33 protein-coding genes (2 of these 33 cut by a window edge) are annotated in these 57,671 nt (G+C 56.9%); 7 read left to right on the top strand and 26 right to left on the bottom strand.

What is annotated here, in order from left to right; genetic code table 11:
* Both AC0YNU_RS23510 and AC0YNU_RS23505 read right to left on the bottom strand, forming a co-directional pair.
* On the bottom strand, positions 1-3,679 hold the 5' portion of the coding sequence (locus AC0YNU_RS23510) for a response regulator (RefSeq protein ID WP_475761122.1). The gene continues 56 nt to the left of window position 1, outside the view; only the first 3,679 of its 3,735 coding nucleotides appear in the window; its start codon is at positions 3,677-3,679; its stop codon lies off the left edge, out of view.
* Positions 3,680-3,836: 157 nt separating this feature from the next.
* On the bottom strand, positions 3,837-4,172 hold the full coding sequence (locus tag AC0YNU_RS23505) for a YflT domain-containing protein (protein WP_475761121.1): 336 nt from the start codon (positions 4,170-4,172) through the stop codon (positions 3,837-3,839).
* A 239-nt stretch (positions 4,173-4,411) separates the two neighbouring features.
* On the opposite strand from AC0YNU_RS23505, the gene AC0YNU_RS23500 reads away from it, so the two are divergent.
* Positions 4,412-6,157, top strand: a complete 1,746-nt coding sequence (locus AC0YNU_RS23500) for an alpha-glycosidase (RefSeq protein ID WP_475761120.1) — start codon at positions 4,412-4,414, stop codon at positions 6,155-6,157.
* Between the two features lie 621 nt (positions 6,158-6,778).
* Positions 6,779-8,011: a sugar phosphate nucleotidyltransferase gene (locus AC0YNU_RS23495; RefSeq protein ID WP_475761119.1), complete on the top strand. Its 1,233-nt coding sequence runs from the start codon at positions 6,779-6,781 to the stop codon at positions 8,009-8,011.
* 298 nt (positions 8,012-8,309) lie between these two features.
* Here the strand turns inward: AC0YNU_RS23495 and AC0YNU_RS23490 are convergent, their stop codons facing one another.
* The 9 genes from AC0YNU_RS23490 to AC0YNU_RS23450 all read right to left on the bottom strand — a co-directional run bounded on the left by AC0YNU_RS23490 (position 8,310) and on the right by AC0YNU_RS23450 (position 21,625).
* The gene (locus AC0YNU_RS23490) at positions 8,310-9,347 is read right to left on the bottom strand and encodes a Gfo/Idh/MocA family protein (protein ID WP_475761118.1); all 1,038 of its coding nucleotides are present in this window, start codon (positions 9,345-9,347) and stop codon (positions 8,310-8,312) included.
* Between the two features lie 825 nt (positions 9,348-10,172).
* Positions 10,173-10,475, bottom strand: a complete 303-nt coding sequence (locus AC0YNU_RS23485; RefSeq protein ID WP_475761117.1) for a hypothetical protein — start codon at positions 10,473-10,475, stop codon at positions 10,173-10,175.
* A gap of 190 nt (positions 10,476-10,665) precedes the next feature.
* Positions 10,666-11,853 (bottom strand): glycoside hydrolase family protein, encoded by a 1,188-nt coding sequence (locus AC0YNU_RS23480; protein WP_475761116.1) that lies wholly within the window; start codon positions 11,851-11,853, stop codon positions 10,666-10,668.
* A gap of 266 nt (positions 11,854-12,119) precedes the next feature.
* Positions 12,120-13,166, bottom strand: a complete 1,047-nt coding sequence (locus tag AC0YNU_RS23475; protein WP_475761115.1) for a response regulator — start codon at positions 13,164-13,166, stop codon at positions 12,120-12,122.
* Complete coding sequence (locus AC0YNU_RS23470; RefSeq protein ID WP_475761114.1) at positions 13,159-14,889, bottom strand: cache domain-containing sensor histidine kinase; 1,731 nt, start codon at positions 14,887-14,889, stop codon at positions 13,159-13,161. The genes AC0YNU_RS23475 and AC0YNU_RS23470 overlap by 8 nt, the downstream gene beginning before the upstream one ends.
* Before the next feature lie 375 nt (positions 14,890-15,264).
* Entirely contained in the window at positions 15,265-17,688 is a 2,424-nt protein-coding gene (locus AC0YNU_RS23465) for a bifunctional diguanylate cyclase/phosphodiesterase (RefSeq protein ID WP_475761163.1), read from the bottom strand.
* A gap of 241 nt (positions 17,689-17,929) precedes the next feature.
* Positions 17,930-19,681 (bottom strand): DUF3502 domain-containing protein, encoded by a 1,752-nt coding sequence (locus tag AC0YNU_RS23460; protein WP_475761113.1) that lies wholly within the window; start codon positions 19,679-19,681, stop codon positions 17,930-17,932.
* A gap of 51 nt (positions 19,682-19,732) precedes the next feature.
* Entirely contained in the window at positions 19,733-20,614 is an 882-nt protein-coding gene (locus AC0YNU_RS23455) for a carbohydrate ABC transporter permease (RefSeq protein ID WP_475761112.1), read from the bottom strand.
* A gap of 78 nt (positions 20,615-20,692) precedes the next feature.
* Entirely contained in the window at positions 20,693-21,625 is a 933-nt protein-coding gene (locus tag AC0YNU_RS23450) for an ABC transporter permease (protein WP_475761111.1), read from the bottom strand.
* Between the two features lie 256 nt (positions 21,626-21,881).
* Here AC0YNU_RS23450 and AC0YNU_RS23445 point away from each other — a divergent pair, with 256 nt between their 5' ends.
* A complete protein-coding gene (locus AC0YNU_RS23445; protein ID WP_475761110.1) occupies positions 21,882-22,037 on the top strand; it encodes a hypothetical protein in 156 nt (51 codons plus the stop codon).
* Positions 22,038-22,093: 56 nt separating this feature from the next.
* On the opposite strand, the gene AC0YNU_RS23440 is transcribed toward AC0YNU_RS23445, so the two are convergent.
* The 10 genes from AC0YNU_RS23440 to AC0YNU_RS23395 all read right to left on the bottom strand — a co-directional run bounded on the left by AC0YNU_RS23440 (position 22,094) and on the right by AC0YNU_RS23395 (position 36,253).
* On the bottom strand, positions 22,094-22,720 hold the full coding sequence (locus AC0YNU_RS23440; protein WP_475761109.1) for an SGNH/GDSL hydrolase family protein: 627 nt from the start codon (positions 22,718-22,720) through the stop codon (positions 22,094-22,096).
* Positions 22,721-22,758: 38 nt separating this feature from the next.
* Positions 22,759-23,841: a glycoside hydrolase family 130 protein gene (locus AC0YNU_RS23435; RefSeq protein WP_475761108.1), complete on the bottom strand. Its 1,083-nt coding sequence runs from the start codon at positions 23,839-23,841 to the stop codon at positions 22,759-22,761.
* Positions 23,842-23,933: 92 nt separating this feature from the next.
* On the bottom strand, positions 23,934-26,213 hold the full coding sequence (locus tag AC0YNU_RS23430) for a hypothetical protein (protein ID WP_475761107.1): 2,280 nt from the start codon (positions 26,211-26,213) through the stop codon (positions 23,934-23,936).
* Between the two features lie 36 nt (positions 26,214-26,249).
* Complete coding sequence (locus AC0YNU_RS23425) at positions 26,250-27,164, bottom strand: aldose epimerase family protein (RefSeq protein ID WP_475761106.1); 915 nt, start codon at positions 27,162-27,164, stop codon at positions 26,250-26,252.
* Between the two features lie 206 nt (positions 27,165-27,370).
* On the bottom strand, positions 27,371-28,423 hold the full coding sequence (locus AC0YNU_RS23420; RefSeq protein WP_475761105.1) for a Gfo/Idh/MocA family protein: 1,053 nt from the start codon (positions 28,421-28,423) through the stop codon (positions 27,371-27,373).
* Positions 28,424-28,607: 184 nt separating this feature from the next.
* Positions 28,608-30,254: an ABC transporter substrate-binding protein gene (locus tag AC0YNU_RS23415; RefSeq protein ID WP_475761104.1), complete on the bottom strand. Its 1,647-nt coding sequence runs from the start codon at positions 30,252-30,254 to the stop codon at positions 28,608-28,610.
* A gap of 89 nt (positions 30,255-30,343) precedes the next feature.
* Positions 30,344-31,228 (bottom strand): carbohydrate ABC transporter permease, encoded by an 885-nt coding sequence (locus AC0YNU_RS23410; RefSeq protein ID WP_475761103.1) that lies wholly within the window; start codon positions 31,226-31,228, stop codon positions 30,344-30,346.
* Between the two features lie 11 nt (positions 31,229-31,239).
* On the bottom strand, positions 31,240-32,214 hold the full coding sequence (locus AC0YNU_RS23405) for an ABC transporter permease (protein WP_475761102.1): 975 nt from the start codon (positions 32,212-32,214) through the stop codon (positions 31,240-31,242).
* Positions 32,215-32,880: 666 nt separating this feature from the next.
* Entirely contained in the window at positions 32,881-34,491 is a 1,611-nt protein-coding gene (locus tag AC0YNU_RS23400; RefSeq protein ID WP_475761101.1) for a helix-turn-helix domain-containing protein, read from the bottom strand.
* The gene (locus AC0YNU_RS23395; RefSeq protein ID WP_475761100.1) at positions 34,484-36,253 is read right to left on the bottom strand and encodes a sensor histidine kinase; all 1,770 of its coding nucleotides are present in this window, start codon (positions 36,251-36,253) and stop codon (positions 34,484-34,486) included. The genes AC0YNU_RS23400 and AC0YNU_RS23395 overlap by 8 nt, the downstream gene beginning before the upstream one ends.
* Positions 36,254-36,333: 80 nt before the next feature.
* Between AC0YNU_RS23395 and AC0YNU_RS23390 the strand changes: the two genes are divergently transcribed.
* Positions 36,334-36,462: a hypothetical protein gene (locus AC0YNU_RS23390; RefSeq protein ID WP_475761099.1), complete on the top strand. Its 129-nt coding sequence runs from the start codon at positions 36,334-36,336 to the stop codon at positions 36,460-36,462.
* Positions 36,463-37,419: 957 nt separating this feature from the next.
* Here AC0YNU_RS23390 and AC0YNU_RS23385 read toward each other — a convergent pair.
* The 4 genes from AC0YNU_RS23385 to AC0YNU_RS23370 form a co-directional block, all read right to left on the bottom strand.
* Complete coding sequence (locus AC0YNU_RS23385; protein WP_475761098.1) at positions 37,420-45,777, bottom strand: S-layer homology domain-containing protein; 8,358 nt, start codon at positions 45,775-45,777, stop codon at positions 37,420-37,422.
* Positions 45,778-46,463: 686 nt separating this feature from the next.
* Entirely contained in the window at positions 46,464-47,201 is a 738-nt protein-coding gene (pyrH, locus tag AC0YNU_RS23380; protein WP_475761097.1) for a UMP kinase, read from the bottom strand.
* Positions 47,202-47,505: 304 nt separating this feature from the next.
* Positions 47,506-47,862: a nucleotide excision repair endonuclease gene (locus AC0YNU_RS23375; protein WP_475761096.1), complete on the bottom strand. Its 357-nt coding sequence runs from the start codon at positions 47,860-47,862 to the stop codon at positions 47,506-47,508.
* 136 nt (positions 47,863-47,998) lie between these two features.
* Positions 47,999-49,006 carry a phosphotransferase enzyme family protein gene (locus AC0YNU_RS23370; protein ID WP_475761095.1) on the bottom strand — a complete coding sequence of 336 codons (1,008 nt, stop codon included), beginning with the start codon at positions 49,004-49,006 and terminating at the stop codon, positions 47,999-48,001.
* Positions 49,007-49,589: 583 nt separating this feature from the next.
* Between AC0YNU_RS23370 and AC0YNU_RS23365 the strand changes: the two genes are divergently transcribed.
* The 3 genes from AC0YNU_RS23365 (at position 49,590) to AC0YNU_RS23355 (ending at position 51,879) form a co-directional block, all read left to right on the top strand.
* Positions 49,590-50,054: a MarR family winged helix-turn-helix transcriptional regulator gene (locus AC0YNU_RS23365; protein WP_475761094.1), complete on the top strand. Its 465-nt coding sequence runs from the start codon at positions 49,590-49,592 to the stop codon at positions 50,052-50,054.
* 27 nt (positions 50,055-50,081) lie between these two features.
* Positions 50,082-50,636 carry an NADPH-dependent FMN reductase gene (locus AC0YNU_RS23360; protein WP_475761093.1) on the top strand — a complete coding sequence of 185 codons (555 nt, stop codon included), beginning with the start codon at positions 50,082-50,084 and terminating at the stop codon, positions 50,634-50,636.
* 187 nt (positions 50,637-50,823) lie between these two features.
* Positions 50,824-51,879 carry a bifunctional transcriptional activator/DNA repair enzyme AdaA gene (locus tag AC0YNU_RS23355; protein ID WP_475761092.1) on the top strand — a complete coding sequence of 352 codons (1,056 nt, stop codon included), beginning with the start codon at positions 50,824-50,826 and terminating at the stop codon, positions 51,877-51,879.
* A gap of 87 nt (positions 51,880-51,966) precedes the next feature.
* Here AC0YNU_RS23355 and AC0YNU_RS23350 read toward each other — a convergent pair whose 3' ends face one another.
* Positions 51,967-57,671, bottom strand: the 3' portion of a protein-coding gene (locus AC0YNU_RS23350; RefSeq protein ID WP_475761091.1) for a carbohydrate-binding protein. 511 nt of this gene lie beyond the right edge of the window; only the last 5,705 of its 6,216 coding nucleotides appear in the window; its start codon lies off the right edge, out of view; its stop codon occupies positions 51,967-51,969.

The raw sequence follows: 57,671 nt of genomic DNA, 5'->3' as shown, positions 1-57,671 counted from the left end.
TCGCGATATAGTCGGAAGCGCCGGCTTCGATGCATTTGTCGCGGTCTTCTTTCATCGCTTTGGCCGTAATGGCGATCATCGGCAGCCGTTCGAAGTCCGCCATCGCGCGGATATGCCGCATCGTCTCGTAGCCGTCCATCTCCGGCATCATCATGTCCATGAGAATGAGCTGCGTCTCCGGATGCTCCTGCAGCATCTCCAGCGCTTCGCGCCCGTTCTCGGCAAAATGAATGTTCATCTTATAACCTTCCAAGGCGCTCGACAGCGCGAAAACGTTCCGGATATCGTCATCGACGATCATGATCGTCTTATCTTCGAAAATCGTCTCCACGCTGTGCAGCTTCCGCAGCACGCTTCGCTTCGCCTCCGGCAAATCCGCCACGACCCGGTGCAGGAACAACGTGGTCTCGTCGAGCAGTCGTTCCGGCGACTTGACGTCCTTGATGATGATCGTGCCGGCGTATTTCTTCAGCTGGATTTCTTCCTTCTTGTCGAGATCGCGTCCGGTATAAATAATAATCGGCAGCTCGCGCAGCTTCTCGCTCCGGCGAATGTTGTCCAGCAAATCGAAGCCGGAAATGTCCGGCAGTCCAAGGTCGAGCACCATGCAGTCGTAATGCTGCTCCGCAAGCTCGCGCAGCGCTTCCGCCCCGGAAGGCACGGCCTTCACGATGACGTCCTCGTCGCCGACCAGCTCGATGATGCCGGTCCGCTGAGCGGCGTCGTCCTCCACGACCAGCACGTATTTGAGATCGCGCGCGAGGAAGGATTCGATCTGCAGGAACAGCTGATCCAGCCGTTCTTTCCCGGCCGGCTTGCGCAAGTACGCGATCGCGCCCATGGACAATCCCTGCTGCACTTCTTCCATAACCGAGATTACATGCACCGGGATATGACGCGTATCGGCATCGTGCTTCAGATGATGCAGCACCGACCAGCCGTCCATGACCGGCAGCATAATATCGAGCAGGATCGCATCCGGCTTATATTGTCTCGCATCGTTCAGGCCGGTATCTCCTTGCACCGCTACGATGCCCTTGAAGCCGCGCGACCGCGCCATATCCAGCAGCACGCGGGCGAACGGGCCGTCATCCTCGATAATGAGGACGACGCGATCCTCCGGCCCGATCGCGTTGCGGTCGTCTTCGATCGTAATGGCCGCGTGGGCCGGAGCGGCCTCCAACCTGCTCTCGCGATGGGCCAGACCCGGAGCGGCTTCCGCCTTGCTAGCCCGGGCTGCCTGGCTTCCAGGCTGGGCCAGCATCGCGGCCTCGACGGCCTGCTCGCCGAGTCCGGCGTTGCCATCCGCGTACGCCGCGCTGCTGCCAGCCGCGGGCGATACGTAATATTCAGGCAGATACAGCGTAAACGTGCTGCCTTCGCCTTCGTTGCTCTCCAGCTCGATCGTTCCGCCGAGCAGACCCGCCAGCTCGCGGCTGATCGCAAGGCCGAGGCCCGTGCCGCCATAGATGCGGCTTGTCGTGCCGTCGACCTGCTGGAACGCTTCGAATACGAGCTGCTGCTTCTCTGCCGCGATGCCGATGCCGGTATCGCGTACCTCGAAGGCGATCATCCGCCCGCCGTCCGCCGACGACACCGTTGCTTCCTCAGGCCGCGCGTTCCGGATGGACAGGCTGACCGTACCCTGATGCGTAAACTTGATGGCGTTAGACAGCAGGTTCTTGAGTATCTGCTTGACGCGGTGGCTGTCGGAATACAGCCCTTCCGGCATATCCTTATCGATCGTCAGCTCGAAAGCGAGACCTTTCTGCTGGCTCATCGGCCCGAAGCTCCGGCGCAGCGTCTGCGTCAGGTCGGCGAGCTTCACATGCTCCGTCACTACGCTCATTTTGCCCGCGCCGATCTTCGATAAATCCAAGATTTCGTCAATCAGCTTAAGCAGGTCGCTGCCCGAAGAATGAATCGTCGTCGCGAACTCGATCTGCTTGCCGTTCAGATTGCCTTCCTTATTATCCATGAGCATCTGGGACAGAATAAGGAGACTGTTGAGCGGCGTGCGCAGCTCATGCGACATATTGGCGAGAAACTCGGATTTGTACTTGGATGAGAGCGCCAGCTGCACGGTTTGCCGTTCCAGCGCCGTCTTCGTCCGCTCGACCTGCTCGTTCTTCTGCTCGGTCTGGCGCATCTGCTGCTCCAGCAAATGCGTCTTCTTCAGCAGCTCCTCGTTCGTCTGCTCCAGTTCCTCCTGCTGGCTCTGCAGCAGCTCCTCGGATTGCTTGAGCGAACGCGTCTGCTCCTCCAGCTGATCGTTGGAGCGGCGCAGGTCTTCCTGCTGCGACACAAGCTCCTCGGATTGTACCTGGAGCTCTTCGCCAAGCGCCTGCGATTCGCGCAGCAGCTCCTCGATCCGCAGCCGGCCGAACAGGTTGTTCAGCAGGATGCCGAGTCCTTCCGACAGCTCGTGCAGCAGCTCGCGCTCCCTGCCGCCGATCGGCTTCAGCGAAGCCAGCTCGATGACGCCCAGGGTTCTGTTCTGGTATGCGACCGGCAGGAGCAGCAGCGTGTGCGGCGGCGCCTCTCCCGTTCCGGAACGAATCCGGATATACGAGGACGGCAGCTCCGTCAGCTCGATCGGCTCCGCGCTGCGGGCGCACTGTCCGACGAGCCCTTCGCCCATGCGGAACAGCTGCTCGAATGCGGCTTCGCCCTGCGGCGCATAAGCGCCATAGAGCCGAAGCTTGTTATCCTCGCCGAGCCCTTCCCGGATATACAAGCCGCCGTAGACGGCACCGACGATCGGCACGAGGCGCTCGATGAACGCGCTGCCCAGCTGCCGCAGCTCCATCACGTCCTGCATGGCGACCGTTGAGGAAGCAAAGTTGGACTTGACCCAAGCTTCGTCCTCGATCTTCTTGTTGTAGGACTGCTCGATGGCCGTCTTCCGCTCCAGATCGTCGGCAAGCGAGAAGAACGCCTTCGCCACGGCCCCGAACTCATCGCCGGTCTCCGCCCTTTTGCGCAGGCCGGGATCGCTGATCCCGCGGGCATAAGCGCCGATCATGTCGGACAGCCGGTTCAGGCTTCGCGTCACGCCGGCAATGTTCCACAGCATCGTGCCGATGCCGATCAGCATGCCGAGGACCATCGTCGTCACCATGACCATCCGCGTGCTGCGATTGGCGTCGATGGCTGCTTTGACTGCCTCGTCGGTGGCATGGCGGTGGAAGGCGGTCAGATCGTCAATCAGATTGACCGTGTCCTCCTGCGCCTTCAGGCCCGTCTGCTGCCGCAGGGCGATTGCCGCTTCGCCGCGCCCTTCCGAGATGAGCTGCTTCACCTTGCTCGTATAATCAAAATAAGCGCTAAAGCTTCGGCCGAGCTCGTTCAGCGTCGCCCGCTCCGTGTCGTTGGACGATAGCCGTTTCAGCTCGTCGTAGAAGCGTTGGGCATTCTTCGGTTCTTCCGTCAGGAGTTCATCGTTCTTGGCCAGATTCTCGGCCGTCGGCACGGTCAATACGTTCGCCAGCCCTTTGGCCGTACTGTTGACGGAGCCGCGCATGTCGTAGGCTACCATCAGTTTCTGGTAGCGGTTGGTATACACCTCGTCAAGCTTGCCGCTCAATACCGAGCTGTTGTTCAGGCTGACGATGGAAATGAACACCAGTACGAGCATCAAGATAATGAAGCTGAGCGTCAGTTTTGTCTTTGTTTTCATGTTATGGTTCCCACGCATGATTTCCCCTTTGTTTGTCTCTTTGTATAAATGGCACTCGTTCGATTATCGAAACGTGCGAACAGGCCGCGCGTCCTAGAGGACGGCGACCTTTTCGCACCAGTCATTTTCAATGGTGAATGATTGGTAGTGCAAGGCATTAGTGGACGTTGGTAATAACGAGTACACGACCGCGATCAAGCTCCTCTTCGTAACGTTCCGCTTCCATGTCTGACAAGCCGATCGACGTCAACTTGGACCGAATCTCATCGCCCCGAGACTTAAACACATTCGCCATCGCGGTGAACATGCCTTCTTCCTTCATGCCGATTTCATTGGCATCCGCCGCCTCGGACAACGACTTCGTCTGATTGCTGTCATGTGCAAGGACGAAAATATTTTCCTGCCTGTATCCACGCCGGTTCAGCTCTTGAACGGTATGCAGCGCATCCATCGCCGTCGGTACAATTTGAACGCTCGGTTTCATCTGTTGCATGGTAATCCCTCCGCTTTTCAAATGGATTTGCCAGGTTAGGCTACTTAGGGTTTACCCTGGCGGGAGCGGAATGAAACAAGCCGGAGCGGATAAGCCCGGGTTTCAGCGGTACTTTAGGCGCAGATCTCCTATGACGAAAACCCTCAGATTCAGGCGCATCTCTGCCCGTGTAAATGACAAATAGGCCGCCAGACGGCAGCGCCCTCATTATAGCAGATAAGCAAAAGGAGCTGGAGCGGATGTTTCAGGAATGTTTTCACCACTCTCCCCGCAGCAATTGGGCCTACGCCTACGACATGGATACGATTCATCTGCGCGTGCAGACGAAACGCGACGACGTGGAGGAAGCAACGGCCATTACGGGCGACAAATACGATTGGGGCAGCTTTAATGAAGAAGTTCCGATGCTGAAGATCGCGACGGACCATTTCTTCGATTATTGGGAAGCCGAAGTGAAACCGAAATACAAGCGCTTCTCTTATATCTTCCGCCTGCGGCAGGGCGAGGAGACCGTGTATTTGACCGAAGGCGGCATATGCGGGGATCAGCCCCAGCCGGTTGCCGGTTATTACGAATTCCCCTATATTCACGAGATCGATCTGTTCATGGCGCCCGAATGGGCCAAATCGGCGGTGTTCTATCAAATCATGCCCGATCGTTTCGCCAACGGCGATCCGTCCATTAATCCGGAGGGCATGGCGGAATGGGGCACTACGCCAACCTGGGAAAGCTGCTACGGCGGCGATCTGCAGGGGATTCTCGACCATCTCGATCATCTGACCGATCTCGGAGTGACGGCGGTCTATCTGACGCCGATTTTCAAATCCCCTTCCAACCATAAGTACGATACCGTCGATTATATGAAGATCGACGAGCATTTCGGCGACAAGGATATGCTGAAGAAGCTCGTGCACGAATGCCACGAGCGCGGGATTCGCGTCGTGCTGGATGCGGTCTTCAATCATACGAGCGAGAATTTCCCGGCCTTCCAGGACGTACTGCGGAACGGCGAGAAGTCGGAATACGCGGACTGGTTCCACGTGCGGACGTTCCCCGCCGAGGTGAAGGACGGCATCGCGACGTACGATACGTTCGGCTTCTTCGGCCAGATGCCGAAGCTGAACACGGCGAATCCCAAGACGAAGAAATACTTGCTCGACGTCGCCGACTATTGGATCCGCGAGACGAATATCGACGGCTGGCGGCTCGACGTGGCCAACGAGGTCGACCATCACTTCTGGCGCGCGTTCCGTCAAGTCGTCAAGGCGGCGAAGCCGGACGCCTATATCGTCGGGGAAGTGTGGAACGACTCGCGTACTTGGCTGCTCGGCGACCAATTCGACTCCGTCATGAATTATCCGTTCGCCGACAAGGTACTGGGCTTCTTCGGCGACGGCATGATAGACGGCCGGACCTTCTCGGAAGGCATGAACAACCTGCTCATGCGCTACCCGCAAGGGACCAACGAGGTCATCTTTAATTTGCTGTCCAGCCACGACACCCCGCGCGTGCTGACGCGTTCCGGCGGCAACAAGCTGAAGCTGAAGCTTGCGGTCGTCTTCCTGATGACGTACATCGGGACGCCGTGCATTTTCTACGGCGACGAGATCGGGCTGCAGGGCGGGAACGATCCGGATTGCCGCGGCTGCATGATCTGGGACGAGGAGCGGCAGGATCGCGAGCTGTTCGACTTCTATAAGCTGCTCATCGGCTTGCGCAAGTCGCATCCCGCGCTGCTGAGCGGTCGTTTCCGCTTCCTGAAGGCCGACACGGACGATGCGCGCATCATCTATGAACGGCTGGGCGAGGGCGAGCATTTCACCGTATGGATGAATCCGACCGGCGATCGGACCGTGCTGGAGCATGCCATGGACACGAACGATTGGCATGACGCGCTGACGGGCGACCACGCGCCCGCCGAGGACGGCGTACAGAAGGTGGAGCTGGACCCATGGGGGTACCGGATCTTGCGTCGGGAGCTGTAGCACGGGAGCGCTGATCTTCCCGTAGAGAAGGGGATGTCCGAACGACACGGAGACACGTCGGGGGCATCCCCTTCTTGCCGCAACCCCATAAGCAGGACTTGACAGCCCTTCTTGCCTAGGTCGAACAATGGTTCAAAAACACTAATACACCCTGCGACTCTGTACCTGCAGCCGTGTCTTCCGCTTCGCCAACAGCGCGGCCCGTCCAATCGGTTAACGGCATGTCGAAAGGTTTTTACCCGCTGCAGAAGCGTAAAAAGTTAATAATACAGGGCATGCCACATATAATGAATCAGATGCAGTTCCAAGACTGCACTCGCAGCGTTCAAGGCTCAGGCATGGCGCCGGATACGGGCTTCTCACCGAAGCCGGCTCACGCTAGGAAACCGCATCCTTCCAGCGCGCGGAAGGAGGTGCTTTCGCTGGCGTCGTCAGGCTTCATTCCGCGCCGCCTGCCTTCCCGGACATGCGTCAGCCATGAAAACGGGTGGTGATATACCCGCCCTTTCGCCGTTTGAAGCGTACATTTTCCTGAGCAGGAGGAAATTTTTTTGGGCGTTTCATCCTATTTTGCCGCGTGTATATTTCTAATACAAACGGACTTCGGGGAGGAAACGAAATATGAATACGAATTCTTGTGTCGCAATGCTGCTTGCAGGTGGAGAAGGGCGCCGACTGGCGCCGCTAACGGAGTCCATGGCCAAACCGGCCGTGCCTTTTGGCGGAAACTGCCGCATCATTGACTACACACTCAGCAACTGCATCAACTCCGGGATCGGATCCATCGGGGTGTTGACGCAGTACATGGCGGATTCGCTTCATACGCATATCGGGGACGGTTCCTCTTGGCACACGAACGGACAAACGGCGGACATCACGCTGCTGCCTTCCAGCCGCGTCGGCGAGAACGGATATTTGGGAACGGCCGATGCGATCTATCAAAATATCGATTATATCGACTCGCAATCGCCTGAGCATGTGCTTATACTCTCCGGCGATCACATTTATCGGATGGATTACCGCAACATGCTGCAGGATCATGTCGCCTCCGGCGCGACAGCCACGATCGCCGTCAAACGCGTGCCTTGGCGCGATGCCAGCCGGTTCGGCATCATGACGGCCGACGAGCGGCGGGCGATCGTGAATTTTGTGGAAAAGCCGGCGAAGCCGCAGAGCAACCTGGCATCCATGGGCATTTATATTTTCAAATGGGCGCCGCTTCGCGAAGCGCTGCTGGCGGATCGCCTGAATTCGGCATCCAGCCATGATTTCGGCAAGGACATCATTCCCGGCATGCTGAAGACCGGAACTTCGATGCTGGCGCATGCATTCGACGGCTATTGGCGCGATGTCGGCACGGTGGAGAGCCTGTGGGAAGCCCATATGGACCTCATCGACGGCGAGTTGGACGACGCGGCAGGCACAAAAGCGAAGCCTTGGCCGATTCTATCCCGTTCGATGAGCAATCCGATGCGCTCCTACGTGTGTCCGAATGCGGACGTGCAAAGCTCCTACGTCCATCACGGCAGCTCGATTAAGGGCGATCTGGACCGCAGCGTCGTGTTCGGAGACGTGGCCGTCGAAGAAGGCGCCGATATCCGGGAGAGCATCCTCATGCCGGGCGCCCGCATCGGCAGAGGCGTTCGCTTGTCCCGCGTTATTATCGGCGAAGGCGCAGTCATCGAGGACGGCGCGGTCATCGGCAGCCTGAACGGCGATGTCACCGTCATCGCGCCGGGCGATTGCGTCGCCGCGCATCCGCGCTTCGTCGTCACGCCGGATCGGCTGCCGCAGTCGCTGTTCGATCGCGAAACGCCTGCGGTCGCGGCAGGTATCGCGCTGGAGAAGGCGTAAGCGAACGTTGGCCGAAGCTGACTTGCCTATAGGCAGGCTGGCTTCGGCTTTTTCGTTGTTTGTTCATGGGTGCACATGCAAATGCCCGAACGCGCGAGAGAATGTCTCTCGAACGCTCGGGCATTTGGCTTATTTATGGCGCTTTATGGCGCGGTATGGCGCTGGATCGCCGGCGGTTGGGATGCGATATCGGCGCCGGAGCCAACGAACCGGCGTTGCGATTACGGACGGCGTTAGAGCCAGCGAATTAGCGATGAGATTCGCTCGGCACTCGTTGCATCGTTTAGCCGAATCGTTACTATAAGCGCACCGAGCGGCGCTCGTCGGCCGCCTTCATCATCGCTTCGATAAGCTTCAGCGAGACGAGTCCGTCGCGCGCGCTTACCGGCGGCTTCTTGCCCTCCACGATGCAGTCGACGAACGCATTGATGACGCCGCTGTCGGTTTGGTTGTCGTTCGTTTGGATCCCTTCGATCTCGTATTCTCGCGAGCTGCCGTCGCTTCGTTTCACTTGCACGGGAAACGACTCGTTGGCGAAGATTTTCAAAATCCCTTTCTCGCCGTAGAGCACCGTGCTGTTATCTTCCTCGCCGTAATAGGTCCAGCTGAGCGCAACGGTGCCGAGCACGCCGCCCTCCGTCTTCACGATGCAGACCATGTTGTCGTTGACCGCAATCGGCTCGCCGTCCGCATCGGTCTTGTGGAGCGCGCCGCCGAATGCCGCGATATCGGCGATCTCGTCCTCGAGCAAATAACGAATGAGATCCAGCTTGTGAATGCCGAGGTCGCCCGCCGCGCCGAGCACGGAACGCTCCTTGCTGAAGAACCACGAATTTGTGCTTTTCACGAACGCCCAGTGCTCCGGCCCGCTGTGGCCGAACGTCGTCTGGAACGTCAGCACCTTGCCGATCTCGCCGGATTCGATCAGGCGCCTGGCGACGACATGCGCCTCCGAGAACCGCTGATTGTGGCCGACCATCAGGATGCGTCCCGACTCCCTGCCCGCCTGCATCATCGCCCGCGCGCCTTCGACCGACGTCGCGATCGGCTTCTCGCACAGCACATGCTTGCCTGCCTGCAGCGCGTCTATCGTCACTTCTTCATGCGTTTCGTTGGACGTGCAGACGCTCACCGCATCAATCTCAGGATCCGCCAGGATGGACGCAATGCTTGGCGCCACCCGGCCCCCGTACATCTCCGACAGCCGCTCCGCCCGCTCGGGATTATGATCGAAGAACGCGGCAATCTCCGCGTTCTCGTTCGCCGCATATTCCGGCGCATGGCGAAACTCCGCGATCGAACCGCATCCGATGATCGCGACTCTAATTGTCTTCATGCTGTTTTCCCCCTCGTCTTCGGTCTAACCTGCCGTTCGCGCGCAGGCCTCTACTTCTTACTACCCCAATTCGGGCCGAATGAAAGAGATGGACGTTGGCGAAGAGGAATACCGTTGCGTGGACCGCCTTCCCCCGGAAAACCCACTAGCAAAAGGAGCTGCAAGAGATGTAAAAGGAGCGAGAGCGGAGTAGGCGGCGAAAGTAGCGAGTGTGGAAGGAATGGAAGGAATGGAAGGAGCGACGAAGTAGCGAAAGTAGCGAGCGAGGCAGGAGTGGCGAAAGTAGTAAGATTGGCGAGTGTGCCAACAACAGCTAAAGTAACCCAACCAGCCAAACAAATCCAACCAGCCAAACTAACCAAGTTAACCTAGCAGCCTAAGTTTCAGGTAGCTTAATTACCCTTCAGCCACCCTCGACACGGCCAGCACTCTTCGGATACTCGTTTGACCTTGGCGCGCACGCTCGAGTTCACTATTTAACTGCAAATTTGCATCTATTTCCCGTGTTTGCTCCCCCATAAATCGATTTAAATGCAAAACTGCATTTATTTGCGAGGTATTCCGTCTATCCGGCCCCTTTACGCCAAAATAAGTGCATATTTGCAGTTATTCCAAGGAATTGGACAATTTGCGCTGAAATAACTGCATATTTGCACTTATTTGCAACTTATTCCGATTCGCTAGCCGCTCTGAAGCGAAATCAGTGCACGTTTATCGTTTTCCAAAACGAGCACAATGAAAATGGTCCGCATGCGCAGTTCGTTCCCGCCTCCGGTACGCCAATTCGATGCCTTCGCCCTCTCTGCCCCGCTTAACGCTACCTACTCATTCCATCTTGAACCGTTCGAGCTGCTCCCACAGCCCCTCGCGCCGCAATATCTCCACCTGCTTCTCGCCAATCAGGTCGAAATGCGGAAACGGCTGCCGCCGGTGGATATACTTCGGGTCCAGTCCGTTCTCGCGGCACCATGCGGCGAGCTTCTCCAGATCGTCGCAGCCGACCTTGGTCACGGTCTTGATGCCGACGAACCGCGGCTCCAGCCAGTAATGCGTCATGAACGCGATCTCTCCGCTCCGCGCCCGCGACTTCCAGCGCTCCAATTCTTCGCGTTTCACGCCGAATGCCATGACGGTGCCTCCTTCGTAAACTAACGTTGCCTGCAACTCTGTTACCAGTGTACCAAAAATTGCCCCGTTTTCTACATGCACGCGATGCAAGCCCTCCTCCTCCCCTCCGTCTCCGCCCCCCGCGCGTCTCCTCTGAATCGCCAAAGAAACCCGCGTCTGTCCGCGGGTTCCTTGCCTTTCGCTATATGGACTACTTCCGCCTCGCATCCGCGATCGCCAGGCACGTGTACACTTCGCTGCCGCCGTAGTACGCCAGCCACCGGCCCTCATGCCGGGTCATGCCCGTGAAGAAAATCGTATCCCGGAAGTACGAGACGATCTCGTCCGGATTCGCCGCGCTGCGCGCATCTTCCCACGGGTACTTCGCTTCCGCGATCAGAACGGGGCGCGGCAGCCATTCGACGGCCCGCTCGGGATTGCTTTTGGACAAGAGCACCTCGCCCACGGCGTAGAAGTGGCCCGTATGGTGACCGCCCGTGAACAGCAGAACGGCGTCCGGATGCGCGTCATCGTAATCCGCCAGCGCGAAGCAGCCTTCGCCGCCCGGCCAGAACTCGCCCGTCTCCCGTGATTCCCAGTGGATCAGATCGTCGGAATAAGCGATCAAGCCGTCGTTGACGTACATGACGAATTTGCCGTTGGCCGCGCGGACCGCTTCGTTGTCCGGATTCTGCAGCACGCACGGGTTGCGGTGAATGCGCGCCGCCTCGGGGAACGCCAAGCCTACTTTCTCCCAGTGAAGCAGATCCGCAGAGGTTGCGACGAACACGCCGTTGCGCTTCGGATTGGCGAAATCCCGCCAGTCCCATCGGTTGCAATACAAGTAATACATGTCCTCGTGCTTGACGACGCAGACGTCCTCGAAGCTATAATCCTCGTCTTCGCCGCGCCGGAACAGCTGCCCGCTCCCAGCCGCGCGTTCGAAATGAATGCCGTCCGGACTTGTCGCGACGCCGATGTCGCAAATATAATCCATCGCGCCCAGGTCCGTGAACCCTTCTTCCCCGCCGGCCCAGTAATCCTCTCGCAGCGGCTCCTCGCCGCGGTAGACGTAGTAGAACCGCCCGTCCTTGCGCACGACGGCCCCGTTATGCACGCCGCCGCCGAAACGCCCGCGGTCCCACCCTTCTTCCGCCGGAGCGAAAACCGGATTGCCCGCGTACTTGCGGAACGGTCCGATCGCCCAGTCCGGAAGACCGCCGGATGTTTCGTCCGCCGGGTCCTCAGAGAAACCGCCCCAATATTTATCCGGATTATACTGCGTCGCCTCGTACATGTCCTTCTGGTACGCCTTGCCCCCGCCCTGCCAAACAAAGAATCCTTCCCCGAAAAAAGCTTTGCGGCCGTCGTCCTTCGGTTTCCCTGCCTCGTCGTTCATTGCGCTGCCTCCCCGATTCGTCATGCCTTCATTATAAAATGCGAATCGGTGCACGCGTTACGCGAGCATTTGCTGCAAATGGACGGTTTTTCCCTTTTCGCGACGCAATCGGACAAGACTTCCACCCTTTCGGACGAACAGGTTCCCTTCCTCCCGTTCTTCCGTTCTTCCGTTCTTCCGTTCTCCCGTTCTTCCGTCATTCCGTCTTTCCGTCCTTCATTCGCCGTTCGGCAGCTCGGCCGCTCGAATGCTTCCCGCGCGCGGGATCAGCTGCCTCCCCGAAACAGCAGCCGATATTCGCTCGGCGTATGTCCGGTTTTCATCCGGAACACTTTGCCGAAGTATTTCTCGTCGTGAAAACCTGACTGCTCCGAAACCATGTACACGGGATAATTGGTCGTTTCGAGCAGCGCTCTCGCGCGTCGGATGTTGAGCTCCTGCACGTAGGTGACGAACGGCAATCCGACGATCTCCTTGAAGCTCTTGCTGAAGTAGCTGATGCTCATGTTGATCGCCTTGCAAATTTCCGTCTGCGTCAGTTTATCGCCGGCATGCTCGTTCAGCATATCGACGGAGGCGATGATCGACGCCGCGACTTCTTCCGAATACATCGTGTTGCGCAGCAGCGCCCTTCCCCGTTCGCGGACGGTTTCCGCCCAGAGCTTGAGTTCCGGCATCGTGCCGACATCCGTCAATCCCTCTGCATAAGCCCGCAAAGCCGCGAGGGAAGGACAACTGACCGGCCATTGCGCCATGCCGGATTCCAAGGCGGCCTTCCATCCCGCCGGTTGGAAGCTTTGCAGGGATTCGCTCATCAGCCGTTCATAAGCGCCCTGGTCCACGATCCATTTCAAGCCGCGCCAGCCGCGGACGAGATGCTCTTGCGCGGCGGCCGCTTCGGCGCTTCCGCCGCCCGAAGCCGTTTGCTCCGCGGCTGGCGCGAATTGCGCGGCAACCCGCTGCAGCAGCTCCAATACGGATTCGTCGTCCAGCTGCGTCTTCACGATATAGTCTGCCGCGCCAAGCCGCAGCGCCTGCTGCAAAAAATCGAATTCCTGATGGCAGGTCAGCACGACGGAACGAATGCGCGGATGTTTCTCCCGCAGAACGCGCAGTAGCTCCAGTCCGCCCATGCCGGGCATGGAGAGATCCGTGAAGACGAGATCGATGCCGCCTCCTTCGATCAGTCTCAGCGCCGCCTCCGCGGTCTCCGCTTCGCCTGCCAGCTCCATGCCGAATCGCGACAGCGGAAGCATGCTCAGAATGCCCCGGCGAACGAGCGGCTCGTCTTCGACGATCAACGCTTTAATCATCGGCTTTCCTCCCCGTCATATGATCCGGCAGCGTAATCGCGATGGTCGTTCCCTCGTCGATGACGCTGTCGATCGACATCTTCGCGGCACTCCCGTAATACACTTCCAGCATTTTCTGCACGTAATTAAGGCCGATGCCTAATCCGGATTTCCGCCCGCCTTCGCCGCTCAGCAGCTCTCGGATTTTCTCCGGTGCCATGCCTTTTCCGTTATCCGCGACCCGGATGTACATCCGTCCGGCCTCCGCCTTACCGAGCGTGACGTGAATGTCGCCTTGCTCGCTCAGCAGCCCGTGATAGAGCGCGTTCTCCACGAGCGGCTGCAGCACGAAACGCGGGATAGGAACGCCGCCGACCTCCGGTTCGAGATCCACCGCGATATTGAATCGATAATCGTACCTGACGTTCTGCAGCTCGATATAGTCGTGCAGCGCATCGATCTCCTCTTGAATCGTGACGATCATGCTGCTCTTGGCCATGTTGTAATGCAGCACGCGGGTGAAAACCTTCACCAGATTCACGATTTCCGTCTGTCCGTTGGCCCTCGCGAGCCACTGGATCGTGTTAAGCGAGTTGTGCAGAAAATGCGGATTGATCTGCGACATCAGCTTCTCCACTTCCAGCTCGCCCCTGCGCTTCTCCTTATGCTCCACTTCGAAGATCAGCTCCACGATCTTCTCCCTCATCATCCGGAAGCTTCCGAACAACATATCGAATTCCTGAAGATTCGTCCGCATGTCGGAGCGTTCTTCCTGATTGTAGCTGAAGCGCTTGATCTCGCGGTTGATTCCGTGCAGCGGCCTGTATACCATCCGCCAGATGTAGATCGCCGCGAACGCCGTCACCATCAGGGACAGGATCGCTACCCAGGCGAATTGAATGCGCCACGCATTCAATTCCTTCTCGTAGCTGGCGAGCGGCACGAGGAAATACATCGTCCAGCCGTCGGCGCTCCTCGCCGCGAACTGTTTGTAAGGCTCAAGCCGGACATCCTTCTTGCCCGTCGTCACGAAGCTTCCGACCGCGACGCGCTCGCCCAGGTCGCTGAACATGACCTTGCCCGTGCCGTCGGTCAACAGCTGCCCGCCCTGCCGGCCGATCGCCGAATTCGTGAACGTATGCAGCAGTTCCTCGAATTTCGCTTCCAAATAGATGTAATAGCTTTGCCCGGCTCGGTAATCGATCTTGCGGATCAGCGATACGACCGTTTCGCCATGCTCCTTGAGCACCGAGGCATGCGGACCGTTGAAGTCCAACTGATTCGCCCGGTAGAGCATCGGAAACGGCTTATCGTCGATGCGCCCGAAGCTGAAGGCCGGTTTAAGCGGCGACGTCTCGAACTGCACCGCATTCTCGTAAGCGGGCATATAGAGAAAGAGCCCGTTCACGCTCGGATTGGAATAAATGATATTGGTCAGCGACTTGTCGATGCGCATGAACAGCTCCGTCTTGCGGACGGGATCGGTATTGTTCAAGTACTCCAGCACGTCGTCCCCGAGCCCTCCGTCCACCACGAGCAGCTGCGAGACGCTTCCTAGGTTGGACAGCACCTTATCCAGCGCTTCCCGTTCATTGTCGACGATGGACTGATAATTGACGCTGATCTTCTCCTGCTGCACTTTGTACATCCAATAGTAAGACGTGAAACCGATCAGCGCGATCGGGGTAACGCTGACGATGATCAGCAGGATGATCAGGCGTCCCTTGAGCGTTCCCGGCCACAACGCGGCGCGCCACCGGCTATTGCTCCTCTGCGTAATGTCGATGCTGCCCCCTCGCTGCAGCGGATTCCTCCGGCGGGGCGGAGCTTGATTCCGCTCGTTTCGGTTGAAACCGCTTCCTATCTATATTGTAGCCTTACGCGTCACTGCCGCCAATATGGAACCGTATGGCGAATTGCGGCTGTTCGCTTGCCGGGCTGACCGTCCGAATCAATTCTTTCCCCCCATCGCAGCAAATCCTTCCCCCTCTGGAGGAGCGGAGTTGATGCGCATGAGCCGGCAAGGAAACGAAACGAAAGAAGAAATCCCCCCTCGCGGACGCGCGAGGGGGGATTTTGCAACCGATGCAGCGGCTGCCGTGCCGATGCCCGCGCATGATTATCGGGCGACTTCGCCTCGTGCAGGAGCGAAAAAGTTCTGCTCCACGTCCTCGGCGAGCAGCGGGCGGCTATAATAATAGCCTTGGATCTTCTCGCAATCGTTGTCCGTCAAGATATCGAGCTGTTCCTTCGTCTCGATCCCTTCCGCGATGACATCCATGTTCAAGTGCTGCGCCATCGCGATGATGGTCGCGACGATGGCCTTGTCGTTCTTGTTCACGGTAATGTCGCGGATAAAGGAACGGTCGATCTTGAGTTTATGAATCGGGAGGAGCTTCAAGTAGCTGAGCGAGCTGTAGCCCGTTCCGAAATCGTCCAAGCTGATCCGGATGCCGAACGCCGTCAATTCGTTCAGGATGGCGGTCGACACCGATGCGTCCATCATCATGCTTTCCGTGATTTCCAATTCCAAATATTGCGGCGCCAGTCCCGTCTCTTCCAGGATGCTCTTGATGTAACCCGTCAAATTGGATTGATGAAACTGCTGGGAGGATAGATTCACGGACACCGTGATGAGCGGTCCGCCCGAATCATGCCACGCTTTCATCTGCCGGCATGCCTCCCGCAGCACCCACGTTCCAAGCTCATAGATGATGCCCGTCTCTTCCGCGATCGGAATGAACACGCCGGGAGATATGGTGCCTTTGGCAGGATGCCGCCAACGGACCAGCGCTTCGACGCCGATCATTTGGCCGTCCGTCGCGCGGATCTGCGGCTGGTAATTCAGGAACAGCTGGCCGCGCGAGATCGCCTGCCTGAGTTCGATCTCGAGCTCGATCTTCTCCTGCAGCTGCTCGTTCAGTTCGCCCGTATAGAACTGATAGCCGTTCTTGCCGTTCTTCTTCACCTCGTACATGGCGGTATCCGCGTTCTTCAGCAATTGAACCGCGTCTTCGCCGTCCTGCGGATAGACGGAGATCCCGATGCTGGCCGTGACGTAGAAATCGTTCTCCTTCAAGCGATACGGGACGCCGATCGCGGCGATGATTCGCTCCGCGATTCGCGCGACTTCGCCCGCGTCATATCCGTGATCGCACAGGAACGTGAACTCGTCGCCGCCCATGCGAGCCGCCGTCACGTTGTCGCCGCGTACGCAGCGAAGAATGCGCTGGCTCACTTCCTGCAGAAACACGTCTCCGTACGTATGGCCGAGCGAGTCGTTGATTAATTTGAACCGGTCGATATCCATCACCATGACGTAGAACGGTTCGTTCCGGCTCTCGATCATTTGCGTGATCGCTTGATTGAACATGCGGCGATTCGGCATCCCCGTCAATTCATCGTGGAAGGCCAAATATTGAATCTTTTCTTTCGAGCTCTTCTCCTCGGTCACGTCTTTGGCGATGATATAGCTTCCGACGATTTCTCCGTCCTGTTCGACCGGAACGTTCACGACGCTCAAATCGATGCGTTGCCCATCTCGATGAACGATAACGGTCTCGTACCGCTGCATTTCCCCACCGAGCGACTTCAAGAACAGGTCTCTCGTGCGCTCCTGCTCGTCCGGCGCGATGAAAGCGAGGAGGTTATCGATCGTGTTGCTGCGAAACCACTGCCCGTTTAATCCCGTCAGCTTCGTTATGGCCGCATTGAAGCCCGTAATGCGATAGTGCGCATCGATGGATATGATGCCGTCCTGGTTATTATCGAACAAGGACTTGTACCACTTCTCGCTTTGCTGAATTTCCGAGTCTTTACGGGAAAGTCGATTGGAAACGAAAATGCCGAGCAGCGACAGCCCGAGCGTCAGCAGCGTGCCGCCCACGATAAAGTAAGCCAGAAACTTCGGATCGAGCAGCATGCCTTTCGTCGAGGAGGAATCCGCCCTCATATGGAAACGGGCCGCCTGCATGCCCGTATAATGCATGCCGACGACCGCAGCCCCCATGATCAGGCTGCTGCCGATCTTCTTCGGCACGCTATTGGGCTCGTTGCCTTTGCGCAAATAAAAGGCCAGCCACAACGCGGCGATCGAGGCGACGACCGCGATGAGAATCGAGCAGCCGAATAAGACGGGATCGTAGGTAATGTCGATCTGCATGGCCTCCATGCCGATATAGTGCATCGCCGATATGCCTGCCGCGAGCAGCAATCCGCCCCCGAGCAATTGGGGCATCGTCAATCGGCTTCGTCCTACGACGAACAACGCAACGAAGGAAGCGACGATCGCCACGATGACGGATAGGAGAACCGTGGCCAAATTATAGGCAACGGACATGCTGAGCGAGAACGCGAGCATGCCGACGAAATGCATGGACCAGATGCCGAGGCCCATCGCGGCCGCGCCGAAGAATAGCCATCCCCAGCGATAAGCTCCTCTTGTCGAGCTTATTCGTCCGACTAGATCCAGCACCGTATACGACGCGACGATCGCGACCACATAAGAGAATAGAACCAGCAGCATATCGTAAGTACCGTGCATGTGTTGCACCCTTGTTCCTCTTTTCATTCGTTGGTTGACCTTACTGTCGGGCAATAAAGACGTCGGGAAGGTAAAAACATCGTTTAGCAAATACTTCTAATGAATTAATCATAATCTGAATTCTGCCATTTTCAAGCAAAATGTTTCCAAAATAGCCGATTATTCAATCTAAATCGACATAAATCGAGCCGGTGCCCCTTGGGCACCGGCTCGATTCGTATGGCGTATCGGCATTCTTGTCTTATTGCGCTGCCGGCTGCTGATCCAGGAAGGCTTGCAGCTGTTTCTTCACTTCGGCCTTGATGGCCTCGATATCCGACTGCAGGCGCCCGTTGGTTTCCCATTTCTTCTGCAGCTGCGCCAGGCCGCCCACGGGATCTTTCACCATGCCGAGCTTGTAGGCCAGCTCTTCGTTGGCCATTTTCACGAAGTCCGGGTTGGCCATTTGGCTCTTCACCGGGTCTTGGTTGAACGCGAAGCCGGCGATGGCGGACTTGATGTACGTTTTCTCGTCGGCCATGTATTTGTAGTAGTCGACCATTTTGTCCGGAATGCTGTCGGACAGGCGAATGTATTTCGGACTCCAGGTCAACAGGTAGCCGTTGAAGCTGTAATTCGTAGCGAGATCGACGCCGTCCGGGTATTTGAACTTGTCGTCGCCGACCGGCTCCCAATTCTTGCCCTTGATGCCGAGCTCGAACAGATCGTGGTTATCCTGGTTCTCGAAGATCCAGTTGATGAAGCTCATCGCGCGATCCGCGTTGGCCGATGTCTTCGGAATGCAGAGGAAGTTCCAGATTCGGAAATCGCTGATATAGTACGGGTTCGGCTGGACTTTGTCGCGCGTCTTGTTCTGGAACAAATACACACCGAGCTCCGAGGATGGCACGCCAGCTTTCAGCTGCGCGTTGATGGAATCGAAGTTCGCCATCGTCTCGATCATCGCTGCCGCTTTGCCCGCCGCGAACGTGCCGGTCGCGTCTTTGCGGACGATCGGTTCTTTCTCGATATAGCCCTTGTCATGCCATTCGCGAATCGTCGTGAAGGTGGAATAGTCCTTGCCGTTGAACGGCGCGGGAAAATCCGCCACGTTCGCCGCTTTGTCGCCGTTCACCGTCACATCGACGACTTGCTTGTCTTTCACGATCGCGGAAGCGATGATGTTCGGAGCCAGGCTGATATCCCAAATGCCCGCATCCGGCTTGCTCGGCAGATCCTTGTTGCCGTCGATGACGGCGGAAGCGCCGTAGTTGCCGTCGTTCTTGATGACGAGCGGAATGACGTTCTTGTCGTTCTGAAGCACGTTGTCGAAATACTTGGTCATGTCGTCGTTGTTGTTGATATCGCCCATCCCGTATTTCGCGGCCAAGTCCTTGCGGTAAAACATGACGGCCAATTCGCCCAAGTAATGTCCGAGCGGCACGCCGTACGTATGCAGCTTGCCGTCCGTGCCGGTGAATTTATTGTTATCGAGAAACCCTTGGCCGAAAGCGGACTTCAGCCCGGGCCACTTGTCGTTGTTGAAATACCCGTCCAGGTTCGTGTAGTTATCCTGCGCGATGAAGGTATTCATGTTCATCCATGGCGCGTCGAAGGCGATGTCCACTTGCTCGCCGGCAGCCAGCTTCAGCTTCAGCTTGTTGACGTAATCGGCTTGCGGCGTGAACGTGAAATTCAGCTTCAGGTTGAGCGTGTCCTTGGTCTCTTTCTCGAACTCCGCCACGACGTCGTCGAATTGCTTCGGCTTGTCGCCCCACAGCATGATGTTGAGCGTCTGCTCTTTCGGCGGTTCCGGTTTCGCCGCCGCGTCTCCGTTATTTTCTTTGCCAGCGTTCGTTCCCGCATCGGATGCGTCGTTCGCCGGCTTGTTCCCCCCGTTGCCCGCGTTGTTATCGTTGCCCGCGTTGTTATCGTTGCCGCATGCCGCGAGCAGGGATGTCGCCATGACAACCGTAAGCAGTAGCGAAGCCGCCTTAACATGATTCTTCTTCATTTGTCTAACCCTCCCGATGAATGTATATGCCAATCGGCCCGCAAACCGAGTTTAGCCTTTAATCGCGCCCACTTTCAAGCCGCCTACGAAATATCGTTGGAGGAACGGGTACAGAAAAATGACGGGCCCGACCGTCACCATCGCCGTCGCGAGCCGGACCGTGTAAGCCGGAGCGACCGCCGCCGTCGACTGCGATCCCGAGACCGCGATGTTCTGCGCCATGTCGACGTTGCGGATGATTTGCATGATGATGTACTGCAAGGAGAACAAATCCGGGTTGTCGATGTAGAGCATCGCAGGAGCCCAAGACGACCAGTACCCCAGCGCGTAGAACAAGCCGATCGTCGCAAGCGCAGGCAGAGAAAGCGGCAGCACGATGGAGCGAAGCACCCTCGTTTCTCCCGCCCCTTCGAGCTTCGCGGATTCGAAGAGCTCTTTGGGAATGTCGCTGAAGAAATTGCGCATCAGGAACAGGTTCCAAGGCGAGAGAAGCGCCGGCAGAATGTAGACCCAGATGGAATTCTGCAAATGCAGGTATTTGGTCGTCAGGATGTAGCTGGACACCATCCCGCCGCTGAACAGCATCGTGAAGTAGAAGAACATCGCGATATGCGAACCATAATGCAAGCGGCCGCCGGAGAGCGCGTAAGCCGCCATGCTCGTGACGATCAGGCTGAGCGCCGTGCCGACGACCGTGACGAAGATCGTGACGAGGTATGCCTTCGGGATCGTCGAGGTCGTGAGTATGGCCTTGTACGCGGCGCCCGAGAAGGCGTTCGGTATCAGGCGGTAGCCGTCCCGCAGCAGCGCCGATTCGTCCGTGAACGAGCTGGCGATGACGAGCAGGAACGGGTACAGGCAGGCAATGGCGAAGACCGCCGTGAACAGGTAGAACAGGACGGTCATGGCGCGGTCGTAGCCCGAGTTTTTCATGCTGTCCCTCCTTGGTTGAATTGGATGCGCTTTCGGATTGCCGCGTCGCGTGAGTGCGAACATTCCCGCTTTCGGCGGTCAGAATAAGGCCGAGTCCTTATCGATCTTGCCCGCAAGCTTGTTCGCCGAGATGACGAGCAGGAAGCCGACGACGGATTGGAACAAGGCGATCGCCTGCGTCATGCCGAACGAGCCGGTCGTGCGCAGCGAGCGGAACACGTACGTATCGATCGTGTCCGTGCGGTTCGTCAGGAAGGAATTGTCGCCGATCAGGGAATAGATCATGTCGAGATTGCCGCCGAAAATATTGCCCAGGCTGAGCAGGAACAGCATCGTGATCGTGCTTCGCAGCATCGGCAGCGTAATCCGGAAGATGCTTTGGAACCGGGAGGCGCCGTCGATGCGGGCCGCTTCGTACATCTCCTTGTCGATGCCGACGATCGCCGCCATGTACACGATCGCGCCGAAGCCCGCCGTCTTCCACAGGTTGAACAGCACGAGAATGAGCGGCCACCATTTGGCTTGCGTGTAGAATTCGATTCCGTTCCAGCCCATGTCCGCCAACAGCTTGTTGATCACGCCGGTATCGGCGGTGAAGAACGCCACCGAGAACAACCCGACGATCGGCCAGGAGATGAAGTTCGGCAGAATCATGACCGACTGCATGACGCGCACGCCGATATTCTTGCCGAGCTCCGTCAGCATGATGGCGAGGCTCAAGGCGAGCAGCGTGCCCGTAATGATGAACAAGACATTGAACAGCACCGTGTTGGTCGTGATGACGATCCAGTCCTGCCCCTGGAAGAAGAACTTGAAGTTCTGCAGGCCGATCCACTCGCTGTGCCAGAGTCCCTTGATGGGGTTGAAATCCTGAAAGGCGATCACGACGCCGATCATGGGCAGGTAGGCGAATACGATGCTGAACACTATCGCGGGTATCGCCATCATGTACAGGTACCGGTTCGTGACGAGATCCCGTAACCCCTTATGTTTGATGGTTGCCGTTCTCATGCGGGCTTCCTCCGTTTCGCTGGGCTTGCTTCTGTGTCTTCATTGTAAAGGAGCCCCGCCTCCGGGCGTTACAAGGCGGTTTATCCGATAATGGCGACTTTCTTGCGCACGCCGGACGCCCATCTCAAGAAAACCGCCCGTTCCCGCGAAATCTTCGCTGTAAGCGCAACAATAAGCGCAAAAAAATCCCCACCCCTCCTGCATGTTCGCCCCCTCGGCAGAATGCCGGGAGCGAATACGCGAAGAGACGGGGATCATGCCGGAGACGCTGCGGGCGGTGTATGCGGACGACGGCAGGCTGTCCGTCGGCCATACATACCGCGAGCAATGGAAACGTTCGGCAAGCAGCGCGCAGGATGAAGCAACGACGACCGACGATGGCAGGCTGCTCGCTCGCCGTAATAGCCCGTGAGCGATGACAACATACGGCCGCCGAACGCCGCTATGAGGTAAGCGGATCTTGGCAGGCTAAGCGCCCACCGCCTGCAGCCACGCTTTCGCGATCAATGCGCTGCCCGCAGGCGATGGATGCACGCCGTCCGGCGCCCAGTACTCGGGCCCCGTGCGCGTCGCGGCCGCGGCGAACAACCCGTCGAGCGGCACGTACAGCGTCTTGAATTCGTTCGCCAGCTCCCTGACCGCCTGAATCTTGGGATCGAGATCCTCGCGCCAAGCCTTCTGCTGCTCATTCACCGGCAGTACGAACGGCTCGACCAAGATCAGATTCGCATCCGTTCGCTCCTGCACCTGCTTCAACAAGCGTCGGTACGTGTCCGCGTATTCCTCCGCGCTCATCGGATTGCCGCTGTCATATCTGCGCCACGTATCGTTGATGCCGATATATACGGATACCCATGTCGGCGCGAGCGCGAGGCAATCCGCTTCCCAGCGCCGTTCCAAGTCGACGACGCGGTCGCCGCCGATGCCCCGGTTCACAAACCGCGCGTTCCGCTCCGGGTATTGGTTCGTGAACAACGAAGCGATGAGATTGGCGTAGCCCCAGCCGAAATCGTCCCCGGTTTCCCGGTTACGTCCGGCGTCCGTGATGCTGTCGCCCTGGAAGAGGACGACGGCGTTATGTTCGATAAGCGTCATCGTTGAATGCCTCCTTGTGATTGTTGACTGCTATCTTCCTATTGCTTCGGATCGGACGTTTTGACCGGCGCGGAATAGAAATAGATTTCGTTATCGCCGTCCGCCGCATCCCAGCCTTGGGCGAACAGCCAGCGGCCTCGGTATTGGATCATGCCGCCCCATGCGAGCGTGCCGCCTTTGTTCATGTCCAGCTGCTTGAAGGGCTCCCCCTTCTTATAGAGCGCCTGCGCTGCAGCGTCCTTCCCGTTCTCGTCGCGGTAGTAGAAATCCATGATCAGGTTGTCGTCGCCGGGAACGCCATCGACCATGACGCATGCCAGCTCGTAAAGCTTCCCGTAGGCGCTCGTGTCGAGATAATCCTGCTGCTCGAACGTCCAGCGCAGCATGTCGTCCGAGTACCCGACCTGCTGCTTCTGCCCGCAGCCTTCGCTGATGAACATCATGTATTTGCCATTGATCCGAACCGCTTCTCCTGCCGGGTTGCGCGGAATGACGGCCCCCTTCGCCCAATAGTGGGAAAGCTCGTGCGGCACGACCAGCCCCTTCTTCTCCCAATGCAGCAGGTCGTCGGATACGGCCAGCTTGATGTCGCAGCCGACCGTCATCTCGAAGCCCATGGCGTCCTTGACCCGCTCCGCCTGCTCTCCGCTCACGGGCCATACGCCGTTATAGAACATATAATATCGGCCTTCCGCCTTGTAGATTTTCGGATCCTCGCAGCCGATAAGCTCATTGTCGGTTGTCGGATAGACGAGCGGATTGTCCGCGTAATCCGTCCACCCCATGCCCTCCTCATATATGGCCAAGCCGATTCGCGAGCCCAGCGTCTCTTTCTTCGGGGCCGCCCGATAGAACAGATAGAGCCTGCCTTCATGCTCCATGAGGCTCGCATTGAAGAGGAAACCGCTCGTCCAGCCGAAATCATAGGGGTCTTGCCACTGCTCCGGCCTTTTGAACGTCAGCTGTTCTTCCTTGACGAAAGGGCCGACCGCCCATTCGGGCTCCCGGTCGTACTTGCCGGAGAAATGCAGCGTCGACAACAGCGAATGCTCGCCTACGTCCATGGCCAGCGCGTCCTCGTAATACTTCTTCATTAATTCTCTCTTGCCGGCCAGACTCATATCCTTGGCTCCTTCTTGCGATCGCCGGCCGATGCGGCTCGGCGAAAGCTTATTCTGAATTGGTCGGACGCGCTGCCGAGCAAACTACGAATCTACCGGATGACGGTCAGATAGACATGCTGGTCGGCATCCAGCGACAATGCGACCCCGCCTTCGGCAATTTCGATCTCAACGTCGCGCGAGCCGCTGACGTCGCCGATCCAGGCGCTGCCGCCCGCGTACGCATCGGAGAGCGCGATTCGGAATGTCTTGCGCTCCAGCTCGGGGTTGTACACGATAAAATGCAGCGCGAGCTCATGAATGCCGCCGAGGTCCGCGATTTTGTAGTTGTCGAGGTTCAGCGTCAGGATATCACGGTCGCTGCTCTTGCCGAACGCTTCCCACATGAGATAGGCCTGGTAGACCTGGCCGCAGCCGTATATTTCTTGGCCGATCCAGCCCGTCTTCTCATCCTCCAGCACGCCGAGGTTCTCGAACGGCACGTACATGAGACTCGAGCTGTGGCGGTTCTCAGGCAGGCATTGCGGAAACATGTACAGGTTGTTTTTGCGGGCATGGTTAAAGACGCGGAGCAGCCCTTTGCTCGCCTCGCGCGTATCCAGCGTCGACGCGATCCGCGCCAGGCATTCGACGTTCTCGAAGAAAGCCGGGTAGATGATCGGCGAGCAGGCCTGGAACATGGCGAACGTATTGTAGCTTCGGTACTCTTCCTTCGTCTCGTCGTTGAACCAATACATCATCCGGAGATTTTGCGCGACGAGGTAGTCGTAGATTTCGTTGTATTCCGGATCGCCGGTCAGCTTGTAGAGCTCCGAAGCCGCCTGGATGCCGAGTCCGAACATGAACACCTCCTGGGAGAGGGAATTGACCGGCAGTTGAAGCAGCGGCTTCAGCGCTCTCGCGGCCTCTTCCAAGTAAAGCAGCTTGCCCGTCGCCTTGTGCAGGTTGACCATGAAATACGCATAGATGCCAGCGACCATGTACGCATCTCCGTTCCCATGCCTGCGGAGCGTCTTCATGTCGAAGCTGAGCGGATACAGATAGTTCACGCCGCGGCTCATCGGGATCAGCACGTCTTCCAGCTCGGACTCCACGTAATCCAACAGCAGCCGGTCGTTTCTCAAATGTCCGATCTGCCAGATCTGCTCCAGGATGTAGACGAACTGCCAGGTCCCCGCAATGCCTTGGCGGCAGGTCTCGTTACCGGAGGATTTGCGCGCTTGTTCATCGTCCAGCTTGTGCTGAATGTACGTCCGGGTGAACGCCAAGATCCGTTCCAGCAGCGCCGAATACTGCCGGTCCGGCTTCAGGGCGTCGACGACCGCGAGCGGATAGCCGATGAAGACCGCGGAATCGATGCACGGACTCTTCGTGAAATCGATCGTCAGGTTCTTGCTCTCGAACGCCTCCTGCCAGGCGGGCGAATAGCCGTTGACGTAGTTCAGGATGAAATCGTCGTACGTCTCGTTGGCATTCCAGCATTGCGGGTCCATGAGATCCGTCGTGCAGCGTTCCGTAAAATCCGTCCAGTCCGTCGCGCGATCCGGCCACTGCGCTTCGGCAGGCACGAGCTGCAGGCAGTTGTCCATGAGCTCGACCAACGCCTCGGCTTCCGTCGGAGCGGTCGGCTGATGCTTGGCCTTGATACAATACGCGAACGTCTGCTTGCCCTTGGGGAACGCATAGCCCGAGAAGCCGTCCGCGTAGAGCCCGAGCTCGTAGGCCGGCGCCGGCTTGTAGCGCCTGCGGAATCCGCAGCGGTAGCTCAGGAATCTCGCCACGTTGTCCCGCGACATCCAGCTCATGGCCGTCATATCGAAATACATCATAAGTTCAAAATGATAATAGGCATCGTAATAGTACATCGCCGGGCAATCGTTGCCGTGGGCCTCGTCGTTCCATTTGGTCGGATTGTCGATGCTCGTCTTGAACCACACGTGATCCCCGCGGTCGTACGGCGGCAGCAAGCCCATGTCGACCGTCAGCTCCGGTTCGACGCCGTCGACCATTTGGAGCGTGAAGTTCTCGTCGCTGTCTACCTCGACCTTCACGTTCAACCAATCGTTGTCCGCATCGTAAGCGATCTCCGCTTCCCACGGGTAGACGAACGCTTCGCCGTGTTCGTTGCGCGCGCTGCCCGTTCCGCTCAGCTTCCATGCCGCGCTCGGTTGCGCCACTGCGATCGAAGACGGGAACAGATCGAAGCTGCGTCCTCTTACGAGCGGATTTCCCGCTGCCGAGACGCTCCGCCAAGAACCGTCCGCGTCCAAGATTTGCAGCGTGTACCCATATCCGGATTTCTCGTCCAGCCACTCGAATAACAAACGATACCGCTCTCCCCCGATTACTGTCTGTCCCTTGATGCTGCTCATGCCGTTTCTTCCTCCTTCATTCGGTGAAGTTCTTGATTAACGCGGCCGGCCGGCTTCCGTAAGGACCGCGAACGTCAAATGCGATTCCGCTTCGCCGTACGGCGCCCACCTCATGGCCGTTCCCCTGTCGATCGACTCCCGCAGAGTGGCGGCCGGCGGAGACGTGAACATCTCCAAGCCGACATTATAATGGCAGCCGTAATACGGAGGGGATGGGTCGCCGCCGAAATCCCGCCAGAACCAGAGATGCGGCCATTTGCCCGCATCCCAACTAACTTCGGCGCCTAGGCCGTCGGGCCGAATCAACCTGTAGACGCCGTTGCCGGCAGGTAACGTATCGAAGCCTCCGGGTGCGCCCCGCTCCGGCGCGACGAACGTCCCTCCTGCTCCGTCCGGCAGCAGGATGCGCGTTCCCGGCGTCAAGAAAGGCGTGCCGAACGTCACGTGATGTCCCCAATCGGCATGCAGCACCGAAGGAGAAAGGTTCGTCACCTTCTCCCGCACCCGAAAGCCCGGCAATCCCGCGGACATCGCGACCGTCTTCTCGATCATCAGCGGCATCGTGCGCAGCCGGTTCGTGAACGTGACCGCGATCTCCTCGGGCGTATCCATGGCGATCGCGGCCGTCCACTGCGTAAGGCTGACCTCGCCGTAGCTCTCCATTCGAATGCCGCCGTGCATGTGCGCGCCCGCCAGATTCGGCAAAATCTCTTGCCATCCGCCTTCGTATTGCCCTTGGAAATCTCCGAATGCCGCTTCTCTCCTGCGCAGTCCCAACCGCGTCAGCCAGCAAAAGTCCATGTCCGTCGGTTTGTGCAGCAGCTCGATCACGTCGCTCCCTTTGCCCGGAAGGAGCATCAGGCGGAAGGTTTCGTTCTCCATGACCACCGCGTCGTAGCCCTTGTACGTCATATCCGTCTTGATTCTGCAGCCATAATTTCGATCGCTCATGCCCTTACTATAGCTCCCCTCGGCTTCCTGCAGGGAGTTGCCCGTATGGCGGGATGCATCGGTTTTCTTGCGGCTCCGCAAGCGCGGAACAAACGATTCCCCCCTTTTGGGAATCCTGTACCCCCGCAGAACAAAATAGAGGAGCTCGCGTCTGAAAGACGCAAGCTCCTCTATTTGCTTCCTACTGTATTTTGACAGCCTTGCCCTTATAACGACACCAAGCTCCGAACTTCGCTTGCCCGAACGATCGCCTCGAGCACTTCTTGATTGCGGTAACCGTCCACGATACCAGGGAGTCCGTCGGTCTCCGTGCCGTCGAGCAGCGCGAGGAAATCGTCGTACTGCTTAATCCGGCAGCGCTTCGGAACGGCGATCGTCGACCGAGACAGCTGTCCTTCGTCTTCGGTGATGAGCACGATATGGCCTTCATCCAGCGTCGAGGCGTGAATCGTGCCCGTGTCGCCGTAGATGGAGATTTCATGCTGATTGCCCGATCCGATCGCGTTGCGCGACGATTGGAAGACGCCGCGGATATCGCCGGTCATCCGCGCTTGGAAGCTGACGAAGTCGTCCACCTCGATTCTCACCGGCTCGCCCGTCAGCGGATCCGGACGCTCCGGAATGATCGTCTGCATCTGCGCCGTCAGCTCCAGGAATTCGCCGCCGAAGATGAATCGCGCCAAATCGATCATGTGCGAGCCCAGGTCGCCGAGCGTGCCGGTGCCCGTGATCGCCTTATCGAACCGCCACACGAACGGACAGTTGTACTGCGCCGCGCCCCAGCCTTGCAAATATTGGCTGGAGAAGCTGCGCACTTGGCCGATCTTCCCCTGCTGCACCAGCTCGCGCGCATAGCGGAACGCCGGCGTATAGCGGTAGGTGAATCCGATCATCGCCGGAACCGGCTGGCGCTCGTAGAGCGCAAGCAGCGGAACGGCTTCCTCGAACTCGCGCGTGAACGGCTTCTCGGCCAGAAACGGCTTGCCCGCTTCCAGGCAAGCGCGAACGATCGTCGCATGCACGTTGTTCGGCGTCACGGAGACGACGGCATCCACGTCCGGGTCCGCGATCAGCTGCTCGAAGTCCGCGTAACGCTTTGCTTCGGAGATGCTAAGCTTGTCGCCCATGTCGGACAACGCAAGCGGATTGACGTCGCTGACGGCGACAAGCCGGAAACGCCCGCCCATCTCGGACATCCATCTGATATGAGCTTGCCCCATGCCCCCGAGGCCGATTAAACCAATTCGAAATGTCTTCATCGCATGCTCTCTCCCTTGTTCATCTAAAGAATGAAAACGCTTAAGCAGCAAGATAAAGAAAAAGGACAACCCGAGGGTTATCCCCTTTCATATCTTCGCCTGATTCTTTCCGTCAAGCAAGCCCTATTCTTCATATCCTAACCGAATCGTAATTCTCCGGATTCCATTCTCGCAAGCCTTATTCTTATTTCCCGTTCGCGGCGCGCCATTCGTCGATCTGCTTCTGCGCTTCGGCGATGATTTTATCGAGCCCCGCCGCCTTGAGCTTATCGATCATCTTCGGCAGATCCTTCTCGGGATCCAGCTGGCCCGACTGCAGGCCCGGATCGTACGTGCTCTGCACTTTGCCGACGGCTATCAGCTCGTTCTTCACCGGCTCGGAATCGAAGACGAATCCGATGATCGGCGACGACTGGCTTTTGACGATCTCGTTGAACTGCTCGTAGTTCTGGTACTTGTTCGGGTCTTCGCCAAGACGCGTGAAGTTCAGCATCTGATTGCCGAGCTGCCATTGGTTGTCGTGGTAGAAACCGACGTTATCCTTCGTTTTCCCCTGCGGGACGTCGATTTGGCCATTGTTCAGCACGTAATGCTTGCCTTCGACGCCATAGTTGAACAGGGTCAGCAGCTTCGCATCCTTGTAGAACAGATCAAGCAGCATCATGGCGCGGGCAGGATCCTTGGAGGTTTGGGAAACGGCCTGCAGCGTCGCGGACAGCTTCGACGTATGCAGCCGGTCGATGTTCATCGGCACCTGGATGATGTCCATGCCGAGCTGCGCGCTCTTGCCGTCCATGTGCGACGGTTTGCCGATGCCCATGTCCTTGACGATCTCCAGATCCGTGCCGATGGCGGCAAATGCCGTCTTCGCTTGAATCTTCTTCCAAATATCGACGCCCGGCGTCGTCGCGTCCTTGTTGATATAGCCGGCTTTGTACCAGTCGTGCGTCAGCTTCGCCAATTCCATGTAGCGCGGCGTCTCGTACATATCGACGACTTTGTACGTGTCGTCCGCATTGGTGTCCCGTTGATCCAATCCGACCGGGCCGATAATGCTCTCCATGCTGCCGGAGCCGAAGTACGCGCCGAGCGGGAATGCCGGTCCGACGGCAGGCGTCACGCTTGGTTCGTTCTCCTTGATCGTCTTCAGGATCGGCTCCAAATCCTTGAACTCCCCGGATTCCAGCGGCGTCAGATCGATATGGTACTTGTCGACGAGATCCTTGCGCAGCGCGATGCCCTGCGGATTGCCGAGCTCCTGGTGCACGTGGATGCCGTACAGCTTCCCTTTGCGCTTCGCGCCGTCGAGAAGATCGCCCTCCGCCGACTTGATGTCCGGGCCGTATTGCTCGACCAATTCGTCGAGCGGGAGCAGCGCGCCCTTGTTGACCTGCGTCTCGAAGTTCATCCAGTTGGCCGTCCACAGCAGGTCGAATTTCTCGCCCGACGACATCATCAGGTTGAGCTTATCCGTATAAGCGCCCCAGTCGATTGGGTTTAATTTGACCGTCATGTTCATCTGCGGGTAGGTTTGCTTCAAATAATCGTTCATGGCCGTCTGGACGGCGGCAAGGTCGTTTTGTTTGCCGTCCGGATAGATCATGACGACCTCGTACGGATCCAGCGGCTTCGCGGCTTCCGCGTTATCGCCGGACTGATTGTTCGCCGCCTGATTATTCCCGGCCGCCTGGTCGTTCGCCCCTGCTTGATTGTCTGATTGGGCAGCGCCATTCGAGCTCCCGTTGTTGTTGCTGGAGCAGCCTGCCGCAAGAAGGGCAAACGAAAGCAAAAGCGATGATGCGAGCATGGACCCTTTTCTAATGGAATGCATGTCTGTGACCTCCCGAATTAAGTCGTACTAGGATTGCTTCTCTCCTCTATCACTAAACCGGCCGCGGCCGGGATTAGCCGTGCGGCTGGTCAGCCTTTGACCGCGCCTATCGTTAAGCCTTTGACGAAATACTTCTGCAGGAACGGGAATACCAGCGCCACCGGCAGCACCGCGATGATAGCCATCGCCATCCGGAGCTCCTCGAGCGGCTGAACCTGCAGGGAGGCGGCGTCGATATGCGCTTTGTCCGCGACCGACTGCAAGTACTGGGCGTTCATTAACGTGTTATACAGGAAATATTGCAGGTTGTACAGCTTGTCGGTATTGATGAACACGAGGCTCGTAAACCAGTCGTTCCAGTACCCGACGATGGTGAACAATCCGATCGTGGCCAGCACCGGCAGCGACAGCGGAATAATGATGTTGAAGTACGTGCGGTATTCGCTCGCCCCGTCAATCTGGGCGGAGTCGATCAAGGACGGCGGTATGCTGGTCGTGAAGTACGTCCGCATGATGAACACGTTGAACGCGCCGAGCAAGCCGGGAACGATCAGGGCGAACAGCGTATTTTGCAGATGGAGGAACTTCGTATAGACGAGGTACCAGGGCAGAAGGCCGCCTCCGAACAGCATCGTGATGAGTACGAACAGGCTGACGGCGCCGCGGTACGGAAAATCCTGACGCGACAGCGAGAACGCGAGCGCCGACGTAATGAGCAGGCTTAGTACCGTGCCGATAACCGTTACGAGGATGGACACGCCGAACGAGCGCAGAATCGGCTCCGCGTCGTGCACGAGAAACCGGTAGGCGACGAGGTCGAATTGCCTCGGCCAGAAGCTGTAGCCGTATTTGGCAAGCGCGTTCTGACCCGACAGGGACACCATCAGAATGAGCCAGAACGGGACGAGGCAGGCCAAACTGCTCAAGATGAAAACGATCGTGATGACCGGGTTGGTCCGGTTATGCTCCAGCATGCTCTCCCTCCTTAGAATAATGAATTGTCGTTGCTTACTCGCTTCACGACCATGTTAACCGACACGACGAGGATGAAACCGACGACGGACTGCAGTAGGCCGGCGGCGGAAGCCAGGTTCGTATCGCCGGAGACGAGGAGCGCGCTGTAGACGTACGTGTCGATGACTTCGGTCGTGCTCTTCAGCATCCCCGAATTCATGGTCACTTGATAGAAGAGGCCGAAGTCGGCGCTGAAGATGCGTCCGATCGCCAGCAGCGTGAGAATGATGATGACCGGTATGAGGAAAGGCAGCGTAATCTTCGTCATTTGCTTCCATTTGCCGGCACCGTCGAGCATGGCGGCCTCGTAATATTCCTTGTCGATGCCGACGATCGTCGCCAGATAGATAATGGAGCCGAAGCCGACCGATTTCCAAATGTTCACGACGGTCAGGATATACGGCCAATACTGCGGCTCCATATACCACGACACGCCCTCGCGCCCCATTGGCTCCAGAATGGATTTGTTGATGAAGCCCAGCTCCGGATTGAAGAAGCCGAACACCAGGTACGCCACGACGACCATCGATATGAAGTGCGGCAGCAGCATCGTGCTCTGATAGAATTTGGACATGGCGCGGTTCTTGACCTCATTGAGGAGCAGCGCCACGAGCACGGACAGCACCGTGTTGATGACGAGAAAGGCCAGGTTGTAGCCGATGGTATGGGCGATCGTGTACCAAATATCGTTCGTGGTGAACATGAATTTGAAATTATCGAAACCGTTCCACGCGCTTCCCCATATGCCTCGCGAGAAATTAAAATCCTTAAACGCCAGGAACACGCCGAACATCGGCAAATAATTGTTGATGAGCAGCAGCAGAATGCCCGGCAGCGCCAAAATCCAGAGCGCCCTGTATTTCCACAGCTTCCGAATCGGATTGCGTCCGGTCCTGCTCCCCCATTCGCTTGCCGCCGCTGTCGCTCTTTGCTTCCCGATCTCCAAGGGGACACCTCCTGTTGCTTGATGTTCTAATCATAAAGGGCGCGGAGAGGGGCATCCGCCGTTTTTGATACTTGGGCCTAGTCGTTTTGTGACTCGAAGGTTTCGGCTGTTGAGAGAGGATGAAGCCTCGCTGCTAGCCAGGCACTGAGCGATGAGGTATCGGCCGGCGAGACCCTTGCAACCGGGCGCTGAGCGGGGAGGCATCGGCTGGCGAGATCGTGCTGAATGGCTGCACAACGGCGCAGTTGCACCTATCGCTGCAGTTTCGCATGCATCTGGCAGAATAAGTGCAAATCTGCACTTATTTCGGCACTTTCGGCTGGAATTAACGGAATAAATGCAAATCTGCACTTATTTTCGAAAATCAGGCTGATATGCGCTCGGAAACTAAAATTAAATGCAATTTTGCATCTATTTTCCCAAGTTCGCCCTACTAGACGAAAATAAATGTATATTTGCATTTATTTCTCCGCCTGCGCGGGATTTGATTGTCATGAAACGCAACGTACTTGCGGCACGCCAAAGAATGGAACAACGTAAAGGCTGGCAAGAAACTGGCTGCCTTTACAGTCTAAGTCTGGAAACTGGTAACGAAAAAAAGCCCCGCCGTTACAAGAACGACGGGGCTCCCTACTATGCAGGACCCTTAACGCCCTGCTTCTTCTGCTATTGCGCCCTCCCGCTCCGGTACTCCTGCGGATTGACGCCGTAATACTTGCGGAAAGTCTTCGTGAAATGGGAAAAGTTCGCGTAGCCCACCTGCTGGGCGATCATGCCGACCGTCATGCCGGTCGCGTCCATCAGCTGCTTGGCCCGGTTCATTTTGCACGCGATGAGATAGTCGATCAGGTTCTTGCCGGTCTCCTTCTTGAAGAGACGCGAGAGATAGGCGGGATTGAGGCCGACGTGCGCGGCAACGTCCTCGCGGGAGATATCCTCCTCGACGTTCGCCTTCACGAACGACAGCGCCTGCTCCACGAAGCCGTTCTGCTCGCTCTCCTCCAGCACGGCATCCATGACGGCGGACACGAGATTGACCGCCCAATGCTTATACTGCGCCAGGCTGCGAACAGGCGTGGACAGCCAAAGCGCGGCGCTTGGCACCTCATGCACGTTCAGCCCTTTGACCCCGAGGAAATGATAGATGACCTGCATCAGATCCTGATAGGCCATCTCCAGCTGCTTCTCTCCGCTTGCCGACGACTTCTCAAGCCCCGCGCAGATGTGCTGGATTCTGGCGAGGATGCGGTCCCGATGACCGCCGAGCATATAACCCGACCACTCCGAGATATCAATGCCCGCGTAAGCCGAAGCGTTGGAATCGGGAACGGACTCCCCGCTATAAATGTGAACGGCGCTGGTGCTCGTCAAATTATGGCGCTCCATTTCCTTCAGACGATCGCAGCATTCCGGCACTTGGTTGACATCCGAGTAGACACCGACATAGCAAGAAACTTGACCATAGAAGTACGAAGCGCAAGCCTCGATGAACCGGCTGCCGACAGCGGCCCAATGCTCGCTGCCGAGCTGCGACTGCTCCGCCTCGGAGGCATAACACATGATGAACGGAACGTCGTTCTTATCCGTCACGATATGCCCCGAGCGTCCGTTCAGCAGCAGCTCCTCGGCGGCCTTCTTCACCGCGTAGGTCATGATCTCTTGATCCCGCTCATGGAGCGGCCGCTGCCATTCCTCGATGCTGATCAGAATGGGCAGCACCTTCGTCCCGGGCGGCAGCGCGATCTGCGCGTCCTGCAGCGCCCGCTCCAGAAAATCGCCGAAGGACAAAATTCGTCGCGACAGCAGATCACGCCAGAAGCGCTCCGCCAGTACCGGCTGCTGCTTGCTCCATAGCATCTGGTACTGCCGGAATTGCTCCGCATGGCGGGACTGCTCCTCCCGACTTTGGATCACGTCCAGCATTTGCTTCACCACGCCCGCCAGCTCGTCGCTGTCGACGGGCTTCAATAAGTAATCGAAGCTCTTCAGCTGGAAGGCTTCCTTGGCGTATGCGAATTCGCTGTGGCAGGTCAGGAATACCGCTTCCGTATGCGGCGAGTATTCCTTCGCCCAACGGACCAGGGACAAGCCGTCTTCGTCGGGCATCTCGATGTCGCAGACCAAGATATCGACCCTGCTCTCCAGCAGCACCGTGCGCGCTTCGCCCGCGCTGCCCGCCGTTCGAACCGACGCAATGCTAAGCTTCGACCAGTCATGACAGTGCAGGATTCCTTCGGCGGCGTATTTCTCGTCATCGACGATCAGCATGTTATACATCGTTTCTCTCCTCCTGAAGTGACATCGGCAGCAGAATCCGAACGACGGTCCCTCGCGGCTCGTTGGCCTGGAAAATCAGCTGCGCCCGGTCGCCGTATCGCATCGCCAGCCGCTGCTTCACGTTCCAAATTCCGATATTGCTGTCTTCCGAGACGGGCGCGTAATCGTCCGCGTTCAGCTCCCCGAGCTTCTCGGGCGGAATGCCTTTGCCGTTATCGCGCACTTCGATCAGCAACGTATCTTCGGCCTCTAGGGAAGGGTACGCCGTAATATCAAGCCGAAACGGGACGTTCTGCAGGCTCATGCCGTGGATCATGGCATTCTCCACGAACGGCTGCACGAACAACGACGGGATATGCACGGCCTTCAGTTCCTCGGCGATCTCGATGCCGAATAGGAACGATTCCTGGTAGCGCATCTGTTGAATTTCCAAATAGTTGCGAATATGGGCCATTTCCTGCTCCAGCATGATCGTATCCCGCTTGACGGCCATCATGAACCGGAAATACTGCACGAGCAGGCGTACCGTCTTCTTCACCAGCTCATACCGCTTCAAATCGACCAGCTGAAAGATGATATTCATCGTATTGAGGAAGAAATGCGGGTTGATCTGCAGCTGCAGCTGCTTCATCTGCGCCTTCTGCGCCCGCAGGCGTTCCTCGTAAACGTCGATTTTGAGATCGACGATTTCTTCCACCATCCCGTTGAACGTATGATTAATGATGTTGAATTCGACCGTGCCGGAAGACGGCAGCCGCGTGCTCATATTCCCTTCCTTGATGCGGCGAATCGCGCCCAGCAATTGGCGGATCGGCGTGAAGATCAAGCTTCGGAAAATAAACCCGTACGCGATCAGGATCGCAAGAACGATCAGCGGCAGCAGGTACGTGAACGTCTGGAAGGCGTTCAGCCCCCGGAGCAGCTCCGAGTTCGGAATGACGACCGCCGTGTGGATGCCCACGTTGCGGGAGCGGCTCGTGACGACGAGCAGCTTCTCTTTGCCCGTCGCTTGGGTCGTGGTGGTGAAGGCATGATTTTTGTTCAGCTCCGCAGGAGGCAGGCGCTTCAGCGTATCCAGAGGTGCCGCGGCATTGGACAGCACCGTGCCGTCGTCGCCCGCGAACAGCAGATCGCCGCCATCGGGCAAATTCAGGCTGCCGAGCGGCGTCCGCAAGCTGTTAATATTGATCAGCGCCCCGATATAGGCGTTGTTGGTATCGTCGTCGCTGACGATGCGGTACAAGAAATACTGATCCGCGATATGGACGACCGACCATTTATACATCGCTTTCTTCAAACTGTCGGCATGGTAGAACGAATCGGTCAGCCAGCCGCGGACGACTTCATAGTAGGACGCCGCTTCGCCGGTCAAGTTCGTCGAGACCAGCATATCGTTTGGCTTCGAATAGATGAAGAACATGTCGACCGTATGGTAATAGGATTGGTACGTATCATTGCGCTTGATAAGCTCCATCTGGGCGAAATACGAATCCGAGCCCGACAGGCCGGGCTGCTCGAACAGCCGGAAATTATCGTCGTGATTGACGATGTCGACCATGTTCAGCGTAATGTCGTCCAAGCTTCGGTCGATCATGTTCAGATTGGAGTTGACGAGGTTCTCGTAGGACTTCGCGACCTGCGTCAGCACGACGCCCTTGGCATAATCGCCGGCCAAATACAAAATCAACAAGAGCGGCACCGTAATGGCGGCGAACAGGACGACCAGCCGGGAACCGAGCGTTTTCGTTTTCAATTTCAACATGGGACGTCATGCCCCGGCGTCCGGGGATCCCCTCTCCGATGTGTTCATCGCCGCAAGGCTGCCGATAATGCGGGAGCTGCATGAAGAAGCCGAAAGAAGCGACGGCCGCTAGGCCGACGCTTTCCATATCCTGCATATTAGCGCACAGGCTGATCGCCTTCTCGAATGTCGGCGAAGACGGCTGCCGTTTCAACGCCGGCTTCGCTTAAGCATACTACAAATGAAACGCTTTCAATGCTGTTATTATGACATTTCCTTGCTCTTTTTGTGACATTGAAATTTTTCCAGCTGGGACATGGGGTAGCTCGAGAGCCGAATGACTAGCATTCAGCTCTTGTCAGCCTGTTCGGCCGGATTCTTGTTGCGGGATAGATTCATATTCTCCTGAATGCCTGCGATCTTTCACCTGTCTGGATATCCAGTTGCTGCTCGCTTTCTCAATAAATGCCTCGTCACCTTAAACTTCATGCAAGCAGGAGGCCGCCTTCGATGGGCGGCCTTTTTCTTGTGAAGAAACCAAAGCATTGCGCCACCTCCGCGGTTGGCCTGAAAGCTGCTGTTTGGCAGCTTTTCAGCGCATTTCGACCGTTTGGTGCTCGGAAAGCTGCTATTTGGCAGCTTTTGAGCGAGCGCCACCTCCACGGTCGAACTGAAAGCTGCTGTTTCGCAGCTTTTCAGCGCATTCTGAACGTTCGGAGCTCGGAAAGCTGCTATTTGGCAGCTTTTGAGCGAGCGCCACCTCCACGGTCGAACGGAAAGCTGCTGTTTCGCAGCTTTTCAGCGCATTCTGACCGTTTGGTGCTCGGAAAGCTGCTATTTGGCAGCTTTCCAGCGAGCGCCACCTCCACGGTCAAACTGAAAGCTGCTGTTTTGCAGCTTTCCAGCGAATTTCGACCGTTTGGAGCTCGAAAAGCTGCTATTTCGCAGCTTTTCGGCCTGCACCACCTCCACGGTCGAACTGAAAGCTGCTGTTTTGCAGCTTTCCAGCGCATTTCGACCGTTTGGAGCTCGGAAAGCTGCTATCCAGCAGCTTTTCGGCCTGCACCCACTTCAAATGCATGTTCCCCTTGCATTCGACGTGCCCGAAGCGGCACTTCCCACCATGAAATAAACCAAGACAAAAACCGCCCTCCGTTTGGGGAGAGCGGCTTTGCTTGTGCTAGATGCTACTTCGTTTCAACCAAGCCCAGCGTCGTCATAAGCTTGACGATCATGGCCGCCGATTCGGCTCGGGTAGCGAAGCTGCCCGGCAAGAGACGGCCTTCCGGCGTTCCGCCGATCCAGCCCTGAGCGACGGCTTGCTTCATGGATGCCCGTGCCCATGGCGCCACGGCGTTCCAATCGCCGAAGCTCGTCGCGTCCGCTGCGTTCGCAAGGCCTCCCGTCTCGCCGCTCGCTCCGCCCAGTCCGCTTAATTCATACACACGAATGAGCAGCGTCGCCAATTCTTGGCGGGTAATCCGATCGAGCGGACGGAATTTGCCCTGATTGCCGGTTACCAGCCCGATTTGAGCGGATAGAAGTACATCCTTCGCATACCACGCGTTCGTCGGAACGTCGGTAAAGCGCTGCGACGTCCCTGCCTCTACGGCTGATTCCGGGAGTTCAACTCCCGCCTGTCTTAGCAGCGACAACAGGAGCTTAGCCGCCTCTGCTCTGGTAATGGTTCGGTTCGGCTCGAAGCGATCGGCCGTCACTCCGTTGACGATGCCTCGGCTAGCCAAGATGTTGATCCGGTTGGACGCCCAGTGGGTATCCGTATCCGTAAAGGTCGTTTCTTTCAATAGAACCGCATACTCGCCAAAATCAAGGATGGACGTCTGCAGCCGGCCGCCGGCAAGGTCCACCGCGCCGCCAACGTAAATCCAGCCGCCGTCTCCCCCTCGACGGTAAATACCTAAGCGGCGAGGGTCCACGGAGCTCAGCAGATTATCGTCGTAGGAGATGGAGAGCGATACACGGCGCGAAGGATTCCCGTGATCGGAGCTGATCGCGTACAAGGGAGATAAAGCCCGATACCCTTGGGGCAGGTTCCCGATTGCCGCCGGTTTCTTCAACTCAACCGTCGCGCCTTCAGTCAATGCCTCTTTGCCCGCCTGCAGCTTCAGCTTGCCATCGAAGGCTTCCGCCAGCAGACTGCCGTCGGTTTTGGCGACCCACTTCAAAGGATCAACTGGCGGCTCGCCGCTACTGTCGCCACTTCCTCCGCCGGTTCCTCCACCACTTCCGCCGCCCGTGCCGCCGCCGGTCTCGCTGTTCGTCTTCCCGTCCAGCACGGTCGATGCCGATTCGTTGCCGGCCGTATCGATTGCCGTAAGCTCGATCCGGTAGACCGTGCTCGGTTTCAAGCCCGTAATCCGGCTATTTCGGCTGCCAGCAGCCGCCGACATCGCCTGCTGCGGTCCGCCTGCTCCGCTTTCGCTCCAAGCGATGCGGATAGACGCCAAGTCGGCTGCCGCCGGATCTTGCCACACCACCTTCAAAGCACCCGCCCCGTCCGTCTTCACTTCCGCATCCGACACGCTTACAGGAGCGGCCAGATCCGGTCCGGACGGAGTCGGCGACCACGTCCACGCGACTCCCGGGGACTCGTTGCCTGCTGCGTCCACGGCAACGGCTCGGAAGACGTATCCTTCCGTATCCGTCACGTCGTCCGCCTCCGCCCACAGCGTTCCGGCCGCCAGCTCCTTCATCAGGGTCTCTCCTGTATCCGATGCGGCTTTGCGATAGATGCGAACTTTCGCCAGATCGGGGTCGCTGCTCTCCTTCCACACCAAGGTGGCCTTCGTCCCCGTGATGCCGCCGAACAATTCTTCCACATCCTTCGGAGGCTTGGTGTCCGCTGCTTCAATGACCAGAACATGGTTTGTATCCTGCGTCAGCGGAACGTTCGCGTAGCTGGTCATCTGATTCCGTACCGTCAGCGTGTACGAAGCGCCTACGGCCAACGGATCAGTCGGCGTGAAGCGGATCGCCATGGCGACCTCCTGCTCATCCGATCCTGTATACGAGTCAATGCCGACGACGGTACCTTCCACTGCCTCTCCGGCGGCGTTTTTCACCAACAGCCCGTTTGCGGCACTATCCACTGCCATCGGTTTCGTAAAGTACACCTCGACTCCCGCTCCCGCCGGCAACGTCCGCACGGTCGTAACCGCGGGCGGCTCATACGAGATCAACGGAATATTGACCTCGGTCTGCGGCGGCGGGACGTCCAGCTCGCTGCTATACGCGGTCTTATAACCTTCCTTCTCGTACTGCACGCGCCACTTTCCCTTCGGAACATCCCAGGCGTAGCGCCCTTCCGCATCCGTGCGCTGCGGGTTAATTTGCCCGTACCACGCGCTGTCCCAGGCCTGATACCCGCCCTCCAGCTTCTCGAACACGGTCGCCGTTACCCCTTCCAGCCGATTGGACGGCATTCCTTCATACACATAACCGCTCGGATCGAAAATATACTTCGGATCGGCTACCGGCCGTTCCGCGCGCTTCGGCGGGTAAGGCTTCAGCTTGCATTCGTTTTTGGCCAAATAGGTTTCCAGTTCCTTCAGCTCGTCTTCGATGGTCGTGTCCAGCATCTCGGCGACGTTATCGATGATCGTGCCGGCGAACGGAATGCCCTCCGCCTTGCCCTTGACGATCTCGACGCCTTCTTTCGCCAAGTACGTCGTGGCGATGTCGGCGATGATTTCCAACGCGAATTTGGAGTAGTAATCGGCAGCCGTCGGGTCGCACAAGGCCTGGGCGATTTCGTAATCCTTGTAGGCCCGCTGCATTTGCGGCGAATTGACCCAGCCCTCGATCTTTTTCGCCCATTTATAGGCGCTTTCCGCCGAGGAAGTTACCTTCCCCATCCCTTTCATGTCTACTTTGAAAAATTTCTTCTTGGGCTCGCTGCCAGTACCTCCAGTCCCTCCAGTACCTCCGGTTCCTTCAGTTCCTCCAGTTCCTCCAGTTCCGCCAGTTCCTCCAGTTCCTCCAGTTCCGCCAGTCTCGCCAGCTTCGCCCGCTCCTGCCGAAGCGACGGCACTTCTGCCCATAACGCTAGCGGACGTGCTCCCGAACGACTTCTGCAATCGCTCCACCGCGGCCGGGTTGTCGGTATAGAAGCTCACTTCGGTCGTCAGCGTCGTCTCCGTCTCCTGCCGGCTGACCTTGAAGTTATACAACGGCAATCCCGTCTGCGCTTGCTTCGCCCGGTCTTTGGCGGTGACGGTATAATCGGCTTCCCGGACGGAAAGGCTGACGGTATTTTCGAAGTCTTCGTTCAATTTGGTTCTTACTTCCAGCGCGCCGGCAGGCAATATTTTGCCGGAACTGTCCGCGTCCCCCTCCTTGGCGACATTCAAGATTTCAAAATTCCGCCACGCTTCCGGGAGGGTCTGACGCAGCTGATTCTCGGTCTGAGCCGGTAGCGGCGGAGCAGACGGATCGTATTTCTTGCGATAGGTGACCCATAGCGGACCTACGTTGAGCGTATGGGGGATAATGCCCCCGAACGTATCGCCTTTCTTCAGCGCGGCAGAGCTATTCTCCCCCATCTGCACCTGCACGTCGTAGACGAGCTCGGGATTGCGGAACTTCAGCTCGTATCGAATGACGTTGCTCGACGTCATGACGAAAGGAAAGACCGCGGTACCGTCGGAAATCTTGAACGTAATCGGATTGTTCTCGGTCTGATAGACCGTCATTTCCTCCAGTCCCGGATCGTTCGGGTTGTACAGGACGGTCACGGCCTCGCCGGTCAGCTGCTGTCCGTTCACGACCGCTTCGGGCCGCAGAATATGATTGCGGATGCTGTCATCGGCAAGCTCCACGCTCATTCCCCAGACCCCGTAAGCTGCAGCCGTCGCGACTCCGAGCAGCCGGTCCCCGTCGAACACCCTCACCTTCGCGCCTTCCGGCGCATTGCCGGTCAGCTCCATATGCGTGGACGTCGCAAGCTGCGGAGCACGAAGCGTAACCGATGCGATTCGCATGATCGTGGAGCCCAGCCGTTCTTGCTGCGGCGAACCCGAGGCATCCTGATAGGCGATACCTGCCTGGAAAGTCACGAATTGCTTCGCCCCCGGTCCGATGCGCACCTGCAATTGACCGCTGCCGCCCGTATAGGGCTCGATCGTTCCGAGCGGCAGCGACACGGTCCGCCCGTTCCTTGTGAACGCCGCCGGCTTGCCGTTCACCACGCCGGCGTCCGAGATCGGTTCGACGCCTGCAGGCAATTCCAGCTGCAGCTCCGCGCCGCTGACCGCCTTATTCCCAATCCCAACGCCGTCATTCCGGTAGTTGAATCGAACGGTCGCCACGTTCCCCGCCGTTCCGACTTCGGAAGACAGCTGAATCCCGTTGGTTCGGCTGTCCCCGAACCTGCCCATGCTTTTCAATACGATATCGCCAAGCGAGGTCCGCTCCTGGTTGGCCGCATCGAACTCGATGTCAGCCGTATAACCGCTAACCGCGAATTGAGTACGGTATTTGCCGCCGCGCGGCAAAGCGATCACGAAGCCTTGACCGTCTTGTTGATGAATAGCCGCGGACTGCAAGTAGGCTCCCGTAACGGCATCATAAATATCGACAATGGTATACGGAGCCGGCTTGCCGTCCGGCATGAGCAGCTTTCCTGCCGCCGTGGCGGAGGTGGCTTCCAATCGCAGCTCTACCGATCCGGTGTTTTCTTCGCTGATAATCGTATTGGCGCAGACCGAATTCAAACCGATATTTTTGCCGTCCGCGCAGATGCGGACATTCTCTCCGGGCAGCGCCCGGAGTCGGAAAGGATTGCCCGATTCGTAGATGGACGCGGAGCTCGTAATGCCATAGAAGCCGCGCAGATAATCGCTGAGAGCGACCGGCCCCTTCCAGTTCCCTTCCTCTTCCTTGATATACAGGTTAATCGCCACCTTGGCATCAGGGAGGAGCTGCAGGTTAACCGGCTGCATCCCCGATCTCGTTACAGTCACGCTGCGATTGACCGAACGATAGCCTTTGCCTTGGGACAAAAACTGCGAGAGGGCAAAGACGCTTACTTGACCTTCCGGCACGGCCAGCGTATAAGCCCCGGTTGCATCCGTACTCGCTGAATAGACGGAGCTGTAGCCATCCTGGACGATCTCCGCCGTCACTTGAACGAATGCAGCCGGCTTGCCGTCGATGCCGGTGACTTTGCCGGCGAGCTCGGCGAGCGGCCGCTTCTGCAGCGTGAAGTCCTGCTGCTTCTTGAACGTATCCATCGTAATGGCCTGCCTGTATGGCGCATAGGACGGGTCGCGCGGAATAATCTGCAGCTCTCCGGACGGACGCCCCGATACCGAGAACGGGACATAGACCGAATAGGTGTCCGTTCCGCGCCAAAGCACGGCTCCGCTCTCATCCGTAAACGTATAATCGACTTTGGTCCAATTGCCGTCCGACGTCGGCACCGAGCCGGACAGTTCGTACTTGAACAGCAGCTGCAGCGGGATTTCGACCGTCTGGCCGTAGGCGGGACCCGCCACCACTTTCTGCTGCGAAACCAACGTATAGTTGGCGCTGCTTAACGTGGCCTTATAAGGCGAATTGGCAAATGGAACGTCGAAGAGCATCGAGCGCGTATCCTTGTTCAGCTTGCGCGTCTCCCAGAACCGGGACTGGCCGTCTACGTTATATCCGTTCGATAGACTTGCATTCTGCAACTGGTCGGACCAGCCGGCAATGGCCGGATCGGGTTCCGGGATGGTGTAGACGATCCGCCCGGCTACGTTTTGATTGAGCGCCAAGGCTTTGGTCGAACGGCCATCCTCCGTGGATATCGTCACCCGCTCCAGCAGAAGCACCTTTTCGTCGATCGTGAAACGCCCCTCGAACCGGGATCCGTCCATTTCGTGTGGATGCAGCGGCACCGACAGCTCTTTCTTCTGCGCCTTGCCCTCGGCATCCCACTGGCGATACTCGACCTTGGCCGCAAGCTCCAGACCTGCCGTGCCCTCGGCCACGATCGTCATATCGCTCTCCTGAACAGGGATGTAATTGCTATAGCCGATGTCCAGCTTCTTCTCGTAATCGACCCGGACATTCCGGATGGCGTAGCCGGCATCCGCGATCTGAAATTCCTGCCGATTGTTGCCGAGCGTCAGGCTGACCGTGCGGTCCGCTTCGGCCACGTACCCTTCCGGAGGCAGGATGTGAATCCGAATCTGCTCGCCGGCCAAGTGATCCCCGGGAAGAACAGCGACGCCCGAAGCGTCCACGTCGACTTCGCCGATCAAGGAGCCGCTCGGCAGGCTCCTGAATTGCACTTTGGTGCCGGCAGCGGACGAGCCGCCCGAACGAACTTGAATCGCCAGTTTGGCCGCCGGAACCGGATTCAGCGGAATGGCTGTCGCTGTGCCGGCCGCCGCCGTAATACCGGTCTTCTCCGCCAGCACCGTCGTGCCTTCCTCGTCGGTTAGGAACATCCGAACCGCGTAACCGTCTCCGGTAGCCGTGAATAACTTGTAACGGCTTTGGCCCTTCAGCCATGGCAGCGTCACGGTCGGCTTGCCGGGTGCCGCCGCTTCGATGACCGCTCCGGGCAGATCGAGACCGGCAGACGCCTCATCCAGCTCCACCTGCAGCGTGCCGGCGACGACTGCAGGCAGACCTGTCATTGCCTTCCCGCTTCCGCTTCCGCCGCCTGCCGTTTGCGCCTGGATGGCTACGATACGGGCCGTTCCTTCCGGCAGCGTCCAGCCGGCACGATACAAGCCGCCCGTCTGTCCGTCCTCCGGCAGCGGGAGTACCGACGTCTTGCCGGTCTCGGTCAACGTATCATAGCGCACGACTGCCTCCACCTGCAGACCCGGCTGCCCGTTCGCCTGCAGGCTCAGCGTGCTGCCCGGCTTCAGCTCGGCGTCGATGCGGTCCGCTTGAATCGCGCTCCAGCCAGCGTTGACGATGACTTCGTCCGGATCGGAACCTTCGCACGCCTCGGCGCTGGTGCACTCCAGCACGACCTGGCCGCCCGCGAAGTACAGCATCCGCTGACCCGAGCCGTCCACGACGCCGTTGGTGTTGGCGTAGCTGGGATTGTAAATCTGTCTTGCCGCTACCGTCGTCCCTAGATCGAACCTTTCATTATAATGCGAAGACTGCCCGGGGCTGTAGTTGTTGTCGTAAGCATCGGTCACGATGACCGTCCCGTCGTCGTCGATGGAAATGCTCGTATACGGCTTATCGCCTTGATCCTCGCGCGGCCGATCTTCGTTCAGATAGAGCAGCTCTCCCGTTGCCGTCTTGTAAGCACCGGGCACGTTATAACCGCCCCATCTGCCCAGAATCGCGACCGTACCGCCGTCTTCCGAGAGCGCGAGACGACTGAACGTAACCTCCGTGTTCACATGGGTGATTACGCCGGCGGTTACATCGTAGACGAACATTCCGTTCGTATTCATATCTTCCGCTTGCCCGCCAGGCATGTTCGTCGAGGTCGAAATGAATGCGACCTTGCTTCCGTCGGCGCTGATCGCCGGACGATCGCTGACGCCATCCTCCGCCGTCCCGCCATCCCCGGCGCTGAGCAGCTTGCGCGAGCCGTCCGTCCGATCGTAGAGGATGATATGCCCGCCTTCGGCGAACGCGATCTTCTTGCCGTCGCCGCTGACGGATGGACTGTATCCCCGCGTTCCGGGGATGCTAAGCAGCTTCAACGAACCTTCGGTCCTATCGAATGCATAGACGCCATAACCGTCGCCTGCTTGGGCAGCGTCCTTCAGATTCGTTGCATTCGAAGCGAATGCGATGACGCTGCCGTCGCGGTTCATCGCCACGTCCGTAATGCTGCCGTCCGGGTCGGCGCCATTGATTGTAATGGGCAGCGGAGTCGCCGTCTTGGCCGCGATGTCGATCGCGTACAGCGGATGCCCCCCGTTGGCGCTCGCTGCCGCCTGCCTGCCATCTCTGCTGATCGCCAGGCTGCGGGTTTCTTCCCCGGTAATGTCAACCAAGCCGACGATCTCGGCCATGTAGCGAGGCGACGTTCCGGCGTACAGCCCCTCATAGGCGGACGACGCACCGAGTTCGTTTACCGCGTATACCTTGAACCGGTGGATCTTGGACGGTTCCAAGTTGTCGGCTACGAACCGCGTGTCCGTCGTCTCCCCCAGCAGCCGATCGTTCCCGTCGTAAATCGTATATTTCACGACCTGGGAATCTTCTTCCGTTCCGGGAACCGGAGCCTCCCAGCTGAGCTGGATCCGGTTGTAGTCGAGCAGGTCCCAGTCCAGGTTCTCCACGGGATTCGGAATGCCCGCAGTCACCGCGACCGCCGTCTCGCTTCCCGATGATTCTTGAGGGTCTGACGCTTCCGGAGCATCGCCCGCTTGGTCGTCTTCCACGGGCGCAGTTCCTTCTTCACCCGCTTGCTCGGCACCATTGCTTCCCGGCGCAGCTTCGCCGTAAGCCGGGCTTGCTGCTGGCAGCAGACTGTTGACCAGCAAGCTGAACAACATGAGAACTATAAGCGGTCGGGCTAATCGCTCTCTCACCTTCTTCGCGTGAGGATATGGCACAGGCTTATCACTCCTTTATCAAATATCAGTCTTCTTAGCGATGCTTGCTTTGCTTGCTTTGTTTGCTTTGTTTGCTCTGTTTGCTCTGTTTGCTCTGTTTGCTTTGCTTGTTTGGCTTGCTTACGTGCTTCCCTTAAGGCGAATCGTCTTCCATTCCAGTCGACATTCATCCCCTTCCCTATCGATCGTTACATAATTTAACATGGAGCGGCTTTGGCGCGGTATTATACGATCGTATACATTTCCGTAAATGCAACGAAAAAACAGCCGGCCAAAGGCCGACTGCCAGGATATAGAGAAACCGCTGCATATTAAGGGAGTTCAGCAAGCGGCGGATCATACAACATGAATTCGTGCTGACGCCTAACGGTTATCAGCGTTGCTAATCCACAACAAACACGACTAAATAAACGCTAACGGTTCTGACTGACGTTATTGTGCGTAAAGGAGCTGATTTGCACGGAAACATCTCGCAATAAGCCTCCTGACAACCGTTGGCTAACAAAAAGGGGCATTTTGAGGTGATTAGCCACCCGCACAACCATTAGCTGCAAGGCAGAGGAAGTAGCGAGTGTTGAACGTTGTATCATTAGTTGAACGTTGAATCGTTAGTTGAACGTTGAATCATTAAAGGGCCACCCCTGTAGGATGGCCCTTCTGCGTTCATGCTGCCGTACAGCGTCTAATTACTCCAACTCCATCACCGATTCACCGCTGATGATCGTGCCGATGTCCTTCCCTTCGCAAATCTCTCTCATCGATCCGGGCTTATCGAAGTTGAACACGTGCATGGGCAAATGATAGTCTCTGGCCAAGATGAACGCGGACTGATCCATCACCTTCAAGTTTTGATGCAAGACGTCATTGTAGTGAAGGGACTTGAACTTCCTTGCCTCTTTGTCATGCTTCGGGTCTGCGTTCAGCACGCCTTCGACGCCTTGCTTCGCAACTAACAGCGCATCGCAATTCACTTCGATGGCCCGCTGCACCGATGGATAGTCCGTCGTCACGTAGGGCTGTCCGTTGCCTCCCGCGAAGATGACGATATAGCCCTTCTCCAAATGATGAACGGCCCTTAATCGGATGTACGGCTCGGCCACGGATGACAACGGTATGGCCGTCATGACGCGAACTTCTTTGTCGGTCTTGGCTTTAAGCACGCCGCGAAGCATCAAGCTGTTGATCACCGTCGCAAGTGTCCCGATATTGTCCGCTTCCGCTCGCTCGATCCCCCAGCCTTCCGCCATGTTCCCGCGAAATATGTTGCCTCCGCCGATAACCAAGGAGACTTCGACGCCCAGGTTCACGACCGCCATAATCTCGTTCGCGATATGATCCAGGCTCTCCGGCTCGAACCCGAATTCCGCATTGCCCGCGACCGCTCCGCCGCTTAATTTGATGAGCACTCTTCCGTACCTGACCACTCGATCACCTCCGCAAATAAAAAACACTAAAGCAATAAATGCTTTAGTGTCTCAGTGGAACAGGAATATGAAACTGCAGCAAGCGTTGAATGACCGTCCGTTGACCGTCCCTTGACCGTTCCTGCCGTTCAGCTTCATATCCCCACCCCTTTCAGTCGTTTTCCGTCAACATATTCTATCCCCGCCGGAAGAAAAATGCAACGCAAATCCATAAGAAAATCAGCTGCCCTCGGGCTTGCCCGAATAGAAACCCAAACGCCACCTTTCTAGTGAAGAAGAGGTGGCGTTTGCGAGTTGTGAGTTGCTAGTTGGATAACACTTTATCTACATTGTACTTCGCTCCGAATTTATTCGCGATGTAGATTTCATAGAGTTCCCGATGCAGAGGGTCCGCGACGACGCAAACCTCGATTTTCGCCACTTCATCCCTGTGGTCTTTGATCGGCGATACCGTATCTTCGAAGTGTTTTTTGATTCTAGGGCGCAGCTTCCTCGCTTTGCCGACGAACAGCAGCTCGTCTTTGCTATCGTAAAACATAAAGATTCCGCCTGTTTCCCTAGTAATCAAGTGAAAATCGGTAAAGCCATAAATGTGGCTGAGCTGCGGATTGCTCTGTTTGGTAATGGTCACGTCAGGCTTGGGTATGGTGATCATAATCACGATCGATTCACGTCCTCTTCATTGTAGATCTATATAGTAGCATGTTTTGGCGTAAAACGTACGATGCACGCTCGTTTCCGTACCTTATTTTGATTGGGAAGCAACGCGGCTTTAGCTGTTCTCAGCTTCGCCGCCGTTACGCCCATATATTCACGATGGGAATGCCGTTCTCGATCCTCGCTCTGCTTTCCGCGATCCAATCCTTGAACCACTGGTTGTCCGAGCTGCCGAAGGTCTCGTCCCCGTCCCAATCGCGAAAGGAACCAATGTACACGATTAATTCCCGAAGTCGCAAGAAGAGCGGTATCCGATTCAGCCACTCGTCGTCCAATCCATGCTCCAAACGATAGCCCTTCATAAAATGCGCCATGAATCGCCGGGCCTGATCTTCCCGGTGCTCCTTGCCGTCTTCGCCGCCATAGACATAGACCAAGTAATAAAGCTGCAATGCGATATCCTCAGCAAACCAGCTGTACTGGGCTTCATCGAAGTCGAAGAGGGTTATTCCCCCTTGTTCATCCACCCAAAAATTGCCCACGCCGATATCGCCGTGAATAAGTCCGTAGGAGCGCGGATCATGGGGCAGCGCGCTAATCGTCTCGATCAATTCGAAGCAGGCAGCACGTACGCCGGTCTGCGACGCGGGGAGCAAGTCCACATGCCGCAGAAACCAATTTTGACGCCAATCATGTCTGGGAACCGTATGCTCTCCGGGTTGATACGTTTGCGATAAGGCGTGCAATCTGCCCGTAAGCCTGCCTAGCCGCTCATACAGATCATGATCCTCGAGGCATTCCGGGTATCCGACCTGTCTGCCGAGGGCCTTCTCGAACGCGACGCATGTATAATAGCCATCCGACACGGGGATGACTTCCGTCCACTGGCCGTTCTTCGATCGGATCGGCTTGGACACCGCAATCCCCGCATCGGCAAGGAATAAAATCCAATCCAGTTCGCTCCGGACGAGATTCTCGGAACGATTTGCGCTCGGCGTTAATCGCAGTATGAAGCTTTTTCCACCCTGTCTATATTCATAAACGCTATTCTGATTTCCTCCGATATAGGAGACTTCACTGCTGTTCGTACTATATTGCTGTGCTGCATTCTCAAGGATCAGATTGGTAATCGCGATGCGGCTTTTCATCTCTTTGACCTCCATGGGATTAGTTTGAACATGAGATGAAGGCGCGGGCATACGAATAGCCCGAGTAATAGACGGGAAGAGCACCCTCTACTTCTCAGGCGAAAGCGAATAAACGGACAGCGCAGTCCCCTTGCCGTATATGCGTGCTATTCCATCGTATCCATCGGCCTAGATGCTGTCAATCCATCCCTCACTTGGAAGAACTTATTTTCAGATTCTTGCGTCGGTATCCGAGCAACACGTGTTGACAAGCATTTATCCTAAAATTATAATAAATATTGTTATTATAATTAAGTGTAGTGTATAAGGTTTGTATTTACCTTGTACAAGCACACTATTGAGAAAGGAGCCATGCCACTGAACATTCCGCTCTCCAAGATGGCGTCCGTATAAAGACGATAGTGGAAGAAACCCAGCCGTTCCAGCCAAAAAGCAGCAGATGCGCGGGAAGTTCGACGTCGAGATCATGTGAGGGGCATCGGTTCTCCATCGTATTTTGCCTAACCGGACGCTTGTTCTAATTGAAGTTCCCTTCGAAGTCGAGTATCCTTTGTACAAAAAGGCAAGATAAGGTGGTTAAAAAATGATGGAACCCGATGTTCATGGGACGGATCTGGATCTAAAGCTTATACGCGTTATGAGACATATGGTAAAAACGCTGTTTGGCAGCTTAGAACGCGACATCGACAGCTATGGCCTCAATATAGAAACGTTCCAAATTCTCGAGTTTCTATACAGCAAGGGTCCGCATCCCATTCAGAAAATAAGCGACACGTTCTCCATTCCAAGCGGAAGTATCACCTACGTGGTAGACAAGCTGGAGAAGAAAGGGTTCGTGGAGCGTCTTCCGATCCCTGGCGACCGACGCAAGACGAATGCCGCCTTGACCGGGGAAGGACGAAATTATTTCGATGCTATTTTCCCGAAGCACGTTCAGAAAATCTCCGACAATTTGTCCTTCGTCACGGACGAGGAGAAGCAGGCGCTCATCGTTCTCATGAAGAAAATCGGATATGGTATCCAGGATCGTCAAAGCAACGAAAAATAAAAAACGAACACTTTGGAGGAATAGACAATGTTGAAAATCGCGATTATTCTTGGAAGCACGCGCCCCGGCCGCAATGGCGAAGCAGTAGCACGCTGGGTGACCGATATTGCACAGAAGCGCAACGACGCTTCCTTCGAGCTTGTTGACCTGGCGGATTTCAACTTGCCATTGCTGGATGAGCCGATCCCTGCGTCCATGGGACAATACAGCAAACCGCACACGATCGCTTGGTCGGAGAAAATTTCGTCCTTCGACGGTTACGTATTCGTTACGCCCGAATACAACCACGCCACTTCCGGCGCACTGAAGAATGCCATCGATTTCCTCTTCCATGAGTGGAAAGACAAAGCGGCAGGCTTCGTCGGTTACGGCGGCAGCGGCGGCTCGCGCGCGATCGAGAACCTCAGACTGATTGCCGGCGAGCTTCATCTGGCCGACGTGCGCGCTCAAGTCGGGCTTTCCCTGATTACGGATTTCGAAAACTACAGCGTGTTTAAACCGGGCGCTCATCAAGAGCCGGCAGTCAACACGATGTTGGATCAGGTTATTGCTTGGAGCGGCGCTTTGAAAACATTGCGTTAATACGAACACGAAAATACTATAAGCCGTATCAGGATTCATCTGATGCGGCTTTTTTTCGTTAGCACAATGTTTATTCGATAAATCCTGATCTCGAACCATTTCTTCGAAAATCGATGCCTGATTTTCGGCTGCGGACATCGTAAGCGCAGGGTATAATAAACCCATTCTAAAACGCGAAGGTGTCCCTATGATCCATAACGAGGAACGAAAAGCCGACTATTATAAAGCGCTTATCGAGAAAAGATCCGATTACGAAGGCATCTTTTACGTGGGCGTCACATCCACCGGCGTGTTTTGCAGGCCGACTTGTCCAGCCAGGAAACCGAAGTATGAGAACTGCGAGTTCTACGAGACCGCGCAGCAGGCGCTTCTGGCATCCTTTCGGCCCTGTCGGCGCTGCCGGCCCTTGTCGCATCCGAAGCAAGTCTCGGATACCGTCCGGCTGCTCGTCGAGGCGGTTGAGCAAAACCCGGATAAACGATGGAAGGGGCAGGATTTCCGGGCGCTGTCTATCGACGAGTCTACTGCCCGCCGTCAGTTCAAGAAGCGCTTCGGCATGACATTCGTACAATACGCCCGGGCCCGTCGAATGGGATTGGCGTTGAAGAGCATCCGAACGGGGGAGAAGATTATCGACACGCAGTTAGCTTCAGGTTACGATTCCGGCAGCGGATTCAGAGACGCCTTCTCGCGGATCATGGGCGCGCCCCCTTCGCGGGTGAACGACAGCCGTATTCTCAAAGCATCTTGGCTGGACACCCAGCTCGGCCCTATGGTCGCCATATCGGACGAAATCGCGCTCTATCTCTTGGAATTCGTAGATCGTCGAGGATTGGAACGCGAAGTGGAGCGATTAAGGAAAAGAATGAAGGCGGCCATTATTCCCGGACGGACAGCGCCCATTCAATCGATTGAACGAGAATTGACGCAATACTTCGACGGTACGCTAACCGAGTTCAAAACGCCTCTTCATCTGATGGGATCGCCTTTCCAGCAGCAGGTGTGGGAACAATTAAAACAAATTCCGCCGGGCGACACCCGCTCCTACGCCGACATTGCGCTTGCGCTAGGCAAACCCACCGCTTATCGTGCGGTCGCCCAAACGAACGGCGCCAATCAGCACGCGATCGTCATTCCCTGTCATCGCGTGATCAACTCCGACGGCAAGCTCGGCGGCTATGGCGGCGGCATCGTACGCAAAGAATGGCTGCTGCACCATGAGAAACAAGGAGGCTCCTCCTAGGAGAGCTGCTTAACTTTCAAAGAACCGGGAGCAGAGCCAAAAAACCATGTACTCCCAGGAGGGCGTACATGGTTTTTATAAAGCTGTTTATTGCCGGGAAGAGATCACGCGATAGATTATTGCGGCAGCCTCGGCACGTGTTGCTTGAGCATTCGGCGCGAAGAGGCCCTCGCCTTGTCCATTCATTAATCCCTTCAGACTGACGGCGGCGACGTAACCCTTCGCCCAATGCGGAATCGATGCCGCATCCTGATAGCTGTTCGCGGTGTCCAGAGGTGCAATCGCTAATGCCTTAGCTGCGATCGTTGCCATCTCGGCACGGGTAATGGATTGATTCGGGAGGAACAAATTGCTTCCGTTGCCTACGATCCAGCCTTTGTCCGCGGCGATGGCTACAGCCGATGCATACCAAGCGTTCGCGGCAACATCCGTGAATTTCAGAGTTGCGGTATCCCCGGCCTTATAGCCGAGCGCATTCGCTAACATGCTGACGAATTCCTCGCGGGTCGTAAGGGCTGACGGAGCAAACGACGTGTCGCTTATGCCGTTGATCGCATGCTTAGCTGCCAAGGCTTTAATCAAGCTTGCGGCCCAATGCGTCGGCAATACATCATCGAAGGTTTTATCATACTGAAGCACCGCGTATTTGCTTAGATGCTGCAAGGTTACGCTGACTTGATGGGCAGCCGGATCTACCGTTCCGCCGACATATTCCCATTGCTTGCTAGCTTCATTGAAATAATAAATGCCGATCAGATCCTCATGGATATCGGTTCCCGTATACGGAATCGAGATCTGGATACCGCCATCTACTTGCTTCACTGCCGTAATCGAACCGTCTTTGGCTACGATCTCCAGAGTGAATTCAAAGACTGGACTCGCTAAGGTCGTCGTTAGGGAAGTGCCGCCCGCTTGCGCGGCCGCTTGAGCCGCAGGTTCGACGATCGGCGCGGCCGTGATATGAATCATGGCTCCTTCGGCAGCGCCGATTTTACGGAGCAGGCTCGCGAGCAACGCAGGCTTCACCGTAATCGAAGCGGCTCCCGCTCTAATCAACAGCGGCAATTGCCCAACCGCAGACGCAGGAATCGATACGTTCGTTTGCCCTGCGTTTAACACGACAACGGCTACGCCATCCTTCACGACGGGAACGGCTACGGGGATGGTATTGTTATCGTTATTGCCGTTCTGACTATCGTTATTTACCGGATTCGCTGCAATAACCGCCGCATTGAACTGCGAAGTAGCGTCCGCTAATACTGTCAGCTGAGCATCAACATCCTGCTGGGTAGACAGCCAATCGATATCGACTGCTGCAGCCGCGTTGATCGCTGCTTGATAGGCGATATGCGCCGATTGAGGCACATGACCGACTGCCGCGCCTACTATCGTGCTCGCCAATAGCGTGCGTGCATTGGCAATTGCGGTTACTAGTGCTGTTTTATCAACCGTCGGCACGGATGCAACCAATGAATTGTTGGCGGCTGCGACGTTCTCGCTCCCTCGATCATCAAGGAACTGAAGCACCGTGCTGTCGTACTCGTTATTATTGACGACTTGACCGTAGTTGTTCTTCGTCAACGTGACGCCGGTCTTCAAGTTGGAAAGCTTGTTGCCTTCGATAATGCTATTGGTCGTATCTCCCGATCCTTCGCCGTTCGATAGCGTAGAGTGACCGAACGCCATAAGCCATATCCCGCTGAGCGGAGAAGTCATCTTAATCGGATCGGTCCCCATCTCCAGCGTATTGTCGCCGGTAATCGAATTGTCCAGGATCTCAAGCGACAAGGATTGGATATCGTTGTACGTGCCTTCCGGGTTCCAACGCCCCGTATCGATGCCGATTCCGACCGTATTCCCCCGACGCGACACGCCTTCGAGATTATTGTGCGTGATTCTGGCATAGTAATCCGGCACGACGATACCCGGTTGCGAGATCGCCCACAGCCAGATGCCGCGCGAGTCGACAATGCGGTTGTTGGCTACGAGCGAATCGAACTGATTCCCGAAGAGCACGATGCCATTAGCCGAATTCTCTACCTGATTGTTATACACGGTGAAGTTATTGAGCGGGCTCAGCAAGGTGAAATTGCTCGTATTGTCCGGCGTAATATCGAACGGCTTATCTACCGTGATGGTATGAGTGTCCGGATCGATATTCGCGACTACCCGCTGCTGTCCCACGCCGCGTCCATCCGTGATGCGCACCGAGAGTTCTCCGTACTGCACACGCGATGGATGAACCACGGGGAACTCTAGCGGGATGTACGGCGAAACCGTGATCGTAGTTGCATCCGCCTTCAAAACCTCGCCCGAATTAAAGTTGCCGCTTGGCACCTCGGCACAAATCGCTTCCCCGTCGTTCAGCAGATTCGCTCCGTCTCCGGGACCGATAATCGTATTGTTGGCGATGTACGCATTCGATCTCGCGAACAAGCCATGCGAGTCCTCGTTGTATTCATTGTGAACTTTGACCGTATTATTCTCGTAAAAGGCATACGAACCGAGACTATGAACATAGCCGATCGAGTACTCGTAGTAGTTGTTATTCAGCGTAATATATGCATTAAGCGCCGTAATCGTATGCGTGGCATACCATCCGCTAAAGTGATTGTTTTGCAGAAGCACGCGCTCTTTGGCCGTAAAGAACAACCCGATTCCTCTGCCTGTCCCAGGTTTGCCCGCACTGTCATAGGGATAGTCCAACGTGACGTTCTTGACGAAAATCCGATTGGCCGTCCGCAATGTCTTGTCTTGGAACGAATCGCCCCACTGCTGACCCAATGCCATGAACATATCCGGTCTTGTCTCCGGGTCGGACAACAGGATGCTTAGCTTCGCAATTCCTTGCAGCTGCGCAATGCCGCCTATCGAAGAGGCATCCTTCGAATTAATGAAGTTCAACCCGTTCTCGCCCGTATAATACAGCTTGGTATCCGCTTGACTCTGCCCTTGCAGAACAACGCCGGCACCCAGATTAATCGTACGGATATAATAGCTCCCGTTCGGGAAATAGACGACGCCCCCGCCATGGCTCTCGGCTGCATCGACCGCGGCCTGCACGGCTGCGGTGTCGTCCAGCTCATCGCCGGCATTGGCTCCATACCCAGTGACCACGTTATATTGGCTGCTCCAATTGAAATCCTTCGCCCATGCGACGCCCAGCGCCAACGGGTCCTGTCCGGCAGCGACAATCTGCAGTCTTTGCCCGTTGTCGAGCTTGACCCAATTGTTTCCGTTGTCGTTGGACACTTCGACGTCATACGTGCCCAAAGGCACCGCGTCCGTTATCTTAAACTTGGCGTTATACGGATTCAAGCTGACGATCGGTTGAACGTAACCCGCTCCGCTGCCATTTCTTAACCGAACCTTGGTGGCCGTCGCGCCGCCGAATTCGCTTTGATCCAAATTCCGGCCCACGAGCTCGATATCCAAGCCGCTGTAAGCCTGATACTCCGAAATGAACGACGGCCTGGCAGCGTTAAGCTTGCTATAGCGACTCCATCCGACTGCGTTTTTGACCCAGATCGTATAGATGCCGGACTCTAAGTCGCTTGGCATTCTAGCCACGACGAAGCTGCCGTCCCGATCCGTCTGAATGATCTCCGGTTTAATCGCGTTATCCGAAGGCGCTGCCGATGAAACTCCCGTCGTGTCGCGCTCGATCGCTACCTCCACGTCGTCCGCGTCCATGCCCGTTCCGTTAATGCTGAACGTCTTGCCTGCCGATACGGCATCCGATACTTTAATGATGACCGGAACGGATGTCCACGGATTCTGCACGTTCAGATCCATCGCTTGCGAAGTCACGCCGCTCAGATCCTCGCTAACCACCTGTTCGAACACGGCCGCGATCTGATAATTCCCGCCGTACGCGTACGTGTAGTCAATCGTCGCGATCCCCTGCTCGTCCGTCTGGGCGATTCCCATGACGGCTGGAATTTCCTGCCCTAACGTAAATCCGTCCCCTACATGAGTGCCCGCCAGCTTGAAAATAATCGATTTGCCCTCAAGCGGCGTTCTCGCGTCATCCCCATCGACCTTTTCGAGCTTAGCGCTAATGCTTCCCGTTTGGTTGAGGTTCTGGGTCGAGCTCGCATGAAGGAGAGTCAGTTCCGTCTTGCCCATCGCCGGAACCGCGATTGCAGCCGCTTCCGTGGAGCTGCCGTATGCCGTTCCATCCTGGTAGCGAAGCCTGTAGGAATAAGTCTCCCCTGCCGTGATCTCCTCGTCGGTCCACTCCGCGTCTGCCGCAGCGACGGTAGCCAACTTGCTAAAGTGACTATTATCCGCGCTTTTCTCGATGATTACCTGCTCGTGCGTCCCTTGATTCTGCCAGCTTAGTTTCACTTTCACCTTGTCCTGCACAACCGCGTTAACATCGGTCGGCTCTTCGCCGACAGGCGCATCGAAGAAGAACCCTTGGGCTCCGAAGCCCGGCTGCGTCTGCAGTCGTAGCTTGAAACTGCCTTTGATCAAGAACGTAATGTACGCCCCGCTCTGGAACGTGCCTTTGTCGATGGGTTTGGTTTCCAGAACGTTTTCGTTCAGATCCATAATTTCCGCCTTCATCGTCTGCTCGGCACTGGTCGTAGAGTTCGTGTAGTAGCTGAACTGGTGAACCGCATCGTCCGTTATGTTGAAGGTAAACATCGTGGAATGAATGCTTTCCCCCATGGACGCGTAGACATTATACTTATCCGGGCTGACTCCGTCCGGCAGATCCGTCGGTTTGTCCAGTATCGAATGATCGCCGTTATTCACGACGGTTGTCCAGAGCGCACCCGGCCAATTGTAGCTGTAATCGCTTAAGTAGCTTGGCTTCGCGATGAGGTCGGAATCTTTATGTTGGTTATCGAACATCCAATCGCTGGCGGCCGGCTGCCCCTTATACCCAAGGAGAACATAACCTTCCCCGCCGTATTGACCGTTCCAATGTCCCTGCGTCGTCGTATCCATTCCGACAAGTTCGGCGGAAGCAGCCGTCTGCTCCGGCGTCGTGCCTCCGGCTTCGAACTGGAACCAATCGACGATCGCCCCGTTCGTGAATACGAGATAGATATCCTGCACGCCGCTTGCTCCGCTGAGCGTGGCCGTTCCTTCCTTGGACGCGTCCCAATTCGAGCCCGAGATGTCGACTGTTCCGAGCACCTGCCCCGTCACGCTGCCTTTTCTGATCTCGATCGTGCCCGTATAGCTTGTTTTATAAGCGATCTTGATCTGACCGTAACCGCTTCCAAGATTGACATTAGAATAGCTAACCCACGTGTTGCCGCCCGAGACGAAGATTTCTCTGCCCTCGCTCCATGACATCACGTGTACGGAATGCTCATTGGTCACGCCTTCCTGCGCATAGGTCTCCGCTTCGATTTTGATCGGCGCTGCCGACGGATCGCCCGGCGTCGTGCCTCCGGCTTCGAACTGGAACCAATCGACGATCGCCCCGTTCGTGAATACGAGATAGATATCCTGCACGCCGCTTGCTCCGTTGAGCGTGGCCGTTCCTTCCTTGGACGCGTCCCAATTCGAGCCCGAGATGTCGACTGTTCCGAGCACCTGCCCCGTCACGCTGCCTTTTCTGATCTCGATCGTGCCCGTATAGCTTGTTTTATAAGCGATCTTGATCTGACCGTAACCGCTTCCAAGATTGACATTAGAATAGCTAACCCACGTGTTGCCGCCCGAAACGAAGATTTCTCTGCCCTCGCTCCATGACATCACGTGTACGGAATGCTCATTGGTCACGCCTTCCTGCGCGTAGGTCTCCGCTTCGATTTTGAGCGGCGCTGCCG

The sequence above is a fragment of the Paenibacillus sp. J31P316 genome, assembly GCF_056269105.1.
This window is presented reverse-complemented; position numbering and strand designations above follow the sequence as displayed.

What these genes read in the sequence shown, in the direction of transcription:
- AC0YNU_RS23440 (WP_475761109.1), bottom strand. Translation starts at nt 22,720, where the DNA reads ATGACGCTTATCGAACATAACGCCGTCGTCCTCTTCCAGGGCGACAGC.
- AC0YNU_RS23495 (WP_475761119.1), top strand. Translation starts at nt 6,779, where the DNA reads ATGAATACGAATTCTTGTGTCGCAATGCTGCTTGCAGGTGGAGAAGGG.
- AC0YNU_RS23365 (WP_475761094.1), top strand. Translation starts at nt 49,590, where the DNA reads ATGATGGAACCCGATGTTCATGGGACGGATCTGGATCTAAAGCTTATA.
- AC0YNU_RS23450 (WP_475761111.1), bottom strand. Translation starts at nt 21,625, where the DNA reads ATGAGAACGGCAACCATCAAACATAAGGGGTTACGGGATCTCGTCACG.
- AC0YNU_RS23505 (WP_475761121.1), bottom strand. Translation starts at nt 4,172, where the DNA reads ATGCAACAGATGAAACCGAGCGTTCAAATTGTACCGACGGCGATGGAT.
- AC0YNU_RS23390 (WP_475761099.1), top strand. Translation starts at nt 36,334, where the DNA reads ATGAAGAAGCCGAAAGAAGCGACGGCCGCTAGGCCGACGCTTTCCATA.
- AC0YNU_RS23485 (WP_475761117.1), bottom strand. Translation starts at nt 10,475, where the DNA reads ATGGCATTCGGCGTGAAACGCGAAGAATTGGAGCGCTGGAAGTCGCGG.
- AC0YNU_RS23445 (WP_475761110.1), top strand. Translation starts at nt 21,882, where the DNA reads ATGCCGGAGACGCTGCGGGCGGTGTATGCGGACGACGGCAGGCTGTCC.
- AC0YNU_RS23360 (WP_475761093.1), top strand. Translation starts at nt 50,082, where the DNA reads ATGTTGAAAATCGCGATTATTCTTGGAAGCACGCGCCCCGGCCGCAAT.
- AC0YNU_RS23420 (WP_475761105.1), bottom strand. Translation starts at nt 28,423, where the DNA reads ATGAAGACATTTCGAATTGGTTTAATCGGCCTCGGGGGCATGGGGCAA.
- AC0YNU_RS23455 (WP_475761112.1), bottom strand. Translation starts at nt 20,614, where the DNA reads ATGAAAAACTCGGGCTACGACCGCGCCATGACCGTCCTGTTCTACCTG.
- AC0YNU_RS23395 (WP_475761100.1), bottom strand. Translation starts at nt 36,253, where the DNA reads ATGTTGAAATTGAAAACGAAAACGCTCGGTTCCCGGCTGGTCGTCCTG.
- AC0YNU_RS23415 (WP_475761104.1), bottom strand. Translation starts at nt 30,254, where the DNA reads ATGCATTCCATTAGAAAAGGGTCCATGCTCGCATCATCGCTTTTGCTT.
- AC0YNU_RS23355 (WP_475761092.1), top strand. Translation starts at nt 50,824, where the DNA reads ATGATCCATAACGAGGAACGAAAAGCCGACTATTATAAAGCGCTTATC.
- AC0YNU_RS23480 (WP_475761116.1), bottom strand. Translation starts at nt 11,853, where the DNA reads ATGAACGACGAGGCAGGGAAACCGAAGGACGACGGCCGCAAAGCTTTT.
- AC0YNU_RS23475 (WP_475761115.1), bottom strand. Translation starts at nt 13,166, where the DNA reads ATGATTAAAGCGTTGATCGTCGAAGACGAGCCGCTCGTTCGCCGGGGC.
- AC0YNU_RS23500 (WP_475761120.1), top strand. Translation starts at nt 4,412, where the DNA reads ATGTTTCAGGAATGTTTTCACCACTCTCCCCGCAGCAATTGGGCCTAC.
- AC0YNU_RS23465 (WP_475761163.1), bottom strand. Translation starts at nt 17,688, where the DNA reads ATGCACGGTACTTACGATATGCTGCTGGTTCTATTCTCTTATGTGGTC.
- AC0YNU_RS23400 (WP_475761101.1), bottom strand. Translation starts at nt 34,491, where the DNA reads ATGTATAACATGCTGATCGTCGATGACGAGAAATACGCCGCCGAAGGA.
- AC0YNU_RS23435 (WP_475761108.1), bottom strand. Translation starts at nt 23,841, where the DNA reads ATGAGTCTGGCCGGCAAGAGAGAATTAATGAAGAAGTATTACGAGGAC.
- AC0YNU_RS23490 (WP_475761118.1), bottom strand. Translation starts at nt 9,347, where the DNA reads ATGAAGACAATTAGAGTCGCGATCATCGGATGCGGTTCGATCGCGGAG.
- AC0YNU_RS23370 (WP_475761095.1), bottom strand. Translation starts at nt 49,006, where the DNA reads ATGAAAAGCCGCATCGCGATTACCAATCTGATCCTTGAGAATGCAGCA.
- AC0YNU_RS23425 (WP_475761106.1), bottom strand. Translation starts at nt 27,164, where the DNA reads ATGAGCGATCGAAATTATGGCTGCAGAATCAAGACGGATATGACGTAC.
- AC0YNU_RS23410 (WP_475761103.1), bottom strand. Translation starts at nt 31,228, where the DNA reads ATGCTGGAGCATAACCGGACCAACCCGGTCATCACGATCGTTTTCATC.
- AC0YNU_RS23460 (WP_475761113.1), bottom strand. Translation starts at nt 19,681, where the DNA reads ATGAAGAAGAATCATGTTAAGGCGGCTTCGCTACTGCTTACGGTTGTC.
- AC0YNU_RS23430 (WP_475761107.1), bottom strand. Translation starts at nt 26,213, where the DNA reads ATGAGCAGCATCAAGGGACAGACAGTAATCGGGGGAGAGCGGTATCGT.